This is a genomic window from Tenacibaculum sp. SG-28, from assembly GCF_002954385.1.
In the GTDB taxonomy this organism is placed as follows: domain Bacteria; phylum Bacteroidota; class Bacteroidia; order Flavobacteriales; family Flavobacteriaceae; genus Polaribacter.
This window is the reverse complement of sequence record NZ_MQVY01000003.1, coordinates 316,800-357,441: the sequence shown is the minus strand read 5'-3', so window position 1 is coordinate 357,441 and position 40,642 is coordinate 316,800. Positions and strand designations below refer to the sequence as shown.

The window sequence follows — 40,642 nt, the reverse complement described above, 5'->3', positions numbered from 1 at the left end:
CAGTTTAGGAAGTGTTGTAGCTAGTTTTTCTTCATTTTAAGAACAAATGGAGATTCCGTCATAGTAAAAAATACTCCTCCTTCTTTTCTTAAAACTTTTATTCCCATTAATTCGTATTTATCCTTATTCTCGTCTTTATATTTTTTTTCTTGAATCATTATGTATGATTCGCTTTTGAATTTCCAATGAGTATTATTCATTATGTTCCTCAATTCAGGGAAATTAATATTTAAATTAAAGATATGATTACTCTTAAACTCGAAAGTAGAGTTTTTAAATGCTTTAATCAATAAGTCCATCTTTTGTTGCTGATCTTTTTTGGGCATTTTGGGAATATTACCAACAATTTTTTCAACTCGCCACTTTCCTATTAACTCAGTCTCTTTGATGCTTTGAGAAAAACATATTAAATTAACAAAAAGTAAAAATAAAGTTATACTGTATTTCATAATCAATTTTAATTAGCTACAACGGTTTGGCTAAGCTGCGTTTTAATGCAGTTTAGGTGTTGTTGGCAAATCGTTTTATTATTTAATCCTTTTGAAAATCCTTATAATCAATGTAGAAAGCAAATTTGTCATTGTATTTCTTTAATTTCATTTTATAATTTCGATTATTTGAATTAATAATAATTCCTTCTTCGAGTCTTTTAAATTTCCTTTTTTCTTCTTTTCGTCCTTCTCGTTCCGCTTTTTTTGAAAAATAACGGGTGAAGGTAATAGGAATTTCAATCAATCTAATTGTTTCAAGATTTAATTCATTTCCTTTAATTTTATTGATGTTTTCTATAATTATTGGATAATAATAATTTAAAGAAATTATAATTTTATCCGGCTTCATTTTATTAGATAATGTAAATGAACCATCTTCTAAACTTGTGTCGGTTTTATCTAATAAGGTTCCTTTATTGAAGGTTTCTATTTTTACGGCTGGAAGATATTGATTAGTACTGTAATCAATAACTTTTCCTTTTAATATTGAATAATTTTGTCCGAATGCACTTTGAAAAGAAAACAAAATTGTAATTAAAGTTGAAGTTGTAAAAATTAGTTTTCTAATCATCTTTTTTAATGTTTGCCAACGGTTTGGCTAAGCTGCGTTTTAATGCAGTTTAGGTAGTGTTAGCAAATGTTTTTTTCATTTCAAGGTATTGTTATCATTCCAGTAAATAAGTATTTCCCTTCAGATTTATCAAACATATAAATCGTACTTGACGATTCATTTCCAAGCAATTTCCCGAAACTATAACTTATTCTAATAATAGAATCTGTTATATAATTTGAATATTTCATTCCTCCTACAAGTTCAGGGTTATACAATTTTCCAAGATGATTTTTAAATATCAGTTCACTCGCTTGCAATTTGTCATTCTCTGATGGAATGCAATTAACACATATAATTGAGTCTTTTGAATTGCTAATTAAATATACTAGATCTTTATTCTCAATTCCTGTTTTGAATTTTTCCCAAATTGTACTTTTTTCGGTCAAATTATTAGATTGCCGATTACAAGAAAACACAAGGAATATAAATATTATTAGAATTGAAAAATTGTAATTTACTATTATTTTCATCTGGAGTTCTTTCGACTAATATTTGCTAACGTTTTGGCTAAGCTGCGTTTTAATGCAGTTTAGGTGTTGTTGTATGGCGTTTCTTATTCGGAAGACTTTACTAAATCAAGATAGTATTTCCGATAAGCAAAATATTCCGCTTTTAGTTTTTCCGACATATATTGAGTAATTCTTTCCATTTCATCAGCGGCATCTCCTAATAGTAAAGCTTCACAATATGAGACATTAAGAGCATTTTCCAGTTCGGAATTTATCAACTCAATTTTAGATTCTTGAAATTCAAAACATCGCTTAAGTTCATCAATATCATTATTTTCAATCTGCTTAATTGTATATTCAGCAAAAGTCTCCATTCGCATATGAATCATTTCAGATTCCCATTCTAGAATTCCCAGTTTAGTTTCTGGAAATTCTTTCATTACCAAATCAAAATACTCCTCAGGCTTCATTTTTCCTTCATCTAGATTGATCCAATTTTCACCTTTCATCTTAATAGAGTTTAATTAATGGCATACAACGTTTTGGCTATGATTAGTTGCGTTTTTAAAGTTAGGTATTTTTCCGATAGAGTAGAGTTTTTTAATGTGTAAGAACTTTCATAAACTTAACCCACTAAGCAATTACTTATAGCCATTGTTGCCCACAGTTTTTAATCCCTTAACACTCCGATTACAAAGTCCCAAATTCCGTGAAATATTTTTTTTGAAGTCGGTAAAGGTTTTTCCTGATTAGGATCCTCTAACCAGTTTCCACAAACATTACAGATAACTTCATATTTATAAGTAGCTCGTCCACCAATTCCGTCCCAAGTTGCTACTTCGTCTCCAATTCCAATTCCACCACCAGTGTTTGTCCATTCCACCTTATTTTTCAATAATTTATCAGAATAACAACGTGGACATCTTACTCTATCATCATTCAATTTTGACTTTGGATTTTTGGAAATTAATCGGTCAATTTTAGATTCGTTCAGGTTTCTTTCAATCAGATATTCTTTTATTTCCGATTGAGTCTCTTTCATATAAGTCAGAAGCTTGAATTTTGCAAAATATGCTAATTCATAGTCGTCTAATTCGGTCAGAAAGTTTTTTACTCTGCTCATTTCTCAAATTGTGGGCAACGGTTTGGCTAAGCTGCGTTTTAATGCAGTTTAGGTAGTGTTAGCAAATGTTTTTTTTCATTTCAAGGTATTGTCATCATTCCAGTAAATAAGTATTTCCCGTCAGATTTATCAAACATATAAATCGTACTTGACGATTCATTTCCAAGCAATTTCCCGAAACTATAACTTATTCTAATAATAGAATCTGTTTTATAATTTGAGTATTTCATTCCTCCTATAAGTTCAGGGTTATACAATTTTCCAAGATGATTTTTAAATATCAGTTCACTCGCTTGCAATTTGTCATTCTCTGATGGAATGCAATCAACACATATAATTGAGTCTTTTGAATTGCTAATTAAATATATTAAATCTTTATTTTCAATTCCTGTTTTGAATTTTTCCCAAATTGTATTTTTTTCGGTCAAATTATTAGATCGCCGATTACAAGAAAACACAAGGAATATAAATATTATTAGAATTGAAAAATTGTAATTTACTGTTCTTATTTTCATTAGGAGTTCTTTCGACTAATATTTGCTAACGGTTAGTATATGGCAAGTAGGGCAGTAGAAAGCAATAACCTTTCAAGTTTGCACTGAGCCAAAACGTTGTATTTTGTTTTTATTTTATTCATTTTAAAAGCCAAATCAACGATTTGGCGGTGTTGGTATATAGCACTGAACTTTCATTAACCACCGAACGCCCTATTTGCTATATACAGTGTTGTAGCACGTTTTTATTCTTTTTCTTCCATTTCTTCTTCTGTCCAAGCTGAGTCAAGGAAATATTTATTATTCTCTTCTTTAAAACTTCCAAACATCAAAGTCGTATCTGATGAACTTACCGTAAACCAAGCACCACTATTAATCGAATACTCAAATTCAGTCGAACCTTGAAGTAATTTCCCGTGAATTCTGCAGGGATAATGTCCAAATAAATGGTGCCATTCAGGCCCACTAATTGGCTTTGATTGTTGAATTATCTTTTCAATCTCCAATTTGTCCAAAGTCCAATTTATGCAAGATGTTGTGTCTTTGTCAGATGAAGGATAGTCATTTGATTTTTCAAGTTCTACAATTTCGAAGTCTTCCTTAAAGTCAAAGATTGCAGCCTGTTGTTTGGTTGTAGGTTGCAATAAAATCGTGTCAGTTGAGTTATTTGGGAAAATGATTTTTTGAGTTTCGTAACCGTCTTTAGAGAAGAACATTGTTATTTCATTACATCTACCTGCAACTCCATAAATTTCATAAGCTCCATTTTCAGTTGTAATCGTTTTTCTGTTAAATGGGTTCTCCAAGTCAGTGGTGTCCGTTTTTCCTATTGCCACATTTTGAATTGGCTTTTTGGTCAATTTGTCTAAAACAATTCCCGATAAGTGGTATTGACAGTCACAAGCAGTTAAAATCAATAGAATAATAAATATTATCGGAAATTTTTGTTTCATCTGGTTTTCCTTAATGTGCTACAACGGTTAGGCTATGAGTAGTTGCTTAAGGTTTTAAAGATAGCAAAAAGGCACTAGGTGAGGAAAATTCGGAGAATTTTCCAAGTAGCACTTACCAACCCAAGCAATTACTTATAGCCATTGTTGTGGTTAGTGTTTTTTATTTATTTACTCAATTTTAATATTCTAAACGCTCCTTGAATTACCAAAACAAAAACGATTGTTCCGATAATTAAATCAGGTTTGTTGGAACTTAACCAATTTACCAAAAGTCCAGCAATTATTACTCCTAAATTGATAATCACGTCATTCGAAGTGAAAATCATACTTGCCTTCATATGAGCTTCTTCTTTACTTTTTGACTTTTGTAAAATGTAGAGACAAATTCCGTTTGCAATAAGTGCAAAAATCGAAACGATAATCATTGTCGAAAAGTCAGGAATTTTCTCGTCTCCGAAAAATCTTCTTAAAACTTCCACAAATCCAATAATCGCAAGTGTTATTTGAAAATATCCAGCAAGTTTTGCAATCTGTTTTTTTCTTGTCAGAGTTCCGCCAACAGCAAACAAACTAATTCCGTAAACAAAACTGTCAGCAAGCATATCCAAACTATCAGCAACTAATCCCATTGATTTTGAGATTATTCCAGTTGTCATTTCGATTAGGAAAAAGGCGAAATTTATTCCGAGTACAGTCCAGAGTAGTTTTTTTTGGTTTGAGTTTTCGTTAAATTCCGTTTGGTCGGTTTGTTCGGTCGAGATTTTCTTTCCGCCTAAATTCAATTCGAGAACGGATTTTTCGATTTGGTCAATTTCTCCGCTGTGAAAAACAGTCAGTTTTCGGTTGGGAATGTCAAAGTCCAAATTCACAATACTCGAGATTCCGTCCAATTTCATTCGGATTAGATTTTCCTCTGAAGGACAATCCATTTTTGTAATCTCAAATATCGTTTTGTTCATTCAATTTCTCGGTTTTTGGACATTAACCACAACGTTCTGTGTATGGACAGTAGCAGATTCGAAGCACTTCACTTTCGGTTTACCACTAAGCCAAAACAAACGTTTTTGCTTTTAATTTTCTTTCTGTTAAACGTCAAAACTTTGTTTTGGCGTTGCCTGCTCAAAGAACAGGACTTTCAATTTGTCTCTAAATGCCCTATTGGCTATACACCTTGTTGTGCACTGGCTTTTTTAATTTTTTCCTTTACCAAATCGTCCACCAAGGTTTTTTTTCGGTTTGATATTTCTCTCTTAACATTCCATTTTGTTGGAATTCAAGATGTTCGTTCCTTGCGAGAAATTCTTGAAAAGAACCACCTTTTATGTCCTTCGTTTCGAGATCAATTTCAAATTCAGACCAAGGTCGATTGTCGTTAGTAGGGTCATATGTCTGCCCGATTATCTTGTTGGCAACGAGTTTCAAATCTTTAATTCCATCCCACGAAATTCTGTCGCTTTTCCAAATTTCACCTGTTTTATTGTCAAGCACCAAAATGTGTATGTCGTCAGAGCAAATCAGGCTTCCATCTTCTTTTTGAATGACGTCTTTGATTGCCAGTCCGAAAGTCATTTTGGGTTTCTGTTCGTCAGGGTTCATTATGTACCCTTGTCCACCTGCGAAAACGACAATAATATTATGTTCTGGAAAGTCGAAGATGTTATTAAAGTCAGTCCAACCTGGTCTGAAATTGGCGACCCATTCTTCTCCGTTCGACTTCTTTAATTTCACGACATATCCTTCCGAGTAAAATGGTTCTTCGTCACCTGAAACTGGAATGTACATCGGTCCATATGGTGGAAGTCCATTTAAAATCTCGTATCGTTTTTCTGTCGTCATTTAGTTTCTTGGTGTTGTTCTTTTAGCTTGTGCACAACTATTGAATATGTGCAATTACACATATTTACCTTTCAAATATAGTTAAATAGCTTTTATAAAAAGTGAATTTTTGATTTGGAAAAATAATTACATTTTTAGAGGTTATACTTTTTAGTTTTATAAGCTGTGCGCCCTTAATAGTAGGGGAGATGTTGAATTTTAGTTTCCTACATATGATACTTTTAGTACGTATTTAAATTAATCATTATTATGTTATTAACCATTTTTTAAATGTTTAAATACATTTCTTAACGTTTATAAATATTTGTTTTTATTTCTTATAAATTTCACCTAAATCTTTACTTTTTACAAAACAAATAAGAATGGGAAAAGCTATTTGTAGTTTTCCAATTTTTATATTTTTTTTTACAACAAACCATCTAAAAATGATACCCCCAAACTAGTCAAATCACTTTTCGCTAAAAATGGAAAATTAATCGTAAAAATCTCCTTATATTTAGGGATAAATTAAGTATAACTACCGTAAACGATACCGTAAACGATTTTTAGTTTTATTCGAGTTAAGTTGCTGATAATCAATTGATAAATCCAGACTCATAACCCGAAGGTTTTTTGCTTTTATTTTTAGCATTTCTATGCAGTGTAACTTGTAATTATTACCTGCGTTTTACAAAACAAATTCTTTTGGTATACTACTATTGTATGCCGCATACCAAAAAATATTTTGTGAGAAATACCATTCCTTTAAAGTGCTGTTTTTGGCTATTTTTATTGGTTGAAAAAATAAAAAATGAAAGCAATACCATGCTATTCAGTTACTTGTAAAATTCTTTATTGTATATTTATGCTTCAGATAGAATGAATGGCTATACTTATACGGGGGTAGGGTTTTATTGTTCTAGAGAAAACCAGCAATTTCAAAAAATTATGACACTACGTAAAAAAGAAAATTTTTTAGACGGCGTGTGGTCTAAAAGAATGAATCTAGAACCGCTTAAAAAACAAACTTTTGTTCCGAATACAGATCTTAATAATCTATTGGGAAAAGTGATATCGGTAGGGCCATATTATTATTATACTTTAAATTTTTCGGAGTACCCTCAAGTACATATGGAAAATAAGAATAGTACTATTTCAGATTATTTTAACATACCATTAGAAGAATTTAATTTGGAAGTACTGATGAGTCGAATTCATCCAGACGATATTAATTTTATTCAAAAAGCCGAAGAATTATCGTTTCGTGCGGCAGAATCTATTTATGCAAAAAACATTTTCAGTTTTAAAAATGGGTATTGCTTCCGGGTAAGAGATAAAAATGAGGAGTACAGAGTTATTCACCACCAAGCAATGCTTTTAGAGGTAGATTCTAAGAATACGATTATAAAAAGCGTTAACATACATACCGATATTAGCCATATTACAAACATAAACCCTAGAACGGTTTCTTTTTTTGGTTTAGACGATACATTACCAACATACGTTGGCTTAGATCCCTATAAAAATACAATTTTTGAGGATGCACTTTTAACGCAGTTTACCAATAGGGAACTGGAGATTATTCGTTTTGTTTCTTCTGGTTTGTCCAATAAAAACATGGGAGAAATCATGGGTATTTCTGAAAGCACCGTAAGTACGCATAGAAAGAATATTTTAGCCAAATCTTCTTGCAATAACTTTGTAGAATTAGTTGCCAAGTTAATAAAGGAAGGCATTATTTAAATCTTTTTACCGCACTGTGATGAGGTGCACCTGCAGCCTTCCTTTAGTTTTCCTGTTTGATAAATTTACCGATAGTTCGCTACTCTAATAATTCTTCTGAAAACTGATATCCTTTGTAATTCACTTTGTACAATACACTGTACAACAAAGGAATAAACAACAAGGTGATTACGGTTCCGAAAAGTAAACCAACCATAATACTTACTGCCATTCCTTCCCACATTTCACCACCACTTAAATACAGTGGTATTAATCCTAGCACCGTGGTAAATGTTGCTAAAAGTATGGGTCTAAATCTCTGTAAACATGCCGCTATAACGGCATCTTCGATTGGTCTTTTTAGTTCGTTTTCTTCAATCTGAATTCTGTCAATAAGTACAATGGCATTATTGATGACAATTCCAGCAAGCGAAATCACTCCTAAGAAAGGCATAAATCCGAAAGGCTCTCCAAAAATTAATAGACCAATAACCACTCCAATAATACCAAGAGGAATGGTAGCCGCAACCATAAAGGTTTTCCGTACAGAGTTAAACTGGATGATTAAAAGCAAGAGAATAATAAATCCAGAAAGAGGCAAGTAACTTATTACTGCTCCCATATTTTCTGCCGTATTTTCAGCATCTCCTCCGAATTTATAGGTGTACCCCTCTGGCCATTCTTTAGATACTTCTAGTAAATGTGGTTTTATTTGACTCATAACCTGAGAGGCATTTCCATTGGCCGTTAATTCACTACTAACATTTATAGTACGGTCGATATCTAAGCGTTTAATTTTAGCGTATTGCCATTCTGGAGAAATACTTGCTACTTGGAGTAGCGGTACACTTCTTCCGGTATTTTGGGCGTAAATATTAAGTGTTTCAATAGAGGCTAGCGTTTGTTGTTGGCTGTCGTCGCTTCGCATTAAAATAGGAATAGATTTATCATCCTCTCGATATTCTCCTGTTTTAAAACCACTTAAAACGGTTTGTAAAGAGGTGGCGATATCCGAACTAGTAACACCAGCTAACTGCGCTTTATTTTGATCAATATTAACTACGAACTTTTTCGTTTTTGGCCCCCAATCGTCTTTTACGTTTTTCGTTCCTGAGAGGGTTTTTAATTTTTGTTTGGTTTGTTCTGAAAGTTTTGCCAGTACATCCGGGTCTTCTCCAGAAATTTTAATTTCTATGGGAGTTCCTCCGCCTCCCGAACCTAGTAAGCCAACTTTAATATCTGCATTTGGGAAATTGTTATAACAGTAATTATCTAGCTTCTCTACCATTTCATTGTTGTAAATGAAGTTGGAGGTATTGATAAGAATGTGGGCATAACTCGGGTCTGGTTCATCGGTAGTATACCCTAAATCATAAGATTCGGGTCCTGCACCGATATACGAAGACCAATCTGAAATTCCGTTCTCTCTGTCTTTGGTTACTAGTAATTCTTTTACAATATAACTTTCAATATCTTTAATTACTTTTTGTGTGGCTTCAATTCTCGTTCCTTGTGGCAGGTTGATGTCTACGGTTACCATATTTCTATCACTATCTGGGAAGAATACAAAAGGAATGTATCCAAAACCAAAAAGAGAAGCAATGAAAAGACCAACAATACTACAAAGAACAATACCTTTAATTTGCAATGCTTTTAATATTAGGTTTTTGTATTGCACTTTTAAAGCATAGATGGTTTTGTCAATAAACGTTTCCTTCTTTTCTTCTTTCGGTGTTACTTTTAAAAACAAGAAGCAAAGCAGTGTAATTACGGTTAACGCAATGATCCATGATGATAAAAGCGCTAAAGAAATAACTACGAATATTGGTCCAACGATATCTCCCATGGTAGATTCCGCCATATAAAATGCTAAAAATGCTGCAGAAGTGGTTAAGGTGGAAATGAGTAGTGGCGTAAATAACTCGCCACAAGCATCAATAGCTGCTTTTTTGGCCGAAATACCATTTTCCATTTTTACCATTATGGTTTCTGCAACCACAATAGCATTATCTACCATCATTCCAAGTGCCATAATAAGGGCAGCCAGGGTTACCTGATTTAAACCCATATCTATGGTTCCCATGAGCATGATTGTCATGATGGTTACCATAGGGATTAAACTAGCGATTATACCTCCTGTTCGAAACCCGAGGAAAATAAGCATTACAAGCAATACAATTGCAATTGATTGTAGTAAATTAACTACAAAAGAACTTATCTTATCGTCGATGTAATTGTCTAATGAAGATAGTCTTTGAAGCTCTAAACCTACGGGTAAGGTGCGTTTCCAGCTTGCAATAACAGCATCGATGTCTTCTCCTAACTGAATGATATTTGCTCCTTCTTTCAAACTTATATGCAACGATATTGCCTCTTTTCCATTTACCGTTACCAATTGTTTTGGAGGGTCAATATAACCTTGTGTTACTCTCGTAATATCACCAAGATATACCATTTGTGTTCCGTCTCCTACCGGTATCAGGGTTTTTTTGATGTCTTTTAAAGAGTTAAAATTTCCTGTAGGTTCGAGGATTATTCTTTCGTCTCCAAGGTTAACTTCTCCTCCCGAGCTTAAAATATTGGTATTACCAATAATATTCTGAAGTTTTGCAGAAGAGAGTCCGTATTCTTTTAATCGTGTGTTGTCAAATTCTATAAAGATTCGCTCGTCCTGTACACCACCGAGTTCTACCTTAGCAGCCAAATCTAATTTGATAAAATCATCTTTAATATCATCGATATATTCTTTTGCTTCTGCATAGGTAAACCCATCAATTACCAAGCCAACAGCAATACCGAAAACTTCGCCAATTCCATCGTCATTTAGTACCGGTACAACACCTGCAGGAAGTCCTTCAATTTGGGAAAGTTTTCTTCGTAATCTGTCCCAAACAGCTTGTAAGTCTTCGGGTTTTACTTGTTCTTTTAATTCTACAGAAACCACCGAGAGTCCGGATCTTGAGGTACTACTTACCTCCTTTAGCTCGGGCAGCTCTTGCGCTATTTTCTCCACTTTATCGGTAACTAATTGTTCTACTCTCTCCGGGCTTGATCCTGGGAAGGAAGAAACTACAGTTGCGACACGAACGGTATAGGGTGGCATACTGTCTCGAGACAGTGAGGTATAGAACACCATACCCATTATAATAATCGTGGTTAGAACCGTAAAAGTAATACGATTCCTGTTAATCGAAAATTCGGCTAAATTCATGTGCCCCTTAATTTAATTTAACTTGTTGTCCGTCGAGTAGCGTCTGTAAACCAGCTGTTACTACTTTTTCACCCAGTTTTAAACCAGACTGAATTTCAAATCCACTAGGAGTAAGTTCTCCTATGGTAATTTTTTGTTTAACCACTGTAGCGCTATCGCCTTGTTCCTTAACGGTAAATACAAATCTACCATCCGAATCTTCTCCAACTGCGTTTGCAGGAACCACCAATATTTTGTCTGATTTGTTTTCGTTCGTGAATTCAAATATAACTGTCGCTGCCATACCGCTTTTAATTCTTTCATCTTTTTCGTTAATGGTAACTCGAATAGGATACGTGGCATTGTTTAAGTTAATCGACGGAGCAACTTCGGTTACTTTCGCATCAAAAGTTTTATTTTCGATAGCAGTAAAAGTTACCGCTACTTTCATGCCTTTTTCTACGGAGTTTATCACCGATTCTGGTAACCCTAAACTAATTTCAATGGAAGACCCTGCATTTAGAACTCCAACAATTTGTCCTGGAGAAATGTTTTCATCTATTTCTGCACTAACAGAAGCAATTACCCCATCTTCCGGCGCATACAAATAGCCATACTGTATTTTATCTTTTTGTATAGCAACACTCCTCTTCGAAGATTCATAGCTTGCCATGGCAGTTTTATAGGAGTTTTTTGCGGCTTCATAATCGCTCAATGAGGCACTTCCTTTTTCGTATAAAGAACGTATTCTATTTAAATTGAGTTTGGCAGTACTCATTTGCGATTCTGAACTATTTTTGGCTTCAATAGAAGATTCGTAGCTCAACCTTGCAGTTACATTATCTAAGGTGCCTAGCAATTCATTTTTTCTAACTTTTTGCCCTAGTTCTAGATTAAATTTGGTGATGATGCCGCTATTTCTAAAACTCAGATTAATGATTTTTTCTGTTTTCGCTGTACCAGAAAATTCTCTAACTTTTTCACCACCTAAAAAACGTACCTCTGTAAATTTTACGGGTCGTAACGCAGCAGGTTCTTCTTGTTTTTTCTCTTTACAGGAGAAAAATAAGGCTAGAGTTATAATACATAGTATACTACTAGGATAAGACTTCATCTTTGTATTTATTTTTTGTTTAAAATATATTCCATAGCTCTTTCAGTAAAGCTATTATTATCGGTTTCTGAATGCATTAAAAAGAAATACCCAATACTTCTCTCTAATTGCATTGAGGTAATTAAATAATTGTAATTTGCCGTAGCACTTGCCAATTGTGATCGCAGGTAATTTGTTTGTGCGTCAATGAGTTGAATTACGGGAATGGCACCGTTTTCATAGGCATTTTGCGTTAAATCTAAACTTTCTTTTGCGGTTTCTTCGGCAATTTTAGAAATCTGTATGTTGGAGATTTGATTGACGAGTTCTAACACAACGTCATTTACATTTTTCTCAATACGCAATGCAATATCTTCTTTTTGTGTACTTAATTGTTCCCCTTGAATTTTTGCAGTTTGCCTATTGATATTTCTTCTGTTCTGCTGGAAAATAGGTAACGAAATATTAAGACCTACATTGTAATTGCTGTCTGGAGGTGTTAGGCCACTGATAGAACCAACCCCTTCTCCCGATTGTGAGAATAAGTGGTTGTATTGTCCTTGGAGGGCGATGGTAGGGATTAATCTCCCGTACCCATTTAATTTATAATTTCTATCGACGGCATCGATGTTATACCCTATGGTTTTTAGTTCTGGCGCATTGATTTTTGCTCCTGCACAAGAAACGCTATGAGCTTGGTTTGTATTTTAGGATCGTCTAACAGCGTAAACAATTTCTGGTAATTATATTCTTTAAAAACACCTTCCGATAACTCGGCATCTTCTAAATCTATAGGGTTAGAAATCTCGTTGTTTAGTAGTTGGTTTATGGTGTTTAACGACTGTTTAAACGCATTACTCGCTTGGATTAAACTTTGCGTATTTTGTGCAAGCTGACTTCGAAAACGCAACACATCCGATTTACCACTAGCGCCAGCATCAAAGTTTTGTTCTGCTAATTCTAAATTTCTCTTTGTAATTTGTAAGTTTTGATTTTGAATTTTAGCATTTGTTTTCAAGATAAGCGCACTAAAGTATGCATTACAAGCATTAAATAGGGCATCTAATTCAGCCGTGTTATAAATTTCTTCTTGTGCTTTTTCAAGCTCTTTTTGAATAGCAATATTGGCAACTGCACTTTCCGAATACAACAGCTGCTGTGCTGCAATATTACCGTTGGTAGAAAACTCTGGATTTAAACCGTTAGATACTTTTGCAAGCTCTGGGTCTATGTACACTACATTTGCATTTGCGGTAACATCCGGAAGAAAAGTACTCTTAGCAGTTTTTACTTCTTGGCTAGCTAATGCTACAGATTTTTTTCTACTTGTAGGGCTAAATTTTTATTGAGAATTCCATTCATGATATCCATAATACTTAAGGATACCTCAGAATTTGTAATAGAGGCCTCACCCATAAAATTAACAGTACCGAGCATGCTGTACCGTACTTGAAAATCAATTTCAGAGGCAGTAGTAAAATTAATGCTTAATTTTCGTTTGTAATCAATGTACATCGGGAGTTCGGAAGGATTCTTACCGGCAATAATGTCTTCTACACTCAAGGCAATTCTTCTAAAAAATTGTTCTGTATTCGTATCGGGTTGGTTAGTAGCTAAAATGCCACGTTCTACATCTCGTATCCCAAAGGCAGAAAAAGAAGGTAATTTTTTAGCATTTATCGCATTAATTAAGGCGCTTCTTTCTGCCTCTTTTAAATAAAATCCTCCTGCTAAATACACGGCATCAATGCCTTCTAATTCGTTTTCCCAATTGGTAGTTTCCGTTATTGGAATTAGGGTAAAGTCGTTCTCGGTATCCTTAAAGTACGACGCAAATAATTCTTGTACAGGGAGTGTTTTGGGAAGAAATTCATCAACGATAATTCCTAATTTTTTATAATCATATAGTGTTTTAAAAACCGATAAATCTTCTTTATAGGACATAGGAGCAATAAGATAGGTAATATTGTTTTGCCCGGATGTTTTTTGTGCTACAGGGAGGTTAATAAAATCTTTATTTACGGTTCCGAAAACAATAGTTGGTTTCGGGAAGCTCGTCTCTTGGTGCAGCACAATACTGTTTACCACTCCAAAGGCAAGAATGATATCCGTATTACCCTTAAGTAATTCCTGATAATTCTGAACAGCCCTTTCTTTACTAAAATTATTCTCTAATGCGGTTTTAAAGACTAAAGTAGCATCTTCTCCAACAACTGCTTTTATTTCATTTTTCATCGCCGTTACCAAATCTTCTGGCTCCGAAATCAATTTGTCACTAAGAATACCAACAGAAACAGTTTTTTGTGCTTGTGCAAAACTTGCAAAGCAAAGTAATAGTAGGAGTAATCTCATAGTTTGTAGCATGATTAAAACTTTTCAAATTTACTGTTTTTTAATGAAAAAAAACAAGCCATTACAATAATGATGATGTGCAAATAGTTGGAGGATTCTATAGCTACTAAAATACACTTTTTTAGTAGATATACCACCTTGGGTAAAACCTATTTAAGGGTACTAATTTTTTTTAAGTTACGATTCCTATTTTCTCAAGAATAATAAAAAATATTCCAGGAGATGCTGAATTTTTAATTCATACAAAATTTTCGCATGCAAAGTAATTTTGGATAGATATCTTGAAAAGTGTTGCTTTTGTGGTTAAATATTTTGCCAACTATCGGTATTATTACACCAGACTTTTTTTTAAAAACAGTTTCTAGTTCTAAAATTTTCTTATTGAGATAATAGGATAAAAAGGCAATCTCTGGAGCGTCTTTTTTTTACTTATTATGGAGTTTGACTTTTCGAGGAGGATGGTTTGGTACAAATTATGCAACCCTTGTATTCTTGTGTAGCTATTTGTTCCTAGGGCATCGGAAAAAATTACATTCTGTTGGGATAGCACCATATAGATTTTTTGAATATGGTGTTTTTCTATGAGTTCCGAAAGCTTTTGAATGGTTTTAGAATCATGAGCAAAAGAATTTCCCAGTGACGTGTAGAAGTAATTCTCTTGCTCAAATTCCTTATTAATTCTATTTTCTAAACAGTCCGTAGGACAGATAAAAAATAAATTTTTATGCATCTAATGGTGCAGGATTGTATGGGAAAGAGGAGTGGTGTACATCAATTTTTAAAGCCCCATCCACTAGCTTATATCCAAAAGTATATTCTACTTTAGCTTCGTCGCCATTGAGGTCGGTAAAGAAATAGTTTCCCATTGCAATAGCTCTATTTTCTTCGGTGATGATATTGGTGTTTTCAAATCTAACTTTTGTCCATGGTTGAATTGCGAACCCATGATCTTCATCGCAAGCTCGGTCATCTCCAGCGATAAAATACGATGTTGCATCGGCTTTCGAAGGTCTAAACTGCTCTAAAGCACATTTTGTCGGCTTAAACAATACTGTTCCTAATTCAAATCCGTAAAGTTCGTCGAGAAACGCACTAGTAAATGTTTCACATTCTTGTCTTTGATCTTTTAAAGATCCTATTTTAACAACTCCTTCTCCCCATTTTTTTTGTGCTGAGACAACTTGGTCTTTTGTAATCATTTTATTCAGTTTTAAGGTTAATGGTATGTATGAATTCGTTACGATATTCTTTCTCGTGAAAGCAGCCCCCATATTCTAAGGTCGTCGTAACACTATTTTTATCTTTTATTCCTCGGGAAGAAACGCATAAATGTTTTGCTACCAACATCACAATTACATCTTCTGTTTCTAGCGTTTTTTGTAAGTCTTGTAGGATTTGAATCGCAAGTCGTTCCTGTACTTGCGGTCTGTGTGCATAATAGTCTACCAATCTGTTTATTTTGGATAGTCCTATAACTTTGGTTTTTGGAATATAGGCAATATGCGCATGTCCTGTTATTGGAAGAAAGTGATGCTCACAAGCAGAGTCGATGGTTATCTGCTGTTCGATGAGCATTTTGCTATATTTATATTTATTGGGAAAGGTAGATAGTCTTGGCTTATTTTTAGGGTTTAATCCATAAAATAATTCTTTGACGTACATTTTTGCTACCCGATATGGTGTGCCAGACAAACTTTCATCTGTTACATCAAGCCCAAGCTCCTCCATTATTTTTTTAAAATGATGTTGGATATTTTTAATTTTTTCCTCCTCTGATTTTGCAAAAGCATCCGACATCATCGGTGTTTTTGCATTCTCAGAGAGGTGTAGGTCTCCTATTAATTCCATTCGTTCCTTATCCATCCTTCGTACAACATTTATCGGTTTTACATTGGCAATACCTAAGATTGTATACGTGAAGTAATACAAGGCTAAAACCAGCGATATAAATACTGATTTCTGGTAATGGTACTACTTGTATATTTTCATTGATTATGGTAATACACAAACAAGCCCAAAAAAACCACAAGGCGAATTTCATTACAGGTTTTGTAGTTGTCTGTCCAGAGCGATAGACTGCAAAAAAGGATACCACCAAGAAAAATATATCAATCCATCGCCACCAGCTTGGTGTGGCACTTGCACCTATAGTACAACAAGAATGTGCGATGAATAAAAAAGGAGTTGCAAAACAATGTGCTGTACATAGTCCGCTCGCTAAAATCCCTAAATTGTCTGGTTTTTGAATACTTAATTTCACTGTAAAAATTTTATTATCGCAACTTTGTTGCAAATATAAAACATTTATTTTTTATTGGTTTACAGTTGTGTTAAATTTGCACCATGGGTGTTGTTCGAAAAACCAAATCATTAGAATTAATTTTAGCTGAATTCGATAAGAATTTAGGAGCTATAGCTGCTGTTTCTTTGGTAAAACGCCTTACTTCAAAATTTAATAAAACAACTATTTATAGAATTTTAGAACGCCTAGAAGACGATGGTGTTTTACATTCATTTACGGGGCATAATGGCACCAAATGGTACGCTAAATGTAATGGGTGTACTTCCGATGGTCATGTCGATGTGCACCCTCATTTTCACTGTCTTACTTGTGGTGTCGTGGAATGCATCTCTTTAGAAATTAAAATTCCATCTATTCCCAACAGAAAGGTTCTGACATCTCAAGTTCTCTTGGAGGGAACTTGTGAGCGCTGTTTACAATAGAAGGAATTTCTTTTGTTTTAAAAAGTAGGAATAATACCTCTTTTAATATCGAAATAGCGATGCCAATGGTTCTTTATTACACCGCTATTTCGGATTGAAGTTATTGTTGTGATTTTAAAATGGTACTGCTCAGTTTCTTTTTACTTTGTTTTCTAGAAAACATAAAGAGTAATACAAAACAAAAAACACCGAGCGCTACAGTATGCAGCCATATACCACTGGAAATTCTGTTTTCGTATTTGTATTTGGGGAGTTCCTCGTAGTTTTTTACAGTGAATTTTTCTCCTTTAAAAAGCATTGGGATGAGGTAGGCTCTCCAAGTCTCAGAAAATTCATAGACTTGCTTTTTAAAATCGTTATAATGCTTTTCCGAAGTTCCAGAGATGGCATTTAGCGTTTGCTGCATTAAAATTGCCGGAGAAATATACGTAAACACGCCAACCAACTGCTGCTGTTTCCTCAGTTGAGATTCGTATTGTTCTACAAGAGGCTTTGTTTTTTCTTCTAGTATTTTTTCGGATGCAAAATAATTGTGCCAAAAGCCAAATTTTTGTTCTTTATTCTCCTGCGCTAATTCCGGATGATTTCTTAAATAATCATTTAAAATTTCATTTTGTTTTTCTTCATTTTCTTTTTTTACTTGTCGAATTTCATTGATCATTTTTAAACGAGAAGGAGTAGGGTATAGGGAGGTGCTCAATTGGTTTATGGTTGCAGGTAATACAATTACTATGAGTAGCCAGATGCCAATAAATGTAAGGGCACTTTTTGAAGAGGATGCAATTCGGATATTAATGCCAAAAGCAACGACAAACCAAAACCCTATGTAAACGGCTGTTATCACTAGTAATCCTAACAGGTGCAAGCTGTCTTGAAATCCATCTCGAGCAAAGAGAAGCATACTCAATAAAATACTCACTATGGTGATAGCCGTAAATAAGGTATAACGGATTGCCATTTTTTGCCAAAGCCATTTCCAAATAGATATTGGTTGTGCTCCTAATAATTTCAATGTTCCAAGTTCTTTTTCTTTGGTTAAAACATTGTATGTGAATGCAATTATAAAAAGTGGTACAATAAAAATTATCACAAAAGCTAAGTCAAAACTTCCAAAAAGAAGTTGTACCGGATTTACCATTTCTGCATAATCCAAAGCAAAGTTATTGCCATATACTGTAGGGCTTTTAAAATGGGTATACATATCACTCTGCCCAGTAGCTATGAATGCTAGTTTGTCTGGTTGCATAACTGCTAACCTAGGATATCTGTAGCCAACAGTCATTGGTTCTGAGGGTAATTGCCAATACGGGACATCTACTTTTTCTTTTTTGTTAATTTTAGATAGCAAACCAAGCATAACACTGTCTTTTTGTTGCATTGCTATTTCCATTTTTGTAATATCAGATTGTCTTTTTGCTACTGTTTTTGTACCATTAAAAGTAGCAAACCCAATAAGCAATGTGATACCCAAAAAGAGCACTAATAACCAATTGTTGCGAAGCAACATTTTTATTTCGTAGAATATAGAATTACTAAACATCATTTATATTTTTTTTGAAGAAATCACGATACCGAGAAATGGAATAAAAAGCCAGCCAGAGAGGTATAGTAGATTTTTTGTATTACCTTTTATAATCTTTTGTAAACTTGGGGGATCAAATTCAAATTTCGGAAGTTCTTTGAATTTTGAAGCGCTCATTTTATAGCCGCGTTCTCCGTATTTTGAATTGTCTTTTATATCGTAGTTTAAAAATTGCTGTTGGGCAATTCTATATTCCTCTGCAGCTTTTGTGAATTCCCAATGAATTTGATCACTTGTGTTGGCAATATCCATAGACATAAATCGCACCGGAATAAAGGGAGATAAAAAAGATAACTTTTGATACGTACCATTTTGTTTGGCAGCAATTTCCTCTAAAATTTTATAATGCTTTGCGTAAATCTCTGCTTCATGCTCTTCACCTTTTTGCATCCTATACCCAGCATAATTGAACGGCAATTGACTGATGCTGTCTACGTTATATTTTGCTAAGGTTTCTTTTTCTAATTGTTTTGCAGCCTCATTCCAAGGATTATGACCGTCTAATCCATTTTTTTATCGTCATTTATTCTCGCTTCAAAAACGGATTTTGAAGGATAAGGATTGTTTTCGTTGGCTATGTTTGTAGCTATTTTTGGGGTAACAAAACTAAAAAGAATCCAAACTGCAAGACTACCTACCAGAGAAACTCCAGAGGAGTTACTCCACATGGATATGAGAATAGTTACCGAGGTAATAATTAGATAGTACACGAGGTATACTAGCAATAAACTAATTAAGTTAGACCAACTGAAAAATACATACGAGGAAAGACTTGAAAGTAGGATTCCTAGTACCAGAAAAACGATTAGTGTTAGCAGGATAATTGGGAGTAAGGTGGCAAACCATTTTCCCAAAGCGATACTTAGTGGTTGCACACCCTGACTTTTTAAAAGTGTAAATGTTTGGTGTTCCTTTTCTTTAGTATAACTGTTATAGCCTATTAGAATTATGAGTAATGGAAATAGGTAGATAAGTATAAAATGAATAGAAAGGGTTCCAAACCTCGCTAAGCTTGTTTGATCACTAGCTTCGTTAAATGCAGCTTCATTTCTACTATGCGCCTCTAAAAATATCGAATTTCCTGTGTATTTGTTTACCCCGTAGTCAATGAGGGATAGCGCAAATTTTGGTTTAAATGCATAGGTGCCGTAATGTGCTGCTGAATGTGGATTTTTTTCTTCTTGAGTTTCCCAAATAGTCCGTTCTTTTTGTACCGATTCTTGGTATTGTTGGTTGTTTTTTTGGTATTGTTTTATACCCGTTACACCGGCGATTAGCAATAAAAATAGCGTTATATATACGGTAATTTTAAAACGGCCATCTCGAATAAGTTCCTTGAGTTCCTTATAGATTATATGCTTCATTTTCCCCGATGTTTTTGTAGTTCATAATACTTAAATAAATACGTTCCAACTCCGAAAGGGAAATGGTACTCGTATCGGTATGGTTTTCCAAAATACCCGATCGCATAATTCCGATGTGAGTACTTATTTCTTTGGCGCGAAATAGATCGTGCGTCGCCATTAAAATCACTACCCCCTCGTTTTTCATCTTGGTTAGTAATTGCATAAAATCATTACTGGATTTTGGATCTAATCCAGAAGTTGGTTCGTCTAAGAGTAGTACTTTTGAGTTTTTTGCAATGGCGAGCGCAATTCCTACTTTTTGGCGCATTCCCTTAGAAAAGGTCGCAACTCTTTTTACATGTGCTTCTTCTTGTAAATCGGCATCTGCCAGGTATTTTTTTAATGCAGAAGCAGTAAACTTTTTTCCCGAAAGTTTGGTAAAATAATCTAAGTTCTCTAGGGCTGATAGCGTTGGTATAACATTAAGTTTTCTGGGATATACGTAAGAAAGTTTTTTGTCGCAATGGGATTCTTTACAACGTCTAAACCATTAATTGCTGCACTGCCAGAAGTTGGTTGGATAAAGTTTAACAATAGGTTAATAGTGGTTGATTTTCCCGCGCCGTTTGCTCCTAAAAGGCATAAGATTTCTCCTGCTTGTACTTCGAATGATAGGTTGCTAACAGCAGTAAAATCTCCATATTTTTTAGTAATATTTTTTGTAGATATCATGATAAATAATTTATTGTAAAAAGGATACGATTTTTCCATACAATACATCTTTGTATTGCTATAACGTTATCTGTCGAATACAGATGTATGATAGTAGTGTATTACACTATTGGAGGAGGCCTATAAACCAGAGTACTGCTTTGCTGCGTATTTGAAAATGTACATTGGTAGCTAAAAAAAAAGTACTACCGTAGTTGTGAACAGTGTTACTGACCTGTAGAGATATTCTTTGCGGAACTAGAATAGAATCGTTTACAGAAGGAAAATACGTACAAATTTCACAGTCTTTACCTTTGGTGTCTTCATGCGTAATACTATGTAATTCTGCAAGTTGTACACTTGCAAAAAGCACTAGTAAAAATTGAGCAATATGTGTTTTGTAGTTTTTCAAAATAGTTCTTACAAACTTACTGAATTTTAGTAAAACATACTGCTGTATTTTTTGAATTCTAAGTGCTCTAAAGGAGAAAAACAATAGCGGTGAAACTATTCTTTTCTTTTCTCTAGCGTATTTTTTACGTTTTATTTATTTCCTAAAACCAGTATTTCAGAGCAGATTATTTCTGTAAAATAGCGCTTTTGTGCATTACTGTCGGTGTAGGATCTCGTCGTTAATTTTCCTTCAACGATGGCCTCGCTTCCTTTTTGTAGAAACTGCTCAATTATGTCAGCAGTTTTATTCCAAGCGATGATTTGATGCCATTCGGTATTCGTAATTTTCTCACCTTTGGCATTGGTATAGGTTTCATTAGTCGCGATAGAGAATTTCGCTACCTTTTTTCCACTTTCAAGAATAGTTACCTCCGGGGTATTTCCTAGATTTCCTATTAATTGTACTTTGTTTTTAAGTGCGTTCATAGTAATTGTTTTTATGGTTTAATTGCCTACGATTATGTTATTGGCTTACCAAGCAAATATCTTAGGTGAGGACAAAATTATTCGGTTATTAAATGCTTGTTTTCGTATGTAAACGAATGTAGTCGTTTGTAAATAGATATGTGTGTAGTTCATTGCCACTTACATTACTATATTTGTCTAAAAAATTGATTATGAGACAGTCTAAGAAGTGTTTGCAATGTGGTATTGGCATCCAAGGCAGGTCGGATAAAAAGTTTTGTTCCGATTATTGCCGAAATTTCTTCCATAACTTTATTAACAAAGAAACAAAACAAATCCTTCGCAACACGAACAATCGCCTTCGAAAGAATTTTAAAATTTTATCCGATTGTAATACCTCTGGTAAAACAAAGATTTCAAGGCGAAAATTACTAGACAGAGGGTTTGATTTTACCCTAATAACGACCATGTATAAAACTAAGTCTGGTAAAATATACTTCTACGTCTATACCCAGGGGTATTTAGAGCTAAGCAAGGATTGGTTTTTACTTGTAAAGCAAGAGTAGGCAGGGTTCTATCGCTAAAGCACAACGATTATTTTACAGAATATAGTAGAATAGGAGCGTTTCTGTTTTACTTCCAAGTGCTTCCCTTGAGTTGCACAGCAGCTTTTAATACATCTTTTTGACTGATAAGGCCAATCAACTTTCCATTTTTTAAAATTGGAAACCTTCTTCTTTTTGACGTTAAAAATTGTTTGGCAGCATCAAATATATTCATGTCGGCGTTGATGGTTTCTACTTTTTTTACCATTGCTTTGCCTACTGTATTTTTTTTGCTAATTGGTAAGTTATAGTATCTGCTTTCGGAAATTTGTTGAATACAATCTCCCTCAGAAATAATTCCTATAAGTTCGTTAGCATCGTTGACCACTGGTCCTCCGGAAATTCTATGTTTAATTAAGGTCTCAATAACCTCCTCAATAGGTTGGTCTTCTGTAAAGGTTATGATCTTTGTACTCATATAATCCGATACTAAAATTGGTGTAGCCTCTTTTTGCTGCGATTTTGTTCGCTTTCCTTGAAAGTTAATAATTCCCATATGTGTAAGTTTTGAATACTAAATATACTGATTTTTAAGTACTTATGTGTTGTGGAACATAAATTTATATTTTAGTACATTTAGCAGTACAAAATTCTTATAATGAAACGAAGCATAAATCTAGCCGCTGTACTTGTCGTAATAATAACCGTATATTGGAGTTTTAAGGATAGTATACCCACTTATAAACAAGATCAAGTCGTTGTATCCGACACTATATTTTCTGTACAAAATGCGCTATACCATTTAAAAAATATTTCTAACAGGCCGCACTTTACAGGAAGTAAAGAACACAAATTGGTACAAAATTACCTTTACAACGAACTCAAAAAGTTAGGGCTAGCCCCAGAGATTCAACAGCAAACAGCAATCAATAAAAAATGGAAGGCTGCTACTACTGCAGAAAACATAATCGCTAGAATTGCGGGAACAAATCCAAATAGGAAAGCCTTACTTCTGTTAAGTCACTATGATTCGAGCCCACATTCTTCCAATGGTGCCAGTGATGCGGGTTCTGGTATCGTTACTATTTTAGAATCTGTTCGTGCTTTTCTGGCAAAAAATAAGAAACCAGAAAATGATATAATTATCCTTTTTTCAGATGCAGAAGAGTTGGGGCTGCTTGGAGCTCAGGCTTTTGTAAAGCATCATCCTTGGGCTAAAAATATTGGTTTGGTTCTTAATTTTGAAGCTAGAGGAAGTGGAGGGTCTAGTTATATGTTGTTGGAAACAAATGGTAAAAACAAAAATCTTGTTACCGCTTTTCTCGAGGCAGGAACTAATTTCCCAGCAGCGAGTTCTTTAATGTATAGCGTGTATAAAAAATTACCCAACGATACAGACCTAACTGTATTTAGAGAGGCGGGAAATATCAATGGTTTTAATTTTGCATTTATCGATGACCACTTCGATTACCATACCCAACAAGATTCATTTGAGAGATTAGATCGCAGTTCGTTATTACACCAAGCTGATTACCTCACCAATACCTTAGATTATTTTGCTTATCAAGACTTATCTACTTTGGATAGTGAGGAAGATTTGGTATTTGTTAATTTTCCTGTATTTAAAATGATAACCTATCCTTTTACCTGGATTTTTCCAATGTTAGTAGTTGCAGGGATCTTATTGATAGTACTGATAATTATGGGTATACAACGAAGAAAACTTTCCGTTAAAGGAATTGGTAAAGGTTTTGTTCCCTTTTTTATGGGGTTAGTTCTTTCGGCAGGTGCTTGTTATGTGGTATGGAAACTTCTCTTGGTGGCGCATCCACACTACCAAGATATGTTGCACGGTTTTACCTATAACGGACATTATTACATTGCTGCCTTTAGTTTTTTAAGTATTTGGATACTTTTGAAAGTATACGCTTACTTTAAAGAGGTAAAACCAATAGATCTGTGTATTGCACCACTGATTTTTACGGTTCTATTGAATGCGTTTTTTGCGTTTTACTTACCAGGGGCTGCCTTTATGATTATTCCTGTTTTTATAGCACTTATCATTTTAGCGATGGAAATATTTCGAAATTTTCGCGAAAAATCCAAGGCATTATTATACGCAATTATCTCCATTCCTACCATTTATATTATTGCACCGATGGTTAGTCTTTTTCCAATAGCACTTGGGCTTAAGATGTCCTTTATATCTGCTATTTTCATTACCCTAACTTTTGGCCTACTTATTCCTGTTTTTATAAAGCATAAGGAAAAGAGTGCTTGGCAAATTTTTACTGGTATTCTGACTCTAGTATTTTTCGGGATAGCGGCATTTAATAGTGGTTTTACGAAAGACAACAAAAAATCAAATAGTCTTGTTTATATTCAAAATGAAGACACCAATACCGCCTACTTCGCTACCTACGATAATGTATTGGATGCATATACAAAGCAAGTTTTTACTTCCGATTACGAAACGGGTAATATTTCTGAAACTTCCGGAAAGAGTAAATATAAAACCAAATACAAATACTATAAAAAAACAGCGTCAAGAAACATTCCTTCTTCTGCGGTCACTGTTCTTAAAGATACGGTAATACAAGGTACACGAAATCTAAAGTTTTTTATAGCGCCTAAACGAAACGTTCGTAAATACGAATTGTATTCTGCTTCACCAGTTATCATTTCGAAATTATCTATTAATGGAGAGTCCTATGAGAATGGGGTTTCCTTTGAGGCGAATAAGGGAGTTTTACTTTCGTATCAGATGGCAAACTCCGATACGGGGGTTGTAATTGAGTTTTCTACAGCAGAAGAGAGTCCGCTTGAGCTGTCTATTAGTGAAATATCTTATGATTTATTATCCAATCCAAAATTCAAATTAACACCAAGGGAAGAAACGATGATGCCAATGCCTTTTGTGATCAATGACGCTATAATAACTTCTAAAAAATTACCCTTGTAATTAGTTACTTAGTTCATAGCAATACAAAGCAATACAAAGACCATCTGTGCGAAATACAGATGGTTTTTTTGAATTTTACTACTGTTCTATGGCCTAACTTTAGGATGTATGTTAAAAAAATAAATTAGATCTTTTATGTAATGGCTTCTTTAGTTTCTTTTCGCATATTTGCGTCTTAATTAATACCATATGAAAAAAGTAATCCCCCTTTTCGTACTTTTTTTAAGTACGGCCCTGTTTTCCCAAACAGAAATTAAACTCAATGCGGTAACATTACCCGCATTAATTCCCAATATTGGAATAGAATTGCAAATAGGTGATAAAAGTAGTTTCCAGTTAGATGTTTTAGGTTCTTTTTGGGACTCTATAGATGGTAGCCCCTTTCATGTGGTGCAGGTTTTTCCTGAATACCGCCATTATTTTAAGCCTAATATGCGCGGTTTTTTTATTGGAGGGCATGTAGGTTTCGGAATGTTTACCTTAACCAAGTACGGCTATCCTAATACTATTTACCAGTCTGGGCAAAATATTTACTTAGGTGCTACTATTGGGTATAAAATTGAGCTAAGCGATCGTTGGGCCTTGGAGGTTTTCTTGGGAGGTGGAAGTTCGCAAGCTCGTTATCGCGCTTATGATAATGTAACGGGTGAACGCGTAGATGTGACCCCTGAAGATAATAATAGACCCTTTAATAAAAGTGGTGAGTGGATTCCTTATCGCGGTGGAATTATGCTGGTTTACAAACTACCTAGTTTTCGCCCTACTAAAAAATAAGTAGATGTACAGTATTTGTGGAACTACATAAAAAAACTACCATATGCAACAACATATGGTAGTTTTATATATTCGTAGTTTACTTATTCAATTTGTGATACTCGTAAGGTATTTACCATTCCTTTTGCTTTTACAGGCATAGAGGAAAGATTAATTAGAAAATCGCCATTTTTCACAAAACCTTTTTCTTTTGCAATTTCATTGATATCCTCAATAGTGGCATCGGTGCTTAATTCTCTATCGTAATAGTAGGCCCTAACTCCCCAAAGTAAATTTAGCTTACCTAAGATTCTCTTCTCCGAGGAAAAAGCTAAAACCTGAGCTTTAGGACGCCATGCAGAGATTTGAAATGCAGTATACCCACTATTTGTTAAGGTGGATATTGCAGAGGCATTAATATCGTCTGCCATTAAAGCGGCGTGATGGCACACAGATTTTGTGATAAATCGATTGGTTCTAATATGCGGGGGTTCTTGCGGTACTTTAATAAGATCTGAATTTTCTACGCTTTGAATAATTTCAGTCATTTTTTTAATAACACGAACGGGGTGCTTTCCAACGGAGGTTTCTCCGGAAAGCATTACTGCATCCGCACCGTCCATAATGGAGTTTGCAACGTCATTTACTTCCGCTCTAGTAGGAACAGAATTCTCAATCATCGTTTCCATCATTTGCGTAGCGATGATTACGGGGATTCTTGCTTGCTTAGCGCGTTGAACTAAACCTTTTTGAATTAGAGGAACATCTTGCATTGGTATTTCAACTCCCAAGTCACCACGAGCGACCATTAAGCCATCGCAGTACGGAATCAAGGCGTCAATATTTTCTACAGCTTCTGGTTTTTCTATTTTGGCAATTACAGGAACTCTGTATTGTGACTTTTGCTTTATTAAGTCCCGCAACATTCGCAAGTCTTCCGGTGTTCTCACAAAAGAAAGTGCTACCCAATCCACTTCTTGCTCTAAGGCAAATACAACATCTTTTTTATCTTTATCGGTAAGTGCAGGTAAAGAGATATTGGTGTTCGGTAAATTTACTCCTTTTTTAGATTTTAAAGGTCCTCCTACTATAACTTTAACTTCTACAAGACTATTTCTATCGGTAGCAATAACTTCCATTAATAGTTTTCCATCGTCTACGAGTATTTGTTCTCCAACGTTGACGTCTTTTGGAAAGCGCTTGTAGGTCATGTAGGCTTTTTCTTTAGTTCCGATACATTCTTCTGCTGTAAAATGGAACGTGGCACCTTCTTCCAGTACAACATCATCTTCCATAACACCAACGCGTAATTTTGGCCCCTGAAGATCTGCCAGTATCGCTATGTTATAATCGTTTTCTTCATTGATTTCTCTAATTTGCTGTATGCGCGTTTTCACCGTATCATAATCTGCATGTGAAAAGTTTATTCTAAAAACGTTTACACCTTGGTCTGCTAACTCTTTTAAAACTTCTTTAGAGTTTGTTGCGGGACCTAAGGTTGCTACGATTTTAGTTTTATTGTTTCGTGACATAAGTTAAAAAATTAAAAAGTCTTTAGATTTTAAGCTAGCAACTTCTATTTTATAGGAGGTTAATACTTGCGAAATTTTATTGATTTTACGAATAGTATCCGAAATAAAATCGTTCTTCATATCGCCTTCAATTTTTAAAAAGTAGTCTACTTTTTTTGCTCTGGTATTAAATAAGAGTACATTGTGTTTTCACTAAACAAGCCGATACCATTTACTGTTATATTGTTCTTGTGTACATTACTAATTAAAAAAGCACTGTACTCCGGATTGAAATATTCAAACACTGGGTAAGAAGTTTTATTCTTTTTTGTCGTAATATCCAAGCAATACGTAGCTTTTTTAAAAAGGGTACCTACTGTTGCATTTAGTAAATATGCTAGTTTATAGTCTGTTAGTGCTGAATGGATTCCTATTAAGGCATATGCATTAGTTTCCATATCGTTAAAGTCTAACTCATATACAGGCATAAAATAGTACTAGTTGTTTTTGCTAAGGTACTAAAAGTGCTTAGAATGTAATGTGAAATTAACGAAAAGGTTTTCGAAATTAGCTCAAGAATTTTTCATTTTATCTTGCATTGCATAGTACACACGCTTCGCAGCAATTTCTTCTGCTTTTTTCTTAGAAGTTGCGCGACCTTTGGCAATCATAGTGCCGTCAATTTTTAGTCGAACACTAAAGTGTTTATTGCTTTGATTGCCGCTATCTTCGTAAGAATCAAAGCTGTATTGCTTTTTGTTTTTTTGGCACCACTCGATAATATACCCTTTGTAACTGGAGATTTTCCCCTCCAAACGCTCGATGTTTACGTATGGAAGCACTACTTGTTCGTAGATAAATTGATGGCAATAATTGTAGCCTCTGTCTAGGTAAATAGCGCCAATAAGAGCTTCGAATATATTACCGTATAAGTTTACGCTAATTTGGTTACTCGTAATATTACTTTTTACAAAACGAATAAGATCTAAATCTTGCCCTAGGGTATTTAAGTGCTCGCGGCTAACTACTTTAGAACGCATTTGCGTTAAGTAACCTTCATCTCCTTCTGGTACTTTTTTGTAGAGGTAAGAAGCAATAACCGATCCTAATATAGCATCTCCTAAAAACTCCAATCGCTCGTAATTAATAGGATTCCCTTTTTTATCTTTAAGTTTGAGAGATCTGTGCGTAAAGGCTTTTTTGTAATGGTTGAGGTTTATGGGTTTAAAGTTTAGTAATTCCTTTAAGTCGTAGTAAAAGTTTTCATCCTCTTTACTTTGGGGTTTAACTATTCTACGTAAGAAATTCATATGCTCTAATCTAGTTTCTTAAAAGCTACACATGCATTATGCCCTCCAAAGCCGAAAGTATTGCTCATTGCAACCTTAATATCTCTTTTTTGTGCCTTGTTAAGCGTTAAATTTAAGGACGAATTAATATTTTCGTCTTTCACACTGTGATTGATAGTTGGTGGGATTACACCGTGTTCCATTGCCAATATAGAAGCGATGGCCTCTATCGCACCAGCTGCACCTAAAAGGTGGCCTGTCATCGATTTCGTAGAGTTTATGTTAATCGATTTGGCGTGTTCACCAAAAACTTCAGAAATCGCTTTTAATTCTGCCACATCTCCTAGTGGAGTAGATGTTCCATGCGTATTGATATGATCTACGTCCTCTGGTTGTAGTCCGGCATTTTCTAAACAGTTTTTCATTACTGCAATTACACCAATACCCTCTGGGTGCGGTGCAGTCATGTGGTGGGCGTCTGAAGATAGTCCGCCTCCTACGACTTCGGCATATATTTTTGCGCCTCTAGCCTTGGCGTGTTCGTATTCTTCCAGGATAATAGCTCCGGCTCCTTCACCTAATACAAAACCATCTCGCTCTGCATCAAATGGTCTTGAAGCACTTTCTGGATGATCGTTTCTGGTAGATAAAGCATGCATGGCATTAAAACCTCCAACTCCTGCTTTAGTAACTGCAGCTTCGCTACCACCTGTAACAATAATATCGCAATGCCCTAAACGAATATAGTTTAATGCATCAATCATTGCATTGGCGGAAGACGCGCAAGCGGAAACGGTAGTGTAGTTTGGTCCCATGAACCCATTTTTCATAGAGATATGCCCTGGGGCAATATCCGCTATCATTTTAGGGATAAAGAAAGGGTTGAATTTGGGTGTCCCATCTCCTGCAGCAAAGTTCAGAACTTCGTCTTGAAATGTTTCTAAGCCTCCAATACCTGCTCCCCAAATTACGCCAACACGCAGTTTGTTTACCGCATCAAAATTAATATTGGCATCTGCAATAGCTTCATCTGAAGCTATCATTGCATATTGGGTAAACCTATCCATTCTTCGTGACTCCTTTCGGTGGATAAAATCCGTCACGTTAAAATTTTTAAGTTCACATGCAAAACGAGTTTTGAACTTGGCAGCATCAAAATAGGTAATAGGCGCTGCTCCGCTAACTCCGTTAACCAAGCTATTCCAATATTCTTCTTTATTGTTTCCTATTGGCGTTAATGCGCCAAGTCCAGTTACTACAACTCGCTTTAATTGCATATAATTGTTATTTTTTTGCGTCTTCTATATAGCTTATAGCTTGACCAACTGTTCCGATGTTTTCAGCTTGGTCGTCTGGAATTTGAATATCAAATTCTTTTTCGAATTCCATAATTAACTCAACAGTATCTAATGAATCTGCTCCTAAATCGTTAGTGAAGCTTGCTTCGTTAGTTACTTCGTTATCGTCTACTCCTAACTTGTCTACGATAATTGCTTTTACTCTTGATGCAATGTCTGACATAATTTTATAAGTTTTAAAATTTAAAATCGGGGCAAAAATACAAATCTTAAAGTTTAATTCTAATTTTTGTCCGAAAATGTGACGTCTAAAATAAAAAAAATTGTTTAATCTTTCTCCAATAGCCCGTTATTGTTAATAATTATTCTTTCTTTTGTACTCTTAAACTAACACGATTTATATGAAACGTATCGTAATATTTGCTTCTGGCTCTGGTAGTAATGCTGAGAATATTATTCGGTATTTCGAAAAAGCAGCAGACATAAAAGTCGTACATCTACTCTGTAATAACCCAAAAGCCAAGGTCTTTGATCGATGTGATCGCTTAAATATTGACGCTTCTTTAATAGACAAGGAGAGTTTTGCAGTAGACGATACCGTTTTACATTTTTTACAAGAAGAAGCTGATTTTATTGTTTTAGCTGGGTTTTTATGGAAAATTCCTGAGAAAATTGTGCATGCATTTCCTAATAAAATTTTAAATATTCATCCAGCGCTTTTACCAAAATACGGCGGAAAAGGAATGTATGGAAAACACGTTCATAAAGCAGTAAAAATGCATCGTGAATTAGAAACTGGCATTACCGTTCACTATGTTAACGAGAAGTATGACGAAGGGGCTATTATATTCCAAGCAAAAGTAGATTTGCTCGCCTCGGATACACCGGAAACCATTGCTGAAAAAGTGCATGCATTGGAGTATCTTCATTTTCCGAAAGTTATTGGTGATACAATTCGTACCTATGGGAAAGGCTAAAAAATATTATGTAGTTTGGGAAGGTCGTACTAAAGGTGTCTTTGATAATTGGGCTAGCTGTAAAAAGCAAGTAGTTGGGTTTGAAGGAGCGAAATATAAATCTTTTGCCAATAAAATTGATGCAGAGGAAGCCTTGCAAAAGTCTTTCAAAGATATATAGGTTTGGACACAACTAAAAGCGTTATTTCCAAGAAAGCTCTCGAAAAATATGGCACACCAATTATAGAGAGTATTGCTGTTGATGCTGCATGTGCAGGTAATCCCGGGGTAATGGAATACAGGGGAGTTTTTACACGCGATAAAAAGGAAATTTTTAGAATGGGACCTTTTCCAAACGGAACCAATAATATCGGAGAATTTTTGGCTCTTGTGCACGCTTTGGCACTGTTAAAGTCAAAAAATAAACAAAATGTAATTCTATACTCCGACTCAAAAATAGCCATGGGATGGGTGCAAAAAAAGCGGTGTAATACAAAAATTAATTTTGATTATTCTAATAGGGAAATACTCGAATTGATAAAGAGGGCCGAAACCTGGCTTGAAAAAAATACGTACACAACAATTATAAAAAAGTGGCAAACTAAAGTTTGGGGTGAAATTCCTGCAGATTTTGGAAGAAAATAAAGCCGAAGACAAGGTCTTCAGCTTTACGATAAATATTATTTTTGGACAGATTACTTTACCGCAATCTTGGTTTCTTCTTTCCAGGTTTGTACACTGGCAATAGTATTGTTATTATAATCAATTTCTTTTAAACCATTAGGACTCCATATAAACCATTTGCCAACCTTATTACCAGAAGCATAGTGCGCTATCGCAGTCTTGTTTCCTTTTTGGTCATATGTAATCCAAGTGCCATCTAACTTTTTATCTTTAAAAAAGCCTTGTTCCTTAATAGCCCCGTCTTCGTAATAATAGGTTACTTTAACTTTGTCATTCTCTCTCTCATACGTAGGCTCTACTTGTGCTTGCATGGTAAATGCCACTATCATACAGGCTAAAACAGCTATTTTTCTCATATCTAAGGTTTTTAATTAACACTAACATTACAAATCTAAAGATTATTTTACAAATAAACAACACTTTGATAACATTAAATTAACATTAGGTGTTTTTCCCTTCTTTTTCAGATATTTAATTGTTGGTTTAGAATAGCGTTTTCATATTTTTTTTCTTGTAGAACGATTATTTGCAAGCAAAATGCTGCACTTTTACAGTACTACATATCTTAATTAATGCTAATTGTTTAAATTTATGTACTTTGATTTTAAGAAACTAAAAATCATCTTTATTTTTGCCTCAAATCTAAATTATTACTACATGGAAAATTATGTTGAAAAATTAAAAGTGTTGCTATTTGATTATGCGCCGAAGTTAGCAACTGCAATTGCTATTCTGTTAATCGGTTTGTTCTTGATTAAACTCATCGTCAAGACCACAAAAAAAATAATGATAAAACAAGATGTAGAAATTACACTACAGAAATTCATTACAGACCTAACTAGTTGGGTGCTTAAAGTTTTATTATTTGTTACTGTTGCCTCTAAGTTAGGTGTAGAAACCACTACTTTTGCTGCTATTATTGGTGCTGCTGGTCTTGCTATTGGTTTAGCATTACAGGGGTCGTTATCTAATTTTGCTGGAGGAGCGCTAATCATGATTTTTAAACCCTACAAGGTTGGTGATTTAATTGAAGCGCAAGGCGTTACTGGAGTGGTTAAAGAAATTCAAATTTTCACTACGCACCTTAATACACCTGAAAACCGTTTAGCTATAGTGCCGAATGGTGCATTATCCAATGGAAATATCATCAATTATACCGTTGAGGGGAAGCTTAGGGATAATCTTACTTTTGGGGTGTCTTACGATGCCGATATCAAACAAACCAAAGAAATTTTTATGAATATTCTTACCGCTAATCCAAAAGTATTGAGTGATCCTGCTCCTTCTGTATTTGTATCGGAATTGGCAGAAAGCTCGGTAAACTTTTCTGTAAGACCATGGACCAAAACCGAAGATTTTTGGGCGGTTCATTTTGAAATTATCGAAACGGTAAAGTTAGAATTAGACAAGGCCGGAATCGAAATTCCATATCCACATTCTGTAGAGATTCAAAAGGAAAGTTAATTCTTTTTTTGAGGAGTAACGATAAAATCTTTCAAATAAAAAGGTTCAAAATAAGCGACATTTACAAAGTCGCTTTTTTTGTACTTTTCATAGCTTAAAGCAGCCATTTGTATAGACGAAGGAAATTTGTTTTCTATAAATTTAGCATTGGGATGCATCAGTACTGTTTTACATTTCTCTGCGCCATCTCCTAAAAAATAAACTGGTTTATCATTTAAAAACGCAGCATAGGAATTGGAATCGATGATTTCTGCGGCAATACTTCTTTTTTGCGTGTAATTTTTGTCATACACCGTGGCGTATACTTCCATCCTTCTAGCATCTAGCATTGGTACGATATATCCTTCATTAATGGAAATATTTCTAGCTAAAGACGCCAGAGTTTCAATGGCGATTAGAGGTATATTTCTACTGTAGCAAAAACCTTTTGCTGCCGATACACCAATACGTAATCCGGTGTAGGATCCTGGTCCTTTACTTACTGCTACAGCATCAATGGTATTCGATTCGCTAGGTATAGACGCTAATAGTTCTTGTATAAATACGTGTAGTTTTTCTGCATGGGAATAATTACCATCATTTAGTTCTCTACTAGCAAGGATTTCTCCGTTTTTTGCTATGCTCACAGAGCAATTTTTTGTCGCTGTTTCTATATTAAGTATGGTTGCCACATTTACGGTTTTTTAAAGCGTAAAGATACATTTAAAAAAAACTTACCAATAGTGGTAAGGTATACTGTTTCTTGATCGGGATATGCCTTAGTCTACTATAGATTCTCCGTAATAAAATTTAAGAACTTTAGTTCTGAAAATATAATCGTATTTAGATCTTATCATGGTACTCTCGGCATTTACCAAACGATTTCGTACTTGGTCAAAGTCGAATTGCGTCATTGTTCCGTAATTGTAACTTACCTGTGCATTTTTAAAAGCTTCCTTTTGCGCTGCGAGGGATATGTTCGCAGCTTCATAGGTTTTTGCTGCCGCTTTAGCGTCTAAGAATGCTTGTTCTATTTCTTGTTGTAATTGTAATTTCTGATTCTCTAAGGCGAGTTCAGTGTTCATTTTATTAATTCTAGACTTTGCAACTCTATTCTTCGTTTGAAATCTATTAAAAATCGGAATGTTCAAAGATAGTCCTGCATTATAACGAATTCTATCATTAATTTGTGAGAAGAAATTATCGTTCGGTACAATAATGTTGTTGAATTGGTGAAAGTAAGAAGTACCAGCGCCAAGTGAGTACGACAGAGAAGGAAGGTAATTTCCTTTTTCCAATTCAATATTTAAATCTGCATTTTCTACATTTAACATTGCTCTTCCTATTTCAGGACGATAGGTTAATGCCTTGGTATAGACTTCGTCTGCGCTATCATAGAGAAGTGCTGCAGAAGGAGAACCAATAGCAATAGTGTCTACATCAAATCCTTCGTTAGAAATTTGTAAAAACTGTGCTAACCGAAGAAGTGCAATATTTAATGTGTTTTCTTGAATGATTACATTTTGGTTATCGTTAGCCGCAGTAGATTCTACATTTAGTAAATCTCCTTTAGGAATTGCCCCTGCCTCAAATTGCGCTTTTGCTCTTTCAATTTGTTTGGTGCTAATTTCAGCTTGAGTTCTCGCCACTGCTAAATTTTCCTTGGCGAATAAAACATTCAAGTAGGTATTTACAATGTTTAACGAGATATCATTTTCAATGATATTCAAATCCAATTCCGAACCTTTTACATTGAGTTCTGCAAGATTTTTCGTATTTCTATTTCTAAATCCATTAAAAATAGAGCCAACACCAGACAAACCGAAAGAAGAATTAAAGTTTTGTGTATTTCTTAAAATACCAGTTCTATCTTGCGATAAACCAGAGCTAAACGTTCCTGAAGAAGAGGCATTTAAATTGGGTAAAAAATTACCTTCTGCAATTTCTACATCCTTCTTAGCTAGGTCTATATTTAATTTGTTTTGCTTAACGGTAATGTTATTCTCGAGTGCGTAGTCTACACATTCTTTAAGAGTCCATTTTTTTTGTGAAAAAGTGCTAAGGGATAGCATTAACCCCGCTAGTACTAAAATTTTAGTTTTCAAGATTTGTATTTTTTGTTTACTTAGTTTTACAATTAACATACCAAAGAAATGCAGTGACAAAAGTGTTGCATCGCAACATCTTTATGAAACTTTATATTTGAAATGTTTGCAGATTCCCCTAATACACGTTCAGTTTAGGAGCATCTAATTTACTTTGCTCGTATGTATGACGTACGAAAAGTAAATTTGTTACAATAATTTACTGTAAATTTTTAAACCTTGCTTTTCATTCTATTTTTGTATATGTAATAGAATAAAATTCCTACCAAAATATACGGGAAAATCATAAGATAGGTTATGCCGTTATTTACACCTTCCGCCATATCTACCTCTCCTCCCTCTACAACTGCTTTGCACATTGCGCATTGAGCAGTGATTACTTGGGATAAAAAAAATAGGACAACAGTATGTATTGTTTTAAATTTATGCATAATATGGAGATATCATTAAATATACTATTACTCCGGTCACTGCAACATATAACCATAAGGGAAATGTTATTTTTGCGATTTTTTTGTGTTCTTGAAACTTACCAAGTTTTGCTCTTAAATAGGTAATTAATACAAATGGTATGATTACTATAGATAGAAGGATATGGGTAATTAAAATGAACAAGTACACATATTTAACAAGCCCTTCTCCTCCAAACTTGGTAGAGTCTGAAGTCATGTGGTAGGCAACATACATCACCAGAAATAAGGCAGAGCAAATTATTGCAGTAGTATTTAATTGCTCGTGTAGTTTTCTGTTTCCTTTTTTAATGGCAATTACAGCAGCGACCAAAAGAATTGCAGTGAGTCCATTTATGCTTGCATAAATAGGTGGCAAAAAGGATAGTGGTTCTACGTTAGGTATTCGGATTGCAAATAATGCGGCAACCGCTATTGGTATAACAATAGATACTACTGTGATTAATTTTTTATATGTTTTTTCGTTACGAATTATATTACTCATTTAGCAACAATTTAATATCTTGTTTTAATTCTGTAATTTGATTTTCAAATTCATGTTCTTCAAGTGCCCGATAATACATGATTGGGTTTCCATAATCGTCGTATCGCGATCGAATGAAACCATTCTTGTCTACCAAAGCAAATAATCCTGAATGTTCAAATCCACCGTGATTTTCCTCTCCTTTTCCAGCAAATAGTTTAAAACCTTCATTGGATAATTTATAAACTACAGCATCTGGTTTTCCGGTTAATAAATGCCAGTTTTTATGGTGTATTCCGAATTGAGTAGCATATTCCTTTAAGATTTCTGGAGTGTCGATTTCAGGAGTAATGGAAAACGAAGCGATTCCAAAATTTGGATTTCCTAAAAATTCATTCTGAATTTCTACCATTTTTTTATTCATAATGGGGCATATCGTTGGGCATGTGGTAAAGAAAAATTCTACCACGTATACTTTTCCTTCGTAATCTTTGTTGGTAATAGTTGTTCCGTTTTGATCGGTAAACTCAAATGCAGGTACTTTTGCAAACGTGTGTAAGTTGGCCTTTGTAAAGTGTTTTACTATTTTGGGAACGGCATAAATTCCAAACAGTAAAATGATAAACGATATGCCTATATAGGAATAGTTATTTTTTTTCATTGGAAATGCTTTCTTTTCTTCTGTCTTCACTCGAATTTTTTTTCAGAGCAAAACTATATTCTGCCAGCACTACTTTGATATCGTCGTGCATGTCATCTTTTAATTCTGAAATAGATTTCATATTGTAGCCCAATAGTTTTTCATTTTCTTGCGCTTTTATCGTAGACTTTCCTCTTCGTAAATTTACCTCTTTGTCAATTATAAAGGCTTTGGATGAATGTGAATTTGCATCTAAATTATACGTGGTTTTTAAGCCTTCAAAAATGGCACTCAATTCTTTCTTTTCACAAAATATAAAATTCCACTTGATCAAATTAGTGTTTATAGCCATTCTTTTCTTTAGTTTTTCTACGGCATCTTCTTGTCCTTTGGCAACTAAGGCAATTAATTGAAAGTCGGTATAGCCATAGAACTTCTTGTACACTTTTTCATTTAAATTGAATAACTCCCCATCTGCTTTTGTTACGTTATCCCCTAAAAATAGAACGACGGAAACTTTATTTTCGAAGGAATAGTTTTTGTCAATATGAGAAACGTCTAAAATATTTTCTACTACCACAGGTAGCTTTCCAAAGTTATGCGTTCCTAATTGTAGAAATATGTAGAAAAGTAGTGGCACGATAAACAGTGCAAACAGAACAATAAATTTTTGTTTTTTACTCATAAGGTTACCTTTAAAGACAAAAAAAGGTGGTTAAACACCACCTTATATATATTTTACCATTTAACCAAGGGGGCTAAAGTATCGTATAGATAACCTCCCTCAATTAAGACTAATGTTACCAAATAACAAATTAAGAAGACTGCTGTCCAGACTATAGAGCGTCTAAACCATGTTTTCTCGCCTTCTAAGTGCATAAATGCCCAAGCAATGTAATACGCTTTGACAATAGTTAAAATAATAAAGATCCAGTTTAAGTAACTAGTTCCTAAAAAACCACTTAAAAATAACACAGGTGGTTTGTAAATACCTAACACAACCTCTACCGCAGTTATAACAGTTAATATTGCTAAAACTATCCAGATTCTTTTCTTACTTGATTCGTGTGAATGACTTCCCATTTTGTAATATTTTTATAAAATTAAACTAGGTAGAAGAATGTGAATACAAAAACCCAAACTAAATCTACAAAGTGCCAGTATAAACCAACTTTCTCCACCATTTCGTAGTGTCCTCGTTTTTCGTACGTACCTAATACAATATTGAAGAAAATGATAATGTTAAAAACAATTCCTGAAAATACGTGGAAACCGTGAAATCCGGTAATAAAGAAGAAGAAATCAGCAAATATTGGATTTCCGTATTCGTTTTCGATCAAGTTTGCTCCCTCTACTACCTTAGTAGCGGTTGCTAATTTTGCAATACTTTCTTCTCTAGAAAGAACAATTTTTTGTTTCGTTTCTGGGTTTAGCCTTTCCGATCGAATCAATAGATCTGGTCTATTTTTAAAAGCTTCTTGAACCTGTGCAATAGAGTATGTTGGTTGGGTAGGTTCTTTTTCAAACCATAAACCATTTTCTTTAACGTGTTGTGTTCTTACATCTGTTCTTTCATTGGTAACAAAATCAGCTAGAGCAATCTGATGGTAAGCTCCATCGTCTGTTTTTTCAACAAACTGTAAAATTTTGTTGTTAGCTCCTTTTACAGCACCATAAGAACCATTGATAAAGGTGTTCCATTCCCAAGCTTGTGAGCCTACGAAAATGATACCAAAGATGATGGTAACAAACATATACGCTGCTACTTTTTTCTGTTTCATCTGATGTCCGGCGTCTACAGCTAATACCATGGTAACCGAAGAAACGATTAACACAAAAGTCATGAACGCTACATAAATCATTGGATAATTACCATGAAAAAATGGTATGTGCGTAAAAACTTCATCGGCAATCGGCATGAATCAATAAATTTAAATCGTGTTAAACCATAGGCTGCTAAGAATCCAGAAAAGGTTAGTGCATCCGAAAGGATAAAAAACCACATCATCATTTTACCATAGCTAGCTCCAAATGGCTTTGCGCCACCTCCACTCCAGGTTTCTTTTTTGTCAGAATTTACAGCAATGTTTGCTTCCATAAATACTATTTTGTTAATTTTTGTTACAATAGTGCGCCAAAATTACGCAATTTTCATCACTTGATAAAATAGAAAAAGAAAAATAGATAAATCCATAAAACATCTACAAAATGCCAGAAAATGGCACCAAGTTCAAACCCAAGCATATCCCTTGATGAATACTTCTTTTTATAATGATTATAAATAACAACTAAAAGCACGATTATCCCTGCAATTAGGTGTAAAACGTGCATGAATGTTATTCCAATTATAAAGGAAGTAGAGACGGTACTTTCTGGGCCGGTGAAATATAATCCTAAATCTCTTAACTGATTAAATCCAATATATTGATAGATAATAAATCCAATTCCAAGTAGCAATGTCACGACTAACAGCCCAAAGGATTTTCCTATTTGGTCTTTTTTTAATTCTCGTTGGGAGAAGAATAAGGTGATGCTACTTAAAACAATTAAAAAAGTACTGATGTAAAAAGCTTGTGGTAAATCAAAACTTACCCAGTCTTCTCTTTTCATACTTACCACATAAGCACTAGTAAGTCCTGCAAAAAACATTACCATACTAACCATTGCTACCCAAAGCATTGGCTTTGCAGATTTTCTTTTTGCAACTACTAATTCTTGGTCTACTTTAATTCTGTGTGCGTTTGTTTGTTCTTGTTCGTTCATTAATGTAAAAATTTATCAACTACATATAGTATTGGCACTACGGTTATGTAAAACACACTTGCCAACATTAATTTTCTTGCATCCCTGTTGTCTTGCGATTGCAATAGGGCATATCCGAAATAGAGCATTAATAGCCCTAGTAAAAATATTACCACTGCGGTAAAGGGGTAAATGTAAAAAGTTCCGGTTACATGTAATACTGGAGCTATAGACATCAAAATCATAACACAGGTGTAAAAAATGATTTGGATTACTGCTCCCTTATCTTTTCTGTCCATGGGTAACATGTGCAATCCTGCTTTGTTATACTCCTCAAATTGCAACCAACCAATGGCCCAAAAATGAGGGAACTGCCAAAAGAATTGGATCATAAATAAAAACCCTGCTTCGATACCGAAATTTCCTGTGGCTGCTACCCAACCTAACATAAATGGAATCGCTCCTGGAATTGCACCGACGAATACTGCTAAAGGTGTTACTGTTTTGAGTGGCGTGTAAGCACAGGTATATAGGAAAATAGAAACGGCTCCAAATAAAGCACATTTAGGATCAATAGCGTACAAAATCCCGATACCGAGTACAGTAAAAACACTTGCTATTAGCATTGCCGCAGGACTGCTCATTCTCCCCGCAGGAAGCGGTCGATTTTTCGTGCGTTGCATTAAAGCATCGGTGTTTTTCTCGATTATTTGATTGAAGGCATTGGAAGCTCCTACCATGAAGTAGCCGCCTATCGATAATAGTAGGATTGTTATGTAATTAACCTCTTCTGTTCCTAGCAAGTATCCAGTAATAGAAGTTATCACAACGCTTACGGATAATCCAACTTTTGTTAATTGCTTGAAATCTGTAAATAACGATTTTACAAAGCTTTTGTATGGAATGGATGAAACGGCGCTCACTACTAATTAAATAATTTTTTGCAAAGATATTTCTTTCTGCATTAAGAACCATAATTTTTGATATTAAATGAAAAAAATAAAAATCCCCTTTGTATTTAAAAAAATGGTGTTATATTTGCACCCGCATTATTAGTGATGCACGTTCTTTAAAAAATAGATTATGCGAAAGTAGCTCAGGGGTAGAGCATCACCTTGCCAAGGTGAGGGTCGCGGGTTCAAATCCCGTCTTTCGCTCTGAAGCTCTTTCAAAAAGAGATTACGCTGAAGTGGTGGAATTGGTAGACACGTTGGACTTAAAATCCAATGGGCCGTAATGCCCGTGCGGGTTCAAGTCCCGCCTTC

At 34.6% G+C, this 40,642-nt stretch carries 41 protein-coding genes, 1 tRNA gene and 6 pseudogenes; 9 read left to right on the top strand and 39 right to left on the bottom strand.

Annotation, left to right across the window (positions count from 1 at the left end; genetic code table 11):
* Positions 1-20: 20 nt before the first annotated feature.
* The 8 genes from BSU00_RS09855 to BSU00_RS09815 form a co-directional block, all read right to left on the bottom strand.
* Positions 21-449 carry a hypothetical protein gene (locus BSU00_RS09855; RefSeq protein WP_105004218.1) on the bottom strand — a complete coding sequence of 143 codons (429 nt, stop codon included), beginning with the start codon at positions 447-449 and terminating at the stop codon, positions 21-23.
* An 82-nt stretch (positions 450-531) separates the two neighbouring features.
* The gene (locus BSU00_RS09850) at positions 532-1,062 is read right to left on the bottom strand and encodes a hypothetical protein (protein WP_105004217.1); all 531 of its coding nucleotides are present in this window, start codon (positions 1,060-1,062) and stop codon (positions 532-534) included.
* Positions 1,063-1,657: 595 nt separating this feature from the next.
* Entirely contained in the window at positions 1,658-2,062 is a 405-nt protein-coding gene (locus tag BSU00_RS09840) for a hypothetical protein (protein WP_105004215.1), read from the bottom strand.
* A gap of 161 nt (positions 2,063-2,223) precedes the next feature.
* On the bottom strand, positions 2,224-2,676 hold the full coding sequence (locus tag BSU00_RS09835) for a hypothetical protein (RefSeq protein WP_105004214.1): 453 nt from the start codon (positions 2,674-2,676) through the stop codon (positions 2,224-2,226).
* A gap of 80 nt (positions 2,677-2,756) precedes the next feature.
* A complete protein-coding gene (locus BSU00_RS09830; RefSeq protein ID WP_105004213.1) occupies positions 2,757-3,104 on the bottom strand; it encodes a hypothetical protein in 348 nt (115 codons plus the stop codon).
* A 311-nt stretch (positions 3,105-3,415) separates the two neighbouring features.
* Complete coding sequence (locus tag BSU00_RS09825) at positions 3,416-4,123, bottom strand: carboxypeptidase-like regulatory domain-containing protein (RefSeq protein WP_105004212.1); 708 nt, start codon at positions 4,121-4,123, stop codon at positions 3,416-3,418.
* A 164-nt stretch (positions 4,124-4,287) separates the two neighbouring features.
* A complete protein-coding gene (locus tag BSU00_RS09820) occupies positions 4,288-5,082 on the bottom strand; it encodes a cation transporter (protein WP_105004211.1) in 795 nt (264 codons plus the stop codon).
* Positions 5,083-5,326: 244 nt separating this feature from the next.
* Positions 5,327-5,959 (bottom strand): hypothetical protein, encoded by a 633-nt coding sequence (locus BSU00_RS09815; RefSeq protein ID WP_105004210.1) that lies wholly within the window; start codon positions 5,957-5,959, stop codon positions 5,327-5,329.
* 927 nt (positions 5,960-6,886) lie between these two features.
* Here BSU00_RS09815 and BSU00_RS09810 point away from each other — a divergent pair.
* The gene (locus BSU00_RS09810) at positions 6,887-7,681 is read left to right on the top strand and encodes a LuxR C-terminal-related transcriptional regulator (protein ID WP_158254414.1); all 795 of its coding nucleotides are present in this window, start codon (positions 6,887-6,889) and stop codon (positions 7,679-7,681) included.
* Between the two features lie 79 nt (positions 7,682-7,760).
* Here BSU00_RS09810 and BSU00_RS09805 read toward each other — a convergent pair whose 3' ends face one another.
* The 8 genes and pseudogenes from BSU00_RS09805 to BSU00_RS09765 form a co-directional block, all read right to left on the bottom strand.
* Positions 7,761-10,871: an efflux RND transporter permease subunit gene (locus BSU00_RS09805; protein ID WP_105004208.1), complete on the bottom strand. Its 3,111-nt coding sequence runs from the start codon at positions 10,869-10,871 to the stop codon at positions 7,761-7,763.
* Between the two features lie 7 nt (positions 10,872-10,878).
* Entirely contained in the window at positions 10,879-11,964 is a 1,086-nt protein-coding gene (locus tag BSU00_RS09800; protein WP_105004207.1) for an efflux RND transporter periplasmic adaptor subunit, read from the bottom strand.
* 8 nt (positions 11,965-11,972) lie between these two features.
* Positions 11,973-12,572 (bottom strand): TolC family protein, encoded by a 600-nt coding sequence (locus BSU00_RS09795; RefSeq protein ID WP_233188693.1) that lies wholly within the window; start codon positions 12,570-12,572, stop codon positions 11,973-11,975.
* Positions 12,573-12,589: 17 nt separating this feature from the next.
* Positions 12,590-13,201: pseudogene (locus tag BSU00_RS09790) on the bottom strand (TolC family protein); the annotation flags it as partial.
* 50 nt (positions 13,202-13,251) lie between these two features.
* Positions 13,252-14,295, bottom strand: a complete 1,044-nt coding sequence (locus tag BSU00_RS09785; protein WP_146104838.1) for a hypothetical protein — start codon at positions 14,293-14,295, stop codon at positions 13,252-13,254.
* Positions 14,296-15,017: 722 nt separating this feature from the next.
* A complete protein-coding gene (locus BSU00_RS09775) occupies positions 15,018-15,494 on the bottom strand; it encodes a hypothetical protein (protein WP_105004202.1) in 477 nt (158 codons plus the stop codon).
* 1 nt (position 15,495) lies between these two features.
* Positions 15,496-16,158 carry a GTP cyclohydrolase I FolE gene (gene folE / locus BSU00_RS09770; RefSeq protein ID WP_105004201.1) on the bottom strand — a complete coding sequence of 221 codons (663 nt, stop codon included), beginning with the start codon at positions 16,156-16,158 and terminating at the stop codon, positions 15,496-15,498.
* The gene (locus BSU00_RS09765) at positions 16,151-16,555 is read right to left on the bottom strand and encodes a MerC domain-containing protein (RefSeq protein WP_105004200.1); all 405 of its coding nucleotides are present in this window, start codon (positions 16,553-16,555) and stop codon (positions 16,151-16,153) included. Before BSU00_RS09765 ends, folE begins: the two co-directional genes overlap by 8 nt.
* 83 nt (positions 16,556-16,638) lie before the next feature.
* Between BSU00_RS09765 and BSU00_RS09760 the strand changes: the two genes are divergently transcribed.
* Positions 16,639-17,019 (top strand): Fur family transcriptional regulator, encoded by a 381-nt coding sequence (locus BSU00_RS09760; RefSeq protein ID WP_105004199.1) that lies wholly within the window; start codon positions 16,639-16,641, stop codon positions 17,017-17,019.
* A 100-nt stretch (positions 17,020-17,119) separates the two neighbouring features.
* Here BSU00_RS09760 and BSU00_RS09755 read toward each other — a convergent pair whose 3' ends face one another.
* From BSU00_RS09755 to BSU00_RS09730, 6 genes and pseudogenes are all read right to left on the bottom strand, one after another.
* The gene (locus tag BSU00_RS09755) at positions 17,120-18,562 is read right to left on the bottom strand and encodes a DUF3526 domain-containing protein (RefSeq protein ID WP_105004198.1); all 1,443 of its coding nucleotides are present in this window, start codon (positions 18,560-18,562) and stop codon (positions 17,120-17,122) included.
* Positions 18,563-19,039 (bottom strand): annotated as a pseudogene (locus BSU00_RS09750) (DUF3526 domain-containing protein); the annotation flags it as partial.
* Between the two features lie 62 nt (positions 19,040-19,101).
* Entirely contained in the window at positions 19,102-19,965 is an 864-nt protein-coding gene (locus BSU00_RS09745; RefSeq protein ID WP_105004196.1) for an ABC transporter permease, read from the bottom strand.
* Positions 19,946-20,275: an AAA family ATPase gene (locus BSU00_RS13440; RefSeq protein ID WP_233188692.1), complete on the bottom strand. Its 330-nt coding sequence runs from the start codon at positions 20,273-20,275 to the stop codon at positions 19,946-19,948. The genes BSU00_RS09745 and BSU00_RS13440 overlap by 20 nt, the downstream gene beginning before the upstream one ends.
* Positions 20,261-20,679, bottom strand: a pseudogene (locus tag BSU00_RS13435) (ATP-binding cassette domain-containing protein); the annotation flags it as partial. The pseudogene BSU00_RS13435 and the gene BSU00_RS13440, both read right to left, overlap by 15 nt.
* A 522-nt stretch (positions 20,680-21,201) precedes the next feature.
* On the bottom strand, positions 21,202-21,537 hold the full coding sequence (locus BSU00_RS09730; RefSeq protein ID WP_105004194.1) for a single-stranded DNA-binding protein: 336 nt from the start codon (positions 21,535-21,537) through the stop codon (positions 21,202-21,204).
* Between the two features lie 191 nt (positions 21,538-21,728).
* On the opposite strand from BSU00_RS09730, the gene BSU00_RS09725 reads away from it, so the two are divergent.
* The gene (locus BSU00_RS09725) at positions 21,729-22,082 is read left to right on the top strand and encodes a hypothetical protein (protein WP_105004193.1); all 354 of its coding nucleotides are present in this window, start codon (positions 21,729-21,731) and stop codon (positions 22,080-22,082) included.
* Between the two features lie 67 nt (positions 22,083-22,149).
* On the opposite strand, the gene BSU00_RS09720 is transcribed toward BSU00_RS09725, so the two are convergent.
* On the bottom strand, positions 22,150-22,617 hold the full coding sequence (locus BSU00_RS09720; protein WP_105004192.1) for a CBS domain-containing protein: 468 nt from the start codon (positions 22,615-22,617) through the stop codon (positions 22,150-22,152).
* Positions 22,618-22,719: 102 nt separating this feature from the next.
* On the opposite strand from BSU00_RS09720, the gene BSU00_RS09715 reads away from it, so the two are divergent.
* On the top strand, positions 22,720-25,023 hold the full coding sequence (locus BSU00_RS09715) for a M20/M25/M40 family metallo-hydrolase (RefSeq protein ID WP_105004191.1): 2,304 nt from the start codon (positions 22,720-22,722) through the stop codon (positions 25,021-25,023).
* Positions 25,024-25,212: 189 nt separating this feature from the next.
* A complete protein-coding gene (locus tag BSU00_RS09710) occupies positions 25,213-25,797 on the top strand; it encodes a DUF3575 domain-containing protein (RefSeq protein ID WP_105004190.1) in 585 nt (194 codons plus the stop codon).
* 83 nt (positions 25,798-25,880) lie between these two features.
* Here the strand turns inward: BSU00_RS09710 and pyk are convergent, their stop codons facing one another.
* From pyk to BSU00_RS09680, 5 genes and pseudogenes are all read right to left on the bottom strand, one after another.
* Positions 25,881-27,308 carry a pyruvate kinase gene (gene pyk, locus BSU00_RS09705; protein WP_105004189.1) on the bottom strand — a complete coding sequence of 476 codons (1,428 nt, stop codon included), beginning with the start codon at positions 27,306-27,308 and terminating at the stop codon, positions 25,881-25,883.
* 3 nt (positions 27,309-27,311) lie between these two features.
* Positions 27,312-27,745, bottom strand: a pseudogene (locus tag BSU00_RS09695) (IPExxxVDY family protein).
* A gap of 114 nt (positions 27,746-27,859) precedes the next feature.
* Positions 27,860-28,597 carry a ribonuclease III gene (gene rnc, locus BSU00_RS09690; RefSeq protein ID WP_105004186.1) on the bottom strand — a complete coding sequence of 246 codons (738 nt, stop codon included), beginning with the start codon at positions 28,595-28,597 and terminating at the stop codon, positions 27,860-27,862.
* A 5-nt stretch (positions 28,598-28,602) separates the two neighbouring features.
* On the bottom strand, positions 28,603-29,853 hold the full coding sequence (gene fabF, locus BSU00_RS09685; protein ID WP_105004185.1) for a beta-ketoacyl-ACP synthase II: 1,251 nt from the start codon (positions 29,851-29,853) through the stop codon (positions 28,603-28,605).
* Positions 29,854-29,860: 7 nt separating this feature from the next.
* Positions 29,861-30,097, bottom strand: a complete 237-nt coding sequence (locus BSU00_RS09680) for an acyl carrier protein (protein ID WP_028891431.1) — start codon at positions 30,095-30,097, stop codon at positions 29,861-29,863.
* Positions 30,098-30,275: 178 nt separating this feature from the next.
* Between BSU00_RS09680 and BSU00_RS09675 the strand changes: the two genes are divergently transcribed.
* Entirely contained in the window at positions 30,276-30,851 is a 576-nt protein-coding gene (locus tag BSU00_RS09675) for a phosphoribosylglycinamide formyltransferase (RefSeq protein WP_105004184.1), read from the top strand.
* Positions 30,838-31,475, top strand: a pseudogene (locus BSU00_RS09670) (viroplasmin family protein). The gene BSU00_RS09675 and the pseudogene BSU00_RS09670 overlap by 14 nt, the downstream one beginning before the upstream one ends.
* A gap of 50 nt (positions 31,476-31,525) precedes the next feature.
* Here the strand turns inward: BSU00_RS09670 and BSU00_RS09665 are convergent.
* Positions 31,526-31,870: a toxin-antitoxin system YwqK family antitoxin gene (locus tag BSU00_RS09665; RefSeq protein ID WP_105004183.1), complete on the bottom strand. Its 345-nt coding sequence runs from the start codon at positions 31,868-31,870 to the stop codon at positions 31,526-31,528.
* Positions 31,871-32,171: 301 nt separating this feature from the next.
* Here BSU00_RS09665 and BSU00_RS09660 point away from each other — a divergent pair, with 301 nt between their 5' ends.
* Positions 32,172-32,978 (top strand): mechanosensitive ion channel family protein, encoded by an 807-nt coding sequence (locus BSU00_RS09660; protein WP_105004182.1) that lies wholly within the window; start codon positions 32,172-32,174, stop codon positions 32,976-32,978.
* Here BSU00_RS09660 and tsaB read toward each other — a convergent pair.
* The 10 genes and pseudogenes from tsaB to cyoE all read right to left on the bottom strand — a co-directional run bounded on the left by tsaB (position 32,975) and on the right by cyoE (position 40,300).
* Positions 32,975-33,649 carry a tRNA (adenosine(37)-N6)-threonylcarbamoyltransferase complex dimerization subunit type 1 TsaB gene (gene tsaB / locus BSU00_RS09655; protein ID WP_105004181.1) on the bottom strand — a complete coding sequence of 225 codons (675 nt, stop codon included), beginning with the start codon at positions 33,647-33,649 and terminating at the stop codon, positions 32,975-32,977. The genes BSU00_RS09660 and tsaB overlap by 4 nt on opposite strands.
* Positions 33,650-33,736: 87 nt before the next feature.
* Positions 33,737-35,062 carry a TolC family protein gene (locus BSU00_RS09650; protein WP_199176784.1) on the bottom strand — a complete coding sequence of 442 codons (1,326 nt, stop codon included), beginning with the start codon at positions 35,060-35,062 and terminating at the stop codon, positions 33,737-33,739.
* A 212-nt stretch (positions 35,063-35,274) separates the two neighbouring features.
* On the bottom strand, positions 35,275-35,421 hold the full coding sequence (locus BSU00_RS09645) for a hypothetical protein (protein WP_369820316.1): 147 nt from the start codon (positions 35,419-35,421) through the stop codon (positions 35,275-35,277).
* A gap of 64 nt (positions 35,422-35,485) precedes the next feature.
* Positions 35,486-36,016, bottom strand: a complete 531-nt coding sequence (locus BSU00_RS09640; RefSeq protein ID WP_105004178.1) for a DUF420 domain-containing protein — start codon at positions 36,014-36,016, stop codon at positions 35,486-35,488.
* Complete coding sequence (locus BSU00_RS09635; RefSeq protein WP_105004238.1) at positions 36,009-36,656, bottom strand: SCO family protein; 648 nt, start codon at positions 36,654-36,656, stop codon at positions 36,009-36,011. The genes BSU00_RS09640 and BSU00_RS09635 overlap by 8 nt, the downstream gene beginning before the upstream one ends.
* Entirely contained in the window at positions 36,643-37,320 is a 678-nt protein-coding gene (locus BSU00_RS09630; protein WP_105004177.1) for a hypothetical protein, read from the bottom strand. The genes BSU00_RS09635 and BSU00_RS09630 overlap by 14 nt, the downstream gene beginning before the upstream one ends.
* A gap of 53 nt (positions 37,321-37,373) precedes the next feature.
* Positions 37,374-37,718: a cytochrome C oxidase subunit IV family protein gene (locus BSU00_RS09625; protein WP_105004176.1), complete on the bottom strand. Its 345-nt coding sequence runs from the start codon at positions 37,716-37,718 to the stop codon at positions 37,374-37,376.
* A gap of 20 nt (positions 37,719-37,738) precedes the next feature.
* Positions 37,739-38,733, bottom strand: a pseudogene (locus BSU00_RS09620) (cytochrome c oxidase subunit 3).
* A 56-nt stretch (positions 38,734-38,789) separates the two neighbouring features.
* Complete coding sequence (locus BSU00_RS09615) at positions 38,790-39,398, bottom strand: cytochrome c oxidase subunit 3 (RefSeq protein WP_105004175.1); 609 nt, start codon at positions 39,396-39,398, stop codon at positions 38,790-38,792.
* Positions 39,398-40,300, bottom strand: coding sequence for a heme o synthase (gene cyoE, locus BSU00_RS09610; protein ID WP_105004174.1), 903 nt, complete (start codon positions 40,298-40,300; stop codon positions 39,398-39,400). Before cyoE ends, BSU00_RS09615 begins: the two co-directional genes overlap by 1 nt.
* A 162-nt stretch (positions 40,301-40,462) precedes the next feature.
* On the opposite strand from cyoE, the gene BSU00_RS09605 reads away from it, so the two are divergent.
* Positions 40,463-40,534: transfer RNA gene (locus BSU00_RS09605), tRNA-Gly, on the top strand.
* Positions 40,535-40,642 lie beyond the last annotated feature (108 nt).

Excerpts from the sequence above, each read along its gene's own strand:
- BSU00_RS09855 (WP_105004218.1), bottom strand. The coding sequence starts at position 449 with ATGAAATACAGTATAACTTTATTTTTACTTTTTGTTAATTTAATATGT.
- fabF (WP_105004185.1), bottom strand. The coding sequence starts at position 29,853 with ATGCAATTAAAGCGAGTTGTAGTAACTGGACTTGGCGCATTAACGCCA.
- BSU00_RS09805 (WP_105004208.1), bottom strand. The coding sequence starts at position 10,871 with ATGAATTTAGCCGAATTTTCGATTAACAGGAATCGTATTACTTTTACG.
- BSU00_RS09675 (WP_105004184.1), top strand. The coding sequence starts at position 30,276 with ATGAAACGTATCGTAATATTTGCTTCTGGCTCTGGTAGTAATGCTGAG.
- BSU00_RS09635 (WP_105004238.1), bottom strand. The coding sequence starts at position 36,656 with ATGAAAAAAAATAACTATTCCTATATAGGCATATCGTTTATCATTTTA.
- BSU00_RS09850 (WP_105004217.1), bottom strand. The coding sequence starts at position 1,062 with ATGATTAGAAAACTAATTTTTACAACTTCAACTTTAATTACAATTTTG.
- rnc (WP_105004186.1), bottom strand. The coding sequence starts at position 28,597 with ATGAATTTCTTACGTAGAATAGTTAAACCCCAAAGTAAAGAGGATGAA.
- BSU00_RS09715 (WP_105004191.1), top strand. The coding sequence starts at position 22,720 with ATGAAACGAAGCATAAATCTAGCCGCTGTACTTGTCGTAATAATAACC.
- BSU00_RS09640 (WP_105004178.1), bottom strand. The coding sequence starts at position 36,016 with ATGAGTAATATAATTCGTAACGAAAAAACATATAAAAAATTAATCACA.
- BSU00_RS09820 (WP_105004211.1), bottom strand. The coding sequence starts at position 5,082 with ATGAACAAAACGATATTTGAGATTACAAAAATGGATTGTCCTTCAGAG.
- BSU00_RS09745 (WP_105004196.1), bottom strand. The coding sequence starts at position 19,965 with ATGAAGCATATAATCTATAAGGAACTCAAGGAACTTATTCGAGATGGC.
- BSU00_RS09645 (WP_369820316.1), bottom strand. The coding sequence starts at position 35,421 with ATGTGCAAAGCAGTTGTAGAGGGAGGAGAGGTAGATATGGCGGAAGGT.
- BSU00_RS09630 (WP_105004177.1), bottom strand. The coding sequence starts at position 37,320 with ATGAGTAAAAAACAAAAATTTATTGTTCTGTTTGCACTGTTTATCGTG.
- BSU00_RS09815 (WP_105004210.1), bottom strand. The coding sequence starts at position 5,959 with ATGACGACAGAAAAACGATACGAGATTTTAAATGGACTTCCACCATAT.
- BSU00_RS09775 (WP_105004202.1), bottom strand. The coding sequence starts at position 15,494 with ATGATTACAAAAGACCAAGTTGTCTCAGCACAAAAAAAATGGGGAGAA.
- BSU00_RS09800 (WP_105004207.1), bottom strand. The coding sequence starts at position 11,964 with ATGAAGTCTTATCCTAGTAGTATACTATGTATTATAACTCTAGCCTTA.
- BSU00_RS09625 (WP_105004176.1), bottom strand. The coding sequence starts at position 37,718 with ATGGGAAGTCATTCACACGAATCAAGTAAGAAAAGAATCTGGATAGTT.
- BSU00_RS09835 (WP_105004214.1), bottom strand. The coding sequence starts at position 2,676 with ATGAGCAGAGTAAAAAACTTTCTGACCGAATTAGACGACTATGAATTA.
- BSU00_RS09710 (WP_105004190.1), top strand. The coding sequence starts at position 25,213 with ATGAAAAAAGTAATCCCCCTTTTCGTACTTTTTTTAAGTACGGCCCTG.
- BSU00_RS09720 (WP_105004192.1), bottom strand. The coding sequence starts at position 22,617 with ATGGGAATTATTAACTTTCAAGGAAAGCGAACAAAATCGCAGCAAAAA.
- BSU00_RS09725 (WP_105004193.1), top strand. The coding sequence starts at position 21,729 with ATGAGACAGTCTAAGAAGTGTTTGCAATGTGGTATTGGCATCCAAGGC.
- BSU00_RS09840 (WP_105004215.1), bottom strand. The coding sequence starts at position 2,062 with ATGAAAGGTGAAAATTGGATCAATCTAGATGAAGGAAAAATGAAGCCT.
- BSU00_RS13440 (WP_233188692.1), bottom strand. The coding sequence starts at position 20,275 with ATGCGCCAAAAAGTAGGAATTGCGCTCGCCATTGCAAAAAACTCAAAA.
- pyk (WP_105004189.1), bottom strand. The coding sequence starts at position 27,308 with ATGTCACGAAACAATAAAACTAAAATCGTAGCAACCTTAGGTCCCGCA.
- BSU00_RS09730 (WP_105004194.1), bottom strand. The coding sequence starts at position 21,537 with ATGAACGCACTTAAAAACAAAGTACAATTAATAGGAAATCTAGGAAAT.
- BSU00_RS09665 (WP_105004183.1), bottom strand. The coding sequence starts at position 31,870 with ATGAGAAAAATAGCTGTTTTAGCCTGTATGATAGTGGCATTTACCATG.
- BSU00_RS09660 (WP_105004182.1), top strand. The coding sequence starts at position 32,172 with ATGGAAAATTATGTTGAAAAATTAAAAGTGTTGCTATTTGATTATGCG.
- BSU00_RS09680 (WP_028891431.1), bottom strand. The coding sequence starts at position 30,097 with ATGTCAGACATTGCATCAAGAGTAAAAGCAATTATCGTAGACAAGTTA.
- BSU00_RS09760 (WP_105004199.1), top strand. The coding sequence starts at position 16,639 with ATGGGTGTTGTTCGAAAAACCAAATCATTAGAATTAATTTTAGCTGAA.
- BSU00_RS09615 (WP_105004175.1), bottom strand. The coding sequence starts at position 39,398 with ATGAACGAACAAGAACAAACAAACGCACACAGAATTAAAGTAGACCAA.
- folE (WP_105004201.1), bottom strand. The coding sequence starts at position 16,158 with ATGGATAAGGAACGAATGGAATTAATAGGAGACCTACACCTCTCTGAG.
- BSU00_RS09810 (WP_158254414.1), top strand. The coding sequence starts at position 6,887 with ATGACACTACGTAAAAAAGAAAATTTTTTAGACGGCGTGTGGTCTAAA.
- BSU00_RS09785 (WP_146104838.1), bottom strand. The coding sequence starts at position 14,295 with ATGAGATTACTCCTACTATTACTTTGCTTTGCAAGTTTTGCACAAGCA.
- BSU00_RS09755 (WP_105004198.1), bottom strand. The coding sequence starts at position 18,562 with ATGATGTTTAGTAATTCTATATTCTACGAAATAAAAATGTTGCTTCGC.
- BSU00_RS09825 (WP_105004212.1), bottom strand. The coding sequence starts at position 4,123 with ATGAAACAAAAATTTCCGATAATATTTATTATTCTATTGATTTTAACT.